We start from the raw sequence: 57,006 nt of genomic DNA on the forward strand, positions 1-57,006 counted from the left end.
ACCGCGACACCCACCCGATCAACACCACCAATCGGCCGGAAACCCGCACCACATCTACTTCTCCACCGCCTCGACACCACCGCCTCAACCTGCGTTTCGGCGCCGCGTCGTGCAGCGAGGGGCGAACTATAGGCGGGTTCACCGCACTTGGCAACACCTTTCTCGTGTCCAACTGATGACGGAACCATGAAAAATCCGCACCAGCCCAGTCTGCGCCTAGGATTGCGGGCGATAAAACGGATCAAAAAAAGTTCGGCGAACGCAACTTGGGAGCGATCCGGTCGATTCCCTCGGCCGTTGGACCTATATATATGGAACCCGAGAACTACCTCGCCCCGGACATGCCCGGGGCGATGGATGTCAGTAAATAGCGCACGCAGTCGTACGCGTACCGACTTACTGGCCGCGCAGCGTCTTCGCAGCAGCAACCATATTGGTCAGCGCCGGAATCACCTCAGCCCACTGGCGCGTCTTCAAACCGCAGTCTGGGTTCACCCACAGGCGTTCCTGTGGAATGCGCTCGGCGGCTTTGCGCATCAGTTGCACGATGTGATCCTGCGTTGGGATGTTCGGCGAGTGAATGTCGTACACGCCCGGGCCGATCTCGTTGGGATACTTGAAGTTGTCGAACGCGTCGAGCAGCTCCATATCCGAGCGCGAGGTCTCGATCGTGATGACGTCGGCATCCATGTCGGCAATCGACTTGATGATGTCGTTGAACTCCGAGTAGCACATGTGGGTGTGGATCTGCGTTTCATCACGCACGCCGTTGGCGGTGATACGGAACGATTCCACCGCCCAGTCCAGGTATTCCTGCCATTGCGCTCGGCGCAGCGGCAGGCCTTCGCGCAGCGCGGCCTCGTCGATCTGGATCACGCTGATGCCGGCGCGCTCCAGATCCAGTACTTCTTCTCGGATTGCCAGCGCGAGCTGGTAGCACGATACCGAGCGCGGTTGATCGTCACGCACGAAGGACCAGTTCAGGATCGTGACTGGGCCCGTCAGCATGCCTTTCATCGGCTTGGCTGTCAGCGACTGCGCGTACTGGATCCACTCGACTGTCATGGCGTTCGGGCGGCTGATGTCACCGAACAGGATGGGCGGCTTCACGCAGCGCGAGCCGTACGACTGCACCCAGCCGAACTGGCTGAAGGCGTAGCCCTGCAGTTGCTCGCCAAAGTACTCGACCATGTCGTTGCGCTCGGCTTCGCCGTGCACCAGCACGTCCAGACCCAGGGCCTCCTGCTCGCGCACGCTGCGCTCGATTTCGGCCTGCATGACCTGCTTGTAGCCCGTTGCGTCCAGTGCGCCTGCCTTGAACTGGCTGCGCGCATGACGGATCTCCGCCGTTTGCGGGAAGGAGCCAATCGTTGTGGTCGGGAACGCCGGCAACTTCAGCAGCGCTGATTGCTTCGGGGCGCGCACGCCGTAGGCGTTCTGGCGCTCGCCCAGCACGCGGGTGATCTTGTCGACCGCGGCCTTCACGGCCGGGTTGTGTACACGCGGCGAGTTACGGCGCGCCTCGATGGCGGCACGGTTGGCGGACAGCGCGTCCTTGGCGGCATCACGGCCCTGACGCAGCGCCACGGCCAGCACCTTGAGTTCATCGAGCTTCTGCAGCGCGAAGGCCAACCAGGATTTCACGTCGGCATCGAGCTTCTGTTCGCTGTTCAGGTCGACCGGCACGTGCAGCAGGGAGCACGACGGGGCAATCCACAGACGCTCACCCAATTGCTTGGCCACCGGCTCCAGCCAGTCCAGCACGCCGTCGAGATCTGTTTTCCAGATGTTGCGGCCATTGATCACGCCCAGCGAGACCACGCGGCCAGCCGGCAGCTTCGCGATCAGGGCGGCGACTTCCTGGCGCGCATTGATGGCATCCAGGTGCACGCCTTGCACGGGCAGCTCGGCCACCAGCGACAGGTTCTCTTGCAGTTGACCGAAGTACGTCGCCAGCAGCAGCTTGACGGGGCCCCTTGCCAGCGCGGCGTAGGCGGTGCGGAAGGCGTCCTGCCATTCCGGAGCCAGCTCGGTCACCAACACGGGTTCGTCAATCTGCACCCATTCGACGCCCTGCGCGGCCAGTGTGGTCAGCAGATCGGCATACACCGGCAGCAGGCGCGACAGCAGTGCGAGCTTGTCGGAGTCGTCCTTGGCCTTGCCCAGCGCCAGGTACGTAACCGGGCCGACGATCACCGGCTTGGCGCGCACGCCCTGCGCGCGGGCTTCGGCCAGTTGCTCGACCAGGCGCGAGGCATCCAGCTTGAACGTCGTATCGGCGGCGAACTCGGGGACGATGTAGTGGTAGTTGGTGTCGAACCACTTGGTCATCTCGCCCGCTGCCACGCCGCCGCAGCAGGCCGCATGCTCGGTTGACTGCGCCGAGCGACCGCGGGCGACGCGGAAGTAGTTGTCCAGCGCATCGCCGTGAAAATCACGCACGCGCTCCGGCAGGTTGCCGAGCGTGAAGCTCATGTCCAGCACTTGGTCATAGAACGCGAAGTCGCCCACGGGCACGAAATCCAGGTCTTGCTGGTTTTGCCAGTGGCGCTGGCGAAGCTGTGCGCCGAGGGCTTTCAGTTGGTCGCGCGAGGCCTCGCCTTTCCAGTAGGACTCGAGGGCGAACTTGAGTTCGCGTTTGGCGCCGATGCGGGGAAAACCGAGGTTGTGGACGGTGGTCATCTTCTGGAGTTTCCGGTGGAATCAAATCGATCCGCCGATTCTAGAAATCCAGCAACATGAAGTAAAATGATGTGTTTTTCAAATTAAATGAATTTAATTCATACATTGCGGGCGAGCACATCCTGTGGCACAGCACCTGGGCGCGAGGAGCTTCATGACAACTCCCATGACACCTCTTGAACGCAAGGCGTTGCCCTTGCCCGGCGGTCACAGCAAGGTGCTACTGCATTCCTGCTGCGCACCGTGCTCCGGTGAAGTCATGGAGGCCATGCTGGTTTCCGGCATCGATTACACGATCTTCTTCCATAGCCCGAACATCCATCCGCGCAAGGCTGCGGGTCGCGCGCCGATCCAGCTTGGCGTGCTCTATTACGGCGCGCCGGACTACGAGGCCGGAGAGGGAAGCATTTGAAGGACGAACCCTAGGCAGGTAGCGCCACCGGTAGATCCCGCTTGCCCTCAAGTTGCCGGGTGCGGGCAAACACCCCCGGCGTGACCTGGAAACGCGCCTGGAAGACCGCGATGAACGCGGAGACCGACGCATAGCCCAATTGCTCGGCAACCACGCTCACGGCCGCGCCGGCCTCCAGCAAGGGCAACGCGGCAAGCAACCGCAACGCTTGCCGCCACTCGACGAATGACAGTCCGGTGTCCTGCCGGAACAGGCGCGAGAGCGTGCGGCGGGTGGCCCCGACCTGACTGGCCCAATCGTCGAGGCTGCGCGGGTCGCCCGGATCAACGTGCAATGCACGTGCGATCTTGAGCAGCCGTGCATCACGCGGCATCGGCACAGACAAGGGCGCGGTGCGCAAACGTCGGATGCGGTCCATGATCAGGCACACCAGTTCGCCGTCGGGACCGTGCGTGTCGTAGTCCACAGGGAGTTCAGCAGTTGCCGCCACCAGCTCCCGCAGCAAGGGAGTTACGCACAACATGGCGCCTGCACGCGGCGGTTGCGGCCCAAACGCGGCTGCGTCGAGATACAAGCTATGGAAGGCCACACATTCGCGCGTTGATACGGCGTGCGGCATATCCGGCGGAATCCACATCGCGTAGTGCGGTGGCAGCAGATGGCGGCCCAGTGGGGTATCGATCTCGATCACACCAGCGGTGGCGTAGGTGAACTGTGCCCAGGGATGGCTGTGGGGCTCCACCCAACCGTTGCCTGGAATCTCGAAGGCCCGCACGAACAGTGGCCGCGGCAGCACCGTCATGGGCGGAACCACGTAGGCGTTACGAGCTTGTCCTGCGTGCAGCATAGGGTGTCCTCTGCGCGGGATCGGGCGCGCGCCGCAGATGATACCGTGGTGCATCCACTGTTCGACAACGTTCCATGAGCACACATACAGCACTCTCCCGCCACTCCGTCACCGCGCTGCGCGCGCGCAAGGGTACAGGCAGCCTGGTCTCGCTGACGGCCTATTCCACTCCGATGGCTCGCCTGGTCGACACGCATGCCGATGTGATCATCGTCGGCGATTCGCTGGGTATGGTTCTGTACGGCATGCCCAGCACGCTGGGGGTCACGCTTGAGATGATGATCGCGCACGGCGCAGCGGTGGTACGCGGGTCGACGCGGGCCTGCGTGGTGGTCGACCTGCCGTTCGGGACGTACCAGGAATCTCCCGCGCAGGCGTTCCGTAGTGCAGCGCGTCTGCTGAGTGAAACGGGTGCGCAGGCCGTCAAGCTGGAAGGCGGCGTGGAGATGGCGGACACCATTCGTTTCCTGACCGAACGCGGCGTACCGGTCATGGCGCATATTGGGCTGATGCCACAGCAGGCCAACGCCACCGGTGGTTTCAAGGCGCAAGGGCTCGATGCTGGCTCAGCCACACGCATCTTCGAGGCGGCACGCGCAGTGGAACGAGCCGGCGCGTTCTCGGTCGTCATCGAGGGCACCGCCGAGGCACTGGCACGGCACATCACGGAAACGCTGACGATCCCGACCATCGGCATCGGCGCCTCTGCGGCGTGCGATGGTCAAGTGCTGGTGACCGAGGATATGGTGGGCGGCTTCGATGCCTACACGCCACGCTTCGTCAAACGCTATGCGGATATCAATGCCCTCATGCGTGAGGCCGTCGCGCAATATGCCGACGAGGTTCGGCAAGGTGGCTTCCCGCTAGCGCAGCATTGCTTCGGCTACGGCAAGCCACTGCAACTGCCCCCGGACTTGTCCGCCGCGACAAACCTGACACCCGCTTGACCCCAAAGCGCATCGGACCAGCATGACGCTGGTCCGGCTTAGGCCGCCATCACCCGATCTCAACGCCCTGCGATGGAAAGCAGTGAGTCAAACAGGCTGTTCGCCGTCTGCATGACTTTGGCCGATGCTTGATAGGCCTGCTGATACCGCATCAGGTTCATCGCCTCGTCATCCAGGCTCACGCCAGATACCGACTGCTGCTGCCGCGTGGCGCTCAGAAGCAGCCCCGTCTGCGCGGTCAGGTTGCCATTGGCCTGGTTGGTCTGCACGCCCACCTGTGTGGTGAGCTGATTCCACGCTGAGCCGATCGACGTGGTGCCGCCATCGAGCAGCGCGGCATTGCGTAGCTTGGCCAATGCACTGGCGTTACCGTTATCCGTGCTGTTGGCGGTGTTGGGCGAAAGCTTGAAGGTATCGCCATTTGCTGGCACACCCGTCATCGTCATCTGGACGCCGTTGAACGCATACGTCGCGCCCTGCGTGTAAGGCGCCGTGCCCGTATACGTGGTCGAGGTGCCATTGACGGTGACCGTGACTGTGCCCGGAAAGCCCGAAAGCGAGCCGCCACCGGCGGCGTTGTAGGTAAGCGAGACCGGCGAGGCAAGCGGCGCCCCCGCATAGCCCGCATTCACGCCGACGGACGTAATCGCCGCACTGCCCTTGTTGTTGCTGCCCAGGTCTGCCACTACAGGCGAGGCTGCGGCGACCGCGTGGTAATCGTTCGTCAGCGTCTTCATGCTGGACGCGGCGTTGGCGGTCGGGCGCACGAGGAACGAATCCCCATTGTTCATGGCACCGCTCAGGTTGAGCGTGACGCCATCCACGGTGGTCGGCCAACTGGTGACGGTGACCGCGCCGGAGCCATCGGGGTAGCGCGATACGGTATAGGCGCCCCCCTGATACCTCACCTGGTAGTCATACCCCTGCCCTGCGTTGGCATTGGTGATGCTGGCCGTGAGCGTACCGCTGCCGGTGTTGCTGTTGCTGGGTGCAACGCTGGGGCCGGCAACAGAAAACAGATCGGCGCCCATCTTGCCATTGGCATCCATGCCCAGCCTGTTCTGCGCATTCACTGCCGACGACATGGCGGTCGCCAAACGGTCCAGGCTGTTCTGCGCGGGGGTGAGCGTATTGCGGCGGAAATCCATCAGCCCGCCCAGGGCACCACCACCAAGCTGGCTATCGTCAATGCTGACGGTACCCGCCGGGCTCTTGTAGCCCACTGACAGTTGCGTCGGATCGTACGGCGATGCCACAGTCGTCAGTTCAAAACTCTGATTGCCCTGCACCAGAGCCTGCCCGTTACCGATATAGACGTTGTACTGACCATCGCTGGTCTGCACGGCACTGGCCTTGATCGACTTGTTGAGCGTCTGCACCAGTTGGTCGCGCTGGTCACGCAGGTCGTTGGCTGGCTGGCCGGCGGAGGCCTCTGCCTTGGCGATCTGTTCATTGAGCGCGGCGATCTGCTTGGCGGTGCCGTTGACGGTGCTGACCTGCGTCTGCACCTGCGTGTTGACTTGATTTGTCAGCGCATTCATCTGCCCAGCAATCGCATTGAAGCGGTTCTGCAGGCCAGCGGCGGCATTCAGGAAGACCTGCCGCGCAGTGGTGTCCGACGGTTTGGACGCCAGGCCATCGGCTGCATTGAAGAAGCTGGTAAGCGCCGAGCTCAACCCGCTGTTGGGGTCCGCCAGGTACTTGTCCAGGCCGGTCAACAGGCTGCTGAGCTGATTGGCAGCGCTGGTGGCCGCCTGGCCGCTCTGCACCTGCGTGGTCAGGAACTGGTCGTAGATACGCTTGACGGTGGCAACATCGGCGCCCTGCCCCAGGTAGCCGACACCGGCATACAGCGGCACGTTCTGCGTCTGCACCGCTTCCTGGCGCGAATAGCCGGGCGTATTGGCGTTGGCGATATTGTTGCCAGTCACCTGCAGGTGGATACCCGCTGTGCGCAGGCCCGATGCGCCGATGTTCAGAAGAGAAGAACTCATGGTTGCAAGGAAAAGAATCTGCCCGATCAGGATTGCAGCGCCTTACTTAAGCTGCGCCACTTTTTCCAGCATGCGGTCGGACGTCTGCACGGCTTTGCTGTTGATCTCGTAGGCGCGCTGCGTCTGGATCAGTTGGATCATTTCTTCCACCACGTTCACGTTGGATGTTTCCACGTAGTTCTGGTTGAGCACGCCCACACCGTTCGACCCGGGCGCGGCCAGGTTGGCTGTGCCGGAGGCTTCCGTCTCTGCGTACAGGTTCTCCCCCATGCTGCGCAGGCCTGCGGGGTTGATGAAGCTGGCCAGTTGGAACGTACCCACCTGCGTGTTGTTGGTTGTGCCCGCCGTGGTGATCGTCACCACCCCATCCTTGCCAACCGTCAGGCTCTTGGCGTTCTGCGGCACGGTAATCGCCGGCTGCACCGCGTAGCCGCTCGACGTCACGAGCTGCCCCTGCTGGTTGATCTGGAAGTTGCCGTCACGCGTGTAGGCCAGCGTGCCATCCGGCATCTGCACCTGAAAGAAACCGTTGCCGTTGATGGCCACGTCAGTCGAGTTGCCGGTCTTGGTCAGGTTGCCTTGCGTGTGCAGCCGTGTGGTGGCGACAACGCGCGTGCCGGTGCCGATCTGCATGCCCGAAGGCAGCGTGGTCTGCTGCGACGACTGTGCGCCGGGCTCGCGGGCATTCTGGTACAGCAAATCTTCGAATACGGCGCGCGAGCGCTTGAAGCCCGTCGTGTTGACGTTCGCCAGGTTGTTGGAAACGACGTCCAGTTGTGTTTGCTGGGCGTCCATCCCGGTCTTGGAGATCCACAGAGAGCGAATCAATTGAAGGCCTCGTCAGAATTGGGAGAAAACCGCCCGGGGCTCCGGTATGCCAGAGCCGCCCCAGGCGGGCTGTCAGTTGCCGTGCGCGATCAACGCAGGCTGACGAGCGTCTGCAGGATCGAGTCCTGCGTCTTGATGGTCTGCGCGTTGGCCTGGTACGAACGCTGGGCAACGATCATGTTGACCAACTCGGCAGAGAGGTCCACGTTCGACTGCTCGGCCGACTGCGATTGCAGCAAGCCAAACGAACCCATGCCCGGGGTGCCGAGATTGGCAGCGCCCGAGTCAGCGGTCTCCACCCACTGATTGCCACCAATGTTCTGCAAGCCATCCGGCGCCTTGAAGTTGGCCATGGCAACCTGCCCCAGCACCGCGGTGCGACCGTTGGAGTAACGCGCCAGCACCGTGCCGTCGTTGCCCACCGCATAGCTGGCCAGGCGCCCGGTGGCGTAGCCGTCTTGCGAGACGCCGGGGGCCGTGTCGTTGTAGCCGCCGCCGTACTGCGTTGTACCTGTCAGGTCGATGTTGCTGATGCCCATGCCCGCAAAGCTGACCGGGATCTTGGTGGGCGTGGAGGTCAACTGACCGCTGCCGTTGAAGGTGAGCGTGGTGATCGGGTTGCCACCGGTGGGGGGCGCGCCGTCCACCAGGGCATGGACGTCCCAACCGGTGCTGGTACGCACGTAGTAGTTGGTGAGCGTACGTGCCGTGCCCGTGCCGTCGTAGACCTGCTGCGACACCGAATGACTGAACGTGGCCGAGTTGGTGGACGAGAACGGCGTGGTGGTCGGCATCTTGCCAGCCGAATCCAGGTTGACGCCGAACGTTGTATTGGTTGTGCCCAGCGGGGCCAGATCATTGACCGGAATCCGCAGATTGGTCAGTACAGCCGTGTTGACCTTGCCCGTGGAATCCACACCGTAGCCGGTCAGGTTCTGGCCGGTGGCGGAGATGATGTAGCCGTTCTTGTCTGTATGAAATTGGCCGTTACGGGTGTACGAAACCTGCCCGCTGCCCGGGTCAACCATGCGATAGAAACCGGTGCCATTGATCGCGAGGTCCAGCGGATTGCCCGTGCGCGTCACATTGCCCTGCGTAAAGGACTGGGAAATGCGCGTCACGTTCACGCCCTGCCCGATCTGGCTATCCGATGCGCCGACGAGCGAGCGCGCATACACATCGCCAAACACCGTCGTCGCCTTCTTATAACCGACCGTGTTGGCGTTGGCGATATTGCTGCCGATTGTGTCCAGCGACTTGGACGCGGCATCGAGGCCACTCAGCCCTTGTTGGAATCCCATGATGTTCTCGCTTGGAAAGTTGTACCGCTGTTGTGTTGGCAGACGGTGCAATGTCGTCAGCCAGTGTCAAAGATTCGGAAATCGATCTCCCGATATCACCACCCGCTCAACGACCGGGGCGATTTCGTCTTTAGACAGCGTGTTGCATTTCCCTTGCGAACACCTTATTAAACCTGGCTTTAAAGCGATGTCTTTCGATTCTTTGTGCAATCTGACATTCAATCGATGAATTAGACGGATAAAAGCACCGTATCTCTTCGATTTGACCCCGGACCTGCACGGCCTGCAGCTCAGATGTCAGCGCCGTACGCTATCAGCTGACCGGAGCGTTGCCGCCCTCCACGCCGATGAACACGCGCCACGGATTCCCCACTCCGAGTGGGAAATGAACGCACCAGAATGGCGTTTTTCAGCGCGGCGCTTCACCACACACTTTGTCTATCCGCCGATCCCCCGGCGATTCATCACGAGGATAGACATGACACGCCCGATTCTTCCCAGAGACGACACCTACGCGCGTGGCCTTGCGCTGTTTGAACAGCTGCACGGCAAGCACAGCGGCAAGCAATTGGCCGAGTCACGCGAGGCGCTTTGCCCTGATTTCCTGACGATGACCATGCAATGGGCGTTTGCCGGTGTGCTGGATCGCCCGGGGCTGGACCTTGCGACACGCGAGTTGGTCGTCATCGCGTGCTGTGTGGTACAGGGCTACCTGTTGCCGCAACTGCGTGCCCACATCGAAGCAGCACTCGTTGCTGGGGCAACCCGCGAACAGATCATCGAGACGATCCTGCAAACCATGTTCTATGCAGGCGGTGCAGCCGTCAACAATGCACTCGGCGTGGCGGCAGAAGTCTTTGCCGCGCCGGTTGAAACCGCTCAGGCTTGATCGCCCGAGTCTGCGGCGGCGAAATGCTCGAGCGCAAACTCCATGAACGCTCGCACCTTTGCAGGAGCGACCGTGTCACGAGCGTAGAGCAGGTAAAAGTCGCGCCCGTGCGATCGGTAGTCCGCCAACAGGAGGCGCAGCCGGCCGGTTTCCAGGTCGTTCTTGACCAGGCCGAACGGCTGCCGAATGATGCCGCCGCCCGCCAAAGCGGCTTCACGCAATGCAGGGCCGTTGTCGATGCGCAGCCGGTAACTGACGGGCACTTCGATGGGCCCATCCGGTCCGTCGAATCGCCACGCATGGCTTGGCCCCCAGCGGGTATGCCCGAGACAGTCGTGGCTCAGCAGATCGTGCGGTACGGTTGGCATGCCGCGCCTGGCCAGATAGTCCGGTGCTGCGCAAACAACCATCCGGTAGTACGACGGCAGCGGCCGTGCAATCAACGACGAATCGACAAGCGGCCCGACACGGAAGGCGAGATCCACGCCGTCGCCGACTGGATCGACCGGCGCGTCGGTCAGCATCAACTCGATATCGATACCCGGGTGGTGCGCCAGGAACCGCGCAACCGCCGGCGCCAGTTGCGTGACGCCAAACGAAATCGGTGCGGCAATGCGCAGCTTGCCAACCGGATTGCCGCGCAGTGCCGATGCGTCGTCATGTGCCGCCTTGACCCGCTCGAGAATGTCGCGGCAGCGCTCAAGATAGAGCGCGCCGGCTTCAGTCAACTGATGGCGCCGTGTCGTGCGATGGAGCAACTTGACCCCAAGGCGTGCTTCAAGCGCATTCAGGTGTTTGCCGACCATGCTCGACGACAGGCCCAATCGCTCAGCTGCGGTGGTCAGGCTTCCGGTGTTCACGATCTCGACGAACACCGACATGCTTTCAAGGCTATCCATTGCAGGGCGACTGGCTAGGATGAGGTAGGGATGAAATGCCGCTGTGTGTGCCGTGTGGGTGGCGAATCGCTACGGTTCGGTCTGCCGCACGCGCTTTTGCTCCAGCCGCCAATGCATGATGTCGTCCGCTCCCGGCCCTGCTTCGACTCTCAGGTCCGGACGTTGAAGCGGCTCCCCGGTCTCGGCATCCACCAACGCGAGCCGTATCGCATGCCCCGACTGCGCATCCAGAAACCTCAGCGGCGGCCCCTCCAACTCCGCAAGATTCCAAGCATCCCCCACCTGTGCAAGCGCCAGCAACACGATGCCGATGTCCCGGCCGCGCGGCGTCAGGTGATATTCGTACCGATCGGGGCGCGACTGATACCGCTGCCGCACGATCAGTCCATTGCCTTCCAGCGCCTTCAGTCGGCTGGACAACGTGGCATTGGTAATGCCGGTGGATTGCTGGAGGTCGTCATAGCGCGCCAACCCGAGCGCCAGATCGCGCACGATCAACACGCCCCACCGATCGCCCAGCGCGTCGAGCACGCTGGCGATGGAGCAGGTCATGCCATCAAAGCTTTTGGATTTCATTGGAATTGCCTCTCTTGAGCGGAAACGCGCAGCAACAACCTTCCCGTCTGGCCGGCATCGTATCGCATCCTGTGGCGCTTGACGGCATCTCGCCCAACATTTACTCTGATAATAAGAGTTTATTGCAGATAGGGCTTTCGCGCCTATCCGCGTTGACGATGGCCCATCCATAGGAGAGTTGCCATGCCGCTCTGGAACATCTACCACCCCGAAGCTGCGTACAGCGACGCAGACAAGCTTGCGATTGCCGAGCGCATTGTCGAGTTCTATGACGGGTTCTTGCCGCGCTTCTACGTCAACGTGTTGTTCCAGGCGTTGCCGGCGGCGTCATTCCTGATCGGCGGCGAGCCAACCAACGACTTCGTCCGCATCAAGGTCGATCACATTGCACGGCAAATCGACAACCCTGCCGAACAAGAGCAGTTCATGAACTACGTCGCGCAGCGTTTCGCCCCCTTCATTGGCGAGCGCGGGTTGCGCTGGGAAATCCATATCGGCGAGACACCATTCGGCTTGTGGACCATCTCCGGACTGAAACCACCGCGCCCTGGTACGCTGGCCGATCTCAAATGGCGGACGGAAAACCGGCCGTCGCCGTACTGAAGCAAGGAGCTTTCACACCATGCCGATTCGCGCGGTCATTTTCGACTTTGACCTGACACTGGCCGACTCTTCCGGCGCCATCATCGAGTGCACGGAATACGCATTGCGGCAACTGGGCGCACCCGGCGCCACGCCGGCAGAGATTCATGCGGTGATCGGGCTGCCGCTGCAAGTCATGTTCCGCACGCTGACGGAAGACAGCGAGCCCGCGCGCGCAGAAGCCTTTGCACGGCACTTCGTAGCACGCGCCGACGAGATCATGGTGCCCTCGACCCGCATCTACCCCGAGGTGCCGCCCCTGTTCGCTCGCTTGCGTGAGCAGGGCATGGCGGTCGCGATCGTGTCGTCCAAATTTCACTATCGGATCGATGCGATTCTCGTGCGCGCCGGGTTGCGATCTTTGGTTGACGTGCTGATTGGCGGAGAGGATGTACAGCGGCACAAGCCCGATCCTGAGGGCATTGAGGCTGCCCTGACGTTGCTCGGCATACCGGCGGCGGAAGCGGTCTACGTTGGCGACCATACCGTTGACGCGCAGGCCGCCGAGCGAGCGTGCGTGCCGTTTATCGGGGTGACCAGCGGGACAACGTCATTTGAAGCGTGGTCCGCCGCGGGCAAGACAGCGGTGCGGGAACACGTTGGCGAGGTGGCCGATATCGTGCGTATGGATCAGTACATCGCGTAGCGCCACCGGTGGGTTGAGGGCCATCGCTCGATGGCCCTGCGCACGTCAGATGGTGGCCCCGCCACACTCAGCCGACTGCATCGAACATCTCATACGTCTTCCGGGTTGCGTCGACATGCCCCAGCGTGTCCAGCACGCGAATCTCCGGCGGATAGCCATAGACTCGCTCAACCATCGCTTTGTACTCGGCGCCATGCCATCGTGCAGCCGCCTCTCGGCTGCGCCAGATGTACACGCCACCGCCCTCCCTAGTGGCCGCGTCGTAGAAGTACCACTTCTGTAGCAGATCCGGATTCTCCGCCCATTTCACCGCGGTGCTTTCGTAGCGTTCCAATAGCGTGGGAACGTCCACATCCGGCTTGAGCTTGAAGAAGACGATTTCGGTGATCATGGTGAACCTCTCTCGCGAATGACAGGGATGGGCGCCACATCATCAAGCTGGCAGTTTCCATCTCAGTCTAGGCAACCTGCCACTGGGCTACCATGCACCGCAAATGCGAGTTCGAATCTCGCTGCCCAACGCTCAGCACGCAAGATCAGGAGTCACCTTGATGCCGCAGTTCACCCGCTTCCACGCGCTATCGCTGCTTTCGCTTCTCCTGTTCACGCAAGGATGTGCTGCCACGGGCGCGGTCAAATCCGATGACACCTTCCACACCCAGCAGTCGGCGCGGGAAGCGCGGCAGCAACTCGCTGGCTGGATTCCGACCGCCACGGTGCTGGATGCGGCCACCAAGACGCTTCAGTCGCGCGGCTTCACCTGCCGGGCGATACAGCCCGTAGCCGAACTGCGCTCGAGCACACTCTGCACGCTCGGGCCGCTCGCGGAGGTACCGCCCACGCAGCGGCTCGCGACATCCGTGACGCCGATCCACTGGTTCGTGATGCTCAACTCGGTGGATGGCAACGCCGTCAGCAAAGTCCTGGTCAACCGCGCCCCCAAGGACATCGGCGACTAAGCCGCCAAGCCGCGAGCGTCGTTGGAGAGGCCGCGCTTCAGGCGCCGCCCTCACCCGATCCGCGCTCGGCAAGCGCCTCCAGCAGGTCTGCAGAGGGAACGAAGAACAGGCTGCCCGTGACCGCACGGCTGTAGTCAAGCAGACGGTCATAGTTGCCGGGCGGGCGGCCGACGAACATGTTTTCGAGCATCTGCTCAATCGGGGCTGGCGAGCGCGCGTAGCCGATGAAGTACGTGCCGAACTCGCCGGAGCCCGGGCGCCCGAACGGCATGTTGTCGCGCAGGATCTTCACCTCCCGGCCGTCTTCCTCAAGCGTTGTCAGCGAGCTGTGCGACCACGACGGTTTGACATCGTCGTCCAACTCGATGTCGGACAGCTTGGTCCGCCCGATGATGCGCTCCTGCGCCTCGACGGAAAGCGCGTTCCACCCAGCCATGTCATGCAGATACTTCTGCACGAGCACGTAGCTTCCGCCGGCAAAGGGCCCATCCTCATCGCCGATCACGGTGAAATCAACGGCTTCGCGGCCCTCCGGATTCTCCGTGCCGTCAACAAAGCCGACCATGGCGCGCTGGTCGAAGTAGCGGAAGCCATGCACCTCGTCGACTACCTTGACCGCTGTGCCCAGCCTGCCGATCAGTTGCATGGCGAGCTCAAAGCAGAGATCCATCTGGTCCGCACGGATATGCAGCAGGAGATCGCCCGGCGTTGCAACAGCGGTACGGTCCCCCGATCCGAACACGCGGAACGGATGCAGCGATGCCGGCCGCGGTGCGCCGAACAGCGTGTCCCACGCATCCGAGCCAAAACCGCACACGCACGACAGTTGGCCAGCTGGAACACGCTTGCCAACCGAGCGAACCAGCGCGGCAACGTCGGCGCACCATGCGCGGACAACATTGGCGTGATCAGCGCCTGGGTTCAGGGTGGCGACAATAAAGATGGCGCTGCGGGTCACGGGGCCGGCAACGGCTTGCGGTTCTGGGGTTGGCATCGGATAGCGTGCATTGAAGGCGGTAAGGCTTTGCAGCCTACCAGAACATGTTCGCCATTGGCCGATGTCCGCACCTGCCGAACCCGCCTTGTGGCGACTACTCGTAGTGCACGGTGCCGAGACCGGTTCGCTCAGCTGCGGCGGCCTCTTCTTCCTCGCGAGCGGCGATCGCTCGCTGCAATGCCTGCCTGGCGGCACTATTGTGCTCGTGCAGTCCGGAAAGCAAAGCGTGCAGCGCTGGCAACGTACACACCGCCACCAATGCCCGTGCGGCTTGCTCCCGCACATCCTCATCGTCGTCCCGCAGGGCTTGCGTCAACGCCGGCAGTGCTTGCTCCGCATCTGCATGCGATCCCCTATGCAGATTGCTGATCGACGTGGCGGCTTGTGCGCGGATTTCCGCATCCGCGTCACCCAGCGCCGCGAGAAGGATCGGCAGCGCCGCTGCATCACCACTATCGCCAAGCGCCCACAGCGCTCCAACACGTACACGCTGCCCCAGCGCGGGTGTCTGGAATGCGGTGATGAGGTGTTGCGTGGCACGGGCGTCATGCTGCTCACCGAGCGAACTGACGGCGTAGTAGCGCACCTCTTCATCCGCCTCGTCAAACACGCGCGCCGCAATCGCGTCGACCGCCTGCGCATCGCGTTGCCAGCCCAGCGCGATGACAACTTCCAGCCGCACGCGTGGTTCAGGATCGTTGGCGACTGCCAGCAAGGCAGGCAGCACCTGCGGTGGCCCGAAGCGCAGGCCTTGGGCCGCCTGCCGGCGGACTTCCGGCACGGGGTCGGACAATGCGGCCAACAGCAGGTCGCGCAGCGTGGTGTCTTCCCTGTCGAGGCATTCGCACAGCGCATCCAACGCAGCGGCGCGCACGCTGCCGTCAAGGTCTGCCGTGGCGGCAAACAGATCCGCCATCGCATTGGCGGTATCGCATCTGGCGAGTGCCTGGATCGCCCAGATGCGCACGTCGACGTCGGTATCCAGATGCAGCCGTGCGCGCAATGCGGCAACCACAGGCGCGGATGACCACCGCCCCAGCACCTGCACCGCCTCGCGGCGCACCTCGGCGCTCGGATCCTTGAGGGCTTGGAGACATGCGGGCAGGTGCGCGTGCGCGACTGCCTCCGACTGCATGCCCAGGGTGAGCACGGCAGCGGCGCGGACGTCGGCTTCGGTGTCGTGCGTCAGTGCATGCAGCACGGCGGACTCGGCTTGCGGATGCTGCCTCAGGTCGTAATCTGCCAGCGCATGGATGGCGCTCGCGCGGAAGTAGGCATCGGTGTCGCGCGTGGTGGACACCAACGCAGGAACAAACGCATCGTCAACGCCCAGATCGGTGAGGCTGACGTTGGCACCGCGCCGCATGTCCGGTGCTTGCTGCCTGAGCGTGGCGATGAGCGCTTCGATCTCAACGCCGCTGCGCACATGAGCATCATTGATTGTGAGCGCCGATTCTCTGCGACCACCCAGCGCGGCTTTGATACGCGCGATCCACCGTGTCAAACGCATACGCAACTCAACGGTTTGCAAGCCGCGAAGCCTTGAGCGACAACGCCCACGCTACCGTACCCACAACGGCACCAAGCAAAAACGGATACGACCACAGATTCCCCGAGCCCCACTTGAGGAATGACCACGCCAGGCCCACCGTTGCCAAGACCAGGCTCCACTGCGCAGATCGCCCCATCATGTGCCGGACCACACCGCTGTAGAGCAGCAGGCACGCCAGCAACGAAACCAGCGCCGTCAGCAGCGACATCGCGCCCATGCGCACCATGTCCCAGTAGGCCGATGCGTACGTCGCCGTAAAGCCGGCCTGCAGCAGCGTTGCAATGGCAAGCGGTGCGCGCGTCGAATCGGTGCTCTGCTGTGTTGGTGTCGATTCCATCATCCCCTCGGCTGTCTTGGTGTTCTTGCGGGCGTTTCCACGTCGACCCACGGGCGAAAATGCGACGCCCAGATCGCCTGGGGGCGCAGCATAGCATTCAGCCAGTGAGCAGCCTCCGCAATCGCCCGGCTTGCCGAACGTCACAACCCGTGACACACTCCAGCCCGCTGCCTTCACCGGCAGCACGCAGGCGCGGCGGGCGCAAAACGCACCGCTGCAACACGCCGCAGGAGAGACCGGGTTGCAACGATGCCCGGCGCCGATGGAGCAACCACCCCGGAAACTCTCAGGCAAAAGGACTGTGGCGTCGACTGCGAATCTGGAGAGAGGCATGCACGCGCGTGCCCACCGAAGGGGAAGGCGCCAGCACTGCTGACGCCCAAGCTCTCAGGTCCCGAGACAGATGGGGTGAGCCGGCCGGATCGTCCGGTCATACCACCACTCCATAGGGACCGCCATGACGCACATCGTCATCGTCGGCGCCGGTATTTCCGGCGTCACCACCGCTTACACGCTCTCGCAACTCGGCTATCAGGTCACGGTGCTCGACCGGCATCTGTATCCGGCCATGGAAACCTCGTTTGCCAACGGCGGACAGCTTTCCGCCAGCAATGCCGAGGTCTGGAACAGCACCGGCACGCTGCTCAAAGGCATCAAATGGATGCTGCGCAACGATGCGCCGCTACTGCTCAACCCGAAGCCTTCATGGCACAAGTACTCGTGGATCGGCGAGTTCGTGGCGAGCATCGCCCATTACCGCCGCAACACCATCGAAACCACGCGCATGGCCATCGAGGCGCGCAAGCACCTGTTTGCAATGGCCGAGCGTGAGCAGATCGACTTCGACCTGCAGCGGCGCGGCATCCTGCACGTCTATCACGACAAGGCGAGCTTTACTGCCGCCGGCAAGGCCAACGCCCTGCTCGTTGCCGGTGGGCTTGAGCGCCACGCCGTGAGCCCCGAAGACATCGCCGCGATCGAGCCCACGCTGCGTGGCAACTACTACGGCGGCTACTTCACCGAATCCGACGCCACCGGCGACATCCACAAGTTCACGCGCGGTCTTGCGCAGGCATGCGAGAAACGCGGCGTGCGCTTCATGCAGGGCGTGAATGTGCGCGACGTGGAAACCACCGAGCGCGGCGTGCGCTTGTTGCTGCAGACCACACTCGATGATCGCCTCTCCACCAGTGAGGCCAACGTCGTACAGGAAATCACCGCCGATGCGCTGGTCGTCTGCGCAGGCGTCGGCAGCCGGCATGTCGCACAGATGGTCGGCGACCGCATCAACGTTTATCCGGTCAAGGGCTACTCGATCACCGTGCATCTGGACGACGAGGCCAGCGTACAGGGCGCACCATGGGTCAGTCTGCTGGATGAGAGCGCAAAGATCGTCACCAGCCGCCTGGGCGCGGGACGTTTCCGCGTGGCCGGCACGGCGGAGTTCAACGGCTACAACCGCGACATCCGCGCCGACCGCATCGAACCGCTGGTGGCCTGGACGCGCCGCAACTTTGCGATCGGCACCTCGCGCGTGGTGCCCTGGGCCGGCTTGCGCCCGATGATGCCGGACATGATGCCGCGCGTCGGACGCGGGCGGCATGCGCGCGTGTTCTACAACACGGGCCACGGGCACCTTGGCTGGACGCTCTCTGGCGCCACGGCCGCGATGATCGGTGACGTGATCGCACGCGATTGCCCGTTGCACTGATCGCACGACCTGCACTTCCCGCAAGCCTCTGTTCCCGAACTACGGTAGCGGCAGCGGCGGTGGATCGGGTGGCACGCCAACACTGGGTGCGAGATGGTCGCCTCCCAAGATCCACACCGCGGGCATGACCAATTACCCACTAGGGCACGAAGTCTGGCGCCAAGTGAAGGTTGCAACGCGAGGTGCAGAGCGCCGACGGCATGGGGGTCAAGTTTTGGTGCCGCGCGCCCACTGACCGGCCATCTCAGCAAGCGGTCGGACATTGTGAGGCAGACCGTGCAGCGAAGTCTCCGCATGCGCGGTCTCGACAATGCCGTGACCATCAGGTCAACAGGTATGACTCAGAACTTGTGGCGCACACCCAGCATCACGCCCAACCGTGAGTTGTTGCCGTAGGTATTGCCCGAGTTGTTGAACGCGGCCGCACTATTCAGCACAATCCAGGCACCTTGCAGGCGCGTGTAGTCCACTTCCGCATACACGTCGGTGCGCTTACTGAAGGCATAGTCGAGCATGCCGGCGGTGGTCAGGCGCTTGCCGCTGGCATCAAGATGCCGCATCCAGTCGTACTGCACCGTGCCGATCAAGCTCAACGCGCCGCCCAGGGGCACCTTCGCGCCCACATAGGCCGCCTGGTTCTTGTAGTCGGCCACATCCAGCCGGTTGTTCGTGTAGCCCAGGTACCAGGTGGCAATCGATGTATCGAGCCGGCCGCCAACGCCCCAGACCGTCTGCTTGCTGGCAAGCGCCGCCGGTACGGCGCCAAAGAATGCCGAAGACACATCGCGCGTGACCTGGTACACCGCGCCCACTTCGGCCGACCCCATGCTGTACACGATCGAGCCCGCGCCGGCCGAACTCTTGCTGAAACTGCCTGCGGCCTCGCCGAAGGTCCACGCGCCAGCCAACTGCAAGCCACCGAACGACTTGATGTACTTGACTGTGTTGTCATAGCGCAGACCGGTGTAGTTGCCGCCCTGATAGCCGACGATGGAGTTGTTGGCAAACGCCATCGCTTCATACGAAGACAGGATCTCGTGCGCCAGCGTGTACTGGCGGCCGAGGTAAAGCTTGCCGTAGTCGCCTTCCAGGCCGACTACCGCAGTGCGCCCAAACAGCCGACCGCCCTGCTGGCTGCCGCCGGTATCGGGAAAGAACCCCGACTCCAGGATGAACATGGCCTTGGTGCCGCCGCCCAGATCCTCCGTGCCGCGCAAACCCCAGCGGCTACCCGTCAGCACGCCGTCCATCATCTGCAGATTGCTGTTGCCCGCCGCATTTTCATGCGTGCTGTAGCGGATGGTGGTGTCGATCAGCCCGTACAGCGTGACACCGCCTGCCGTTTGTGCCGCTGCTGGCAGGCTCGTGGCTCCGAGCACCAGTGCGGCAATCATTGTCTTGTTCATGGCTCCCCTGTCTCCTTTTTTGGTGTGATGGGTGTGAAAGTGCGAGAGCTGCCCGCGCAGCCTCGGGTGCTACGTTGAATCGGTGCGTGGTGGTTGAGCTCGGGCGGTTAGCGGCCGGCCGCTGAAAAGCCCTTGCCGCAGACAATCGACTCCAGCCAGATCAGTGATCGCATGCCGTCCTGCGCTGTCAGCCGTGCTGGAGTGGAAAGGAAGGTGTCATTGAAGATTTCCAACGACAGTGGGCCCGCATAGCCCGCAGCGAGCAGATCGCGCGCGAAGCCCGTGACAGGCAGATCGCCCTGCCCCGGAAAGTTGCGGTGGTGCCGGCTCAAGGACAGTACATCCATCGTCAACCTTGGCGCGTCGGCAAACTGCACGAAGAAGAGCTTGTCCGCCGGAACGGCGCCAATGCCATCGAGCGTGTCGCCCAGCGACAGTGTGTGGAAGCTGTCGAGAATCAGCCCGAGCGCCGGGTGATCCGCCTGCTTCACGATCTGCCAGGCCTGGCGCCAATACCGGGTATGCCGCCCCCAGGCGAGCGCCTCGAAGCCCACGCGCAGCCCGCGTTGCGCGGCGGCCTCTGCCATCAGGCGAAGGTCATCCGCTGCGCGGGCGGGGTCGTCAATGGTGATGTCTTGCACGTTGCTGCACACCAGCACTGTCTCGGCACCCAACTCAGCCATCACGTCGAACTTGTGCTCGGCGCGCGCCAGATTGTGGGCAAGCAGCTCACGCGGCATCGCCTCGAAATCGCGAAACGGCTGGTACAGCATGATCGCCAGCCCAAGGTCCGTAGCCATCTGCCGCACGCGCGCCGGCGAGCCGTCGTAGTTCAGCAGGTCGTTCTCGAAGATCTCGATGCCGTCAAACCCGGCAGCGGCGGCCGCTTCGAGCTTTTCCGGCAGCGTGCCGGACAGGCATACGGTGGCGATGCATTTGGTGTGACGCGCTTGGAGCAGAGCGGGGCGAGGCGAATTCATGGCGATGCGATGGTCAGACAATGCCCGCAGCGTAGGTGGGCACCCCGCACATTCACAAGCGTCATTCGCGCAACAGCGTGCGATGATCGTACAATCGTGCGCACATATCGCTCTTTTTTAGGGTTATCGCCATGAAGAAAGAACCGCTTGATCGGCGCGACTGGATTGCTGGGCTGGAGAAAGGGCTCGCCATCCTGGAGGCGTTTGACCACGACCACCCACGCCTGACGCCCACGCAGGCGGCAGAGTTGACTGGCCTGACGCGCACGGCCGCGCGCCGCTACCTGCTAACCCTGGAGCACCTCGGCTACACCACCAGCGAAGGCACGCTCTTCAGCCTGACGCCGCGCGTGCTGAAGGTGGGCTGGTCGTACTTCGACTCGGCCCGCTTGCCGCGTACGGTGCAGCCCTTCCTGCAGCAGGTGACGGCGGCCGTTGGCGAGGTGGCCTACCTCAGCGTGCTGGACGAATGGGAACTGGTGTTCATCTCACGCACCAGCACCAGCCGCGTCATGAGCACGGGCTTCGTGCTGGGGGCGCGTGTACCGGCGCCGCTCGCATCAGCCGGGGTGATGATGCTGGCCGCGCTGCCCGAGCAGAAGGTCCAGGCGTGGCTGGAAACCTGTGTGCTGACGCCCTACACGCCGTACACGATCCTGCAGCGCGAACGCCTGCTGGACGAAATCCGCAAGGCCAACCGGCAGGATTACGCGGTGGTCGAGCAGCAGTTGCAGATCGGCGTACGCGGCGTGGCGGTACCGCTGCGTGATCGCCACGGCAACGTGATTGCCGCGCTGAGCGTGAACATGCAGATCGGGGAGGAAACCACGGAGCACGCTTCGCAGCGCGTGCTGCGGGTGCTGCAGGACACCGCGCTGTCGATCATGCGGGTTTTGTAACCGCCCGCGCACCTTTCACCCGACGCACCTCGCCTTTCTGGGGCACCGCTCGAACCCGGAGAAACCCTCGTGTCGTGCGTTATTCGCACAATATCGTTCGATCATCGATCATTTTCAGCCGCCGTTCGCTTGTGTCCTGCCGCTGCGCCGGACTACGCTGCGGTGCGTGTACAGACGGCTTTTCATCGCACGACAGGCCGCACAGATATCACTGGAGACAACCATGACCGCAGCCCCCGCCCACGAGCCCCTGGGCAAGCACCAGTCGAAGAAAGCCGCCGCCAGCGGCTGGATCGGCTCGGCGCTCGAGTACTACGACTTCTTCATCTACGCCACCGCGGCGGCGCTGATCTTCCCGCAGATATTCTTTCCCAAGGGCGATTCCAAGACAGCCATCATTGCCTCGCTGGCCACCTATGGCGTGGGTTACGTGGCGCGGCCGATCGGCGCATTCGTACTGGGACATCTTGGCGATACCCATGGGCGCAAGAACGTGCTGCTCTGGTGCATGTTCCTGATGGGCTTCTCGACCATCGGCGTCGGCCTGTTGCCGACGTACGAGCAGGTGGGCCTGCTGGCGCCCGCATTGTTGGTCATCATGCGGCTGATTCAGGGTTTTGCCGTGGCAGGCGAAATTTCCGGTGCGAGTTCGATGATCCTGGAGCACGCCCCCTTTGGCCGGCGCGGTTTCTTTGCCAGCTTCACGCTACAAGGTGTGCAGGCGGGCCAAGTGCTGGCGGCCGCCGTGTTCCTGCCGCTGGCGCATTACATGCCTACTGAACAGTTCAACGCATGGGGCTGGCGCATTCCGTTCCTGTTGAGCTTCGTGGTCATCATCGCGGGCTACATCATCCGCCGCGAGGTACACGAGACCCCCGCCTTTACCGCTGAACAGCAACAACAGGGCCGCGCCCGCTCGCCCGTTCTCGATGCTTTCAAGTACAACACGCCCGACATGCTGCGCGTGGTCTGCATGGCGCTGATGAACGTGATTCCGGTGGTGGCCACCATCTTTGGCGCCGCCTATGCGGTGCAGCCGGCGTATGGCATCGGCTTTGCCAAGGACGTGTATCTGTGGATTCCGGTGGTAGGCAACATCGTGGCGGTGCTGGTGATTCCGTATGTGGGTGACCTGTCCGATCGCATCGGCCGCAAGCCACCCATCATCATCGGCTCCCTGCTCGCTGGTCTGCTGGCGTTTGGCTATCTGTATGCCATCAGCATCAAGAACGTGCCGCTCGCGTTTGGCATGTCGGTCCTGATGTGGGGTGTGGTCTACCAGGGGTACAACGCGGTCTACCCGAGCTTCTACCCGGAGCTGTTTCCCACGCGCACCCGTGTGTCGGCGATGGCGATTTCGCAAAACATCGGTACCGCCATCACTGCCATGCTGCCGGCCCTCTTCACGGCCGTGGCGCCGCCGGGTGCCGACAACATCTGGCTGACGGTTGGCGCCATCGCCTTTGGCGTGACGGTGATTGCCGCCGTGGCCGCCATGAGCGCCCGCGAAACCTATCGCATTCACATGGACGACCTGGGCCAGCCGGCCGCACAGCCCGTCGACAAGGCCGAATATGCCCGCCAGCGGGCTGGAGCCCTGGCCGCCTGAAACACCACCTCTTGAATCATGATTTCCGGAAAAACTACCCTCATTGCCCATATCGGCTACCCGACCGAGACGTTCAAGTCGCCGATGATCTACAACCCCTGGTTCGAGCAGAAAGGCATCGATGCCGTTGTGGTGCCGATGGGGGTCAAGGCAGAGGACTACACCCAGAGCTTCGCGTCGATCTTCCGCTTTACCAACCTGCGCGGTGCGCTGATCACCATGCCGCACAAGGTGACCACGGTGGATCTGGTCGACGAGGTCACGCCGGCCGTACGCATTGCCGGCGCGTGCAACGCCGTCCTCAAGCGCGAAGACGGCACGTTGCTGGGCGACCAGTTCGACGGTGCCGGCTTTGTGCGCGGCGTGCTGCGCAAGGGGCGGCAGCTTGCCGGGGCGCGTGTGCTGCTCTCCGGTGCAGGGGGGGTTGGCTCCGCTATCGCCGCTTCATTGGCGGCAGCTGGTGTGGGGGAACTGGCGTTGTATGACACGCGTGCGCAATCGGCTGAATCGCTGGCCCAGCGCTTGCGGGAGCACTACCCGGCGCTGGTGGTACGCACCGGCTCGAACGACCCGGACGGCTTCGATGTGGTCGTCAACGCTACGCCGGTCGGTATGAAGGAAGACGACCCCCTGCCCTTCGACATTGCGCGCATCGCGCCCAGTTGCTTTGTCGGCGAGGTGGTCATGAAATCGGAATACACCCCGCTGCTGCGTGCCGCCCGCGACAAGGGCTGCGAAGTACAGGTGGGCACGGACATGCTGTTCGAGATGATTCCCGCCTACCTGGAATTCTTCGGCCTTGGCACCGCCACCGCAGACGAACTGCGGCGCAGTGCCGCCATTGCGTACTGAACGCCGGGCACTGCCCAACACCCATGCCCCGTCGCACGCTGAGCTTTGCCCTGTTGTTACCGCTGTTGCTGTCTGCACAGCCGGTGGCCACTGATAGTTACCTCCCCGCACTGCCCGCGATTGCCAAGGCGCTGGGCTCGGCAAGCACGAGCCTCACGGTCTTCGCACTGGCGTTTGGCATTGGACAGCTGCCGATGGGCAGCCTGGCCGATCGGTTTGGCCGCCGGCAGGTCCTGCTGATCGGGCTGGCGTGCTACGCCCTTGCGGCGCTGGCAGGAGCCCTGTCGATCACGGCACCGATGCTGACGGCAGCGCGTGCCATGCAGGGTTTCGCCATGGCGGCGATCCTGGTGTGCGCGCGTGCGGCCGTGCGTGACCTGCATCCGGCGCGCGACGGCCCACATGTGATGGCGCGTGGGCTCACCGGGCTGGGCTTCGTGGCCCTGATAGCGCCCATTCTGGGGGCATTTGTCGCACAGCACGCCGGCTGGCGCTGGGTGCTCGCCGGCATGAGCCTCTATGCGCTCGTGCTGTGGGCGATGTGCTGGTACGGCTTTGCAGAGACCAAGCAAGAGACGCACACCCAGGCGGGCGGCGTGCGCGAGATCTTTGCCAGCGCGGACTTTCGCGTCTGGGGGTTGCTGGCCGCCACGACCTACGCCGGCATCTTCTGCTTCCTGCTGCTCTCGCCGATGGTCTACATCGCTTACCTAGGCCTGTCGCCCGAGCTGTATGGCTGGATACCGGCTGGCGGTTCGCTCGTCTATATCGTGAGCACGACCATTTGCCGGCGCCTGCTGCGTCACCAGAGCCTCGTGCGAACCGTGCAGCAAGGCGCAGCGCTCAGCCTATGCGGCGCCGGCATCCAGGGACTGGGCTGCTGGCTACTCCCCGGGCACGCATGGCCGCTGCTGCTTGGGCACGGCGTCTACTGCATGGGCCACGGCATTCACCAGCCCTGCGGCCAAGCCGGAGCGGTGGGCGAACTGCCGCATCTTGCGGGGCGTGCGGTGTCATGGTCGGGCTTCATCATGATGCTGGCCGCCTTCTGCCTGGGGCAAACGGCTGCCGCCTTCGACAATCCATCGCACAGCCTTGGCGCTTGGCCCATGGTCGTACCAATGATGATTGCCGGCACGGTGCTGGCGTCGATTGCCTTCCTCTGGCTACCAAGGCTGCCGAGTCCATCGCATCTGCAAAGGGTTGCTGCATAGCCGCGGGTGGGTGTGCATTGCCACACGCGTGGTACACAATGCGGGGTTCTCACGCTTTGCTCAGCTACAGGAGTTCACACATGGGCCGCAATGCCGACTTGCCGTTCAAGACCGCCGGCCTGGAGTTTGTCGAGTTCGCCACCCAGGAGCCGGCCGCACTGGGGCAGATGTTCCGATCGTTTGGCTTCAAGGCCATCGCACGCCACGTGAGCAAAGACGTGACGCTGTACCGGCAAGGCGACATGAACTTCCTCGTCAACGCAGAGGCCGACTCCTTCGCCTACCGCTGGGCCGAGGAATATGGGGTGGGCATCTGCGCGATCGGCATCCGCGTCGATGATGCACAGCGCGCCTATGACCGTGCCGTCGAACTGGGCGCGTGGCCGGCCGAGGCCGAGCCGATCGGCCCGAGCGAACTGGTCATCCCCGCCATCCAGGGCGTGGGCGATACGCACCTGTACTTTGTTGACCGCTGGCGCGGCAAGCACGGCGCCAAGGGCGGCCTGGGCGACATCTCCATCTACGACATCGACTTCCGGCCGCTGGACCCTGCCACCGCGCATGAGGATTGGCACCATGCCGGCGTTGGGCTGGCGCGGGTCGACCACCTGACGCAAACCGTCGGCGCCGGCCGGCTGCAGGACTGGATCGATTTCTACCGCAACCAGCTGGGCTTTAGCGAAATCCACGAGCTGCACGCCAACTGGCGCGTCGCGCCGGATTCTCGCGTGATGGTGTCGTCGTGCGGCACGATCCGTATTCCGCTCTATGAAGAAGGCACGCACCGCGCCCACCTGATGCACGCCTACCTGCCCGACCACCCCGGCGAAGGCGTGCAACACATTGCACTGGCCACCGACGACATTCTGCGCACGGCAGCCGCGCTGGCGGCCAACGGCCTCACCTTTGTCGAACCACCGCCGCACTATTACGACACCGTCGATGCACGCCTGCCCGGGCATGGCCTGGATCTCAACGCCCTGCGCCAGTACGGCATCCTCATGGATGGCGAGATCGTCGACGGTGTGCCCAAGCTGTTCCTGCAGACCTTCGTCAAACGCCACCCTGGCGAGATCTTCTTCGAGATCGTGCAGCGGCGCGGGCACCACGGCTTCGGCGAGGGCAATCTGCCGGTGTTGACCGCAGCGGCCTGACCCGCTTCCGCCCAGCCATGAAAAAAGCCCGCCGAAACTCTGGCGGGCTTTTTTTTGGTGCGGAGCTGATCAGTAACCAGCAGCCAACCCCGTATTGCGACGCGGATCATTCGCGCCATAGAAACGGTTGTTGCCCACCGGCTTACCGTCCAGCGACGGTGCGCCAACGATAATGGCCGCCAGGTGGTTGGCCGGCTGCGGCGCACCCAGGTTGTGGCCCATGTCGGTCAGGATCTTGCGCGTGTCCGCCGACAGTGCGTACGGCTCGACGTTGGTCACGTCCGGCAGCCATTGTTGGTGGAAGCGCGGCATATCCACGGCTTCCTGCACATTCATGCCGTAGTCGATAGCGTTGATCATGGTCAGCATGACGGCCGTGATGATGCGGCTGCCACCCGGCGTGCCCACCACCATGACGGGCTTGCCGTCCTTGGTAACGATGGTCGGGCTCATCGACGACAGCGGACGCTTGCCCGGAGCGATCGAGTTGGCCTCGCCCTGCACCAGGCCGTACAGGTTCGGCACGCCGACCTTGGCGGTGAAGTCGTCCATCTCGTCGTTCAGGATCACGCCCGTCTTGGCAGCCGTGACCTTGGCGCCAAACCAGTCGTTGAGCGTGTACGTGACCGACACGGCGTTGCCGTACTTGTCGGCAATCGAGTAGTGCGTCGTGTTGCTGCCCTCGTGCGGTTCGACGCCCGGCTTGATGTCCTTCGACACACCAGCCTTCTTCGGGTCGATCACGGCACGGATCTTGGCCGCGTAGTCCTTGCTCAGCAGACGGTCCAGCGGGTTTTTCACGAAATCCGGGTCGCCCAGGTAGCTGTTGCGGTCCACATAGGCGTGGCGCATGGCTTCGATCTGGTAGTGCGTGGCCTGCGCGGAATGCCAGCCCAATTCCTTGAGCGGATAGCCCTCCAGGATGTTCAGCATTTCGCAGATGATCACGCCGCCCGAGCTCGGGGGCGGTGCCGACACCACGTGGTAGCCGCGGTAATCACACTCGACCGGTGCCAGTTCGCGCGTCTTGTAGCTGGTCAGGTCGGCCTGCGTAATCAGGCCGCCACCGGCCTTGCTCGATGCAGCAATGGCCTCCCCGACCCAGCCCTTGTAGAAGCCGTCGGTGCCCTTGTTGCTGATCTCGCGCAGCGTCTTGGCCAGGTCATGCTGGACCAGCTTCTCACCCACCTGGAAGGGCTGGCCCTTGTTCAGGAAGATCGCGCCCGACGCCGCGTCTTCCTGGAAGTCCTTGGTGGAGGTGTGCAGCATGTCGACGTCGCCCTGGTCGAGGGTGAACCCCTTTTCAGCCAGTGCGATGGACGGTGCGATCAGTGCAGCGCGTTGCATGGTGCCGTACTTCTGGCGGGCGTATTCCATGCCCGACACCGTGCCCGGCACGCCCACGGCCAGATGGCCCTTGGTGGATGCGCCCTTGATGACGTTGCCGTCCTTGTCCAGGTACATGTTGGCGGTGGCCGCCTTCGGTGCGACTTCACGGAAGTCGAGGAAGGTCTTACGGCCATCGGCCAGCTGGATGGTCATGAAACCACCGCCGCCCAGATTGCCGGCAGCGGGATACACCACTGCCAGCGCATAGCCAACTGCCACGGCCGCGTCGACTGCGTTACCGCCGCGCTTGAGCACATCCACGCCCACCATGGTGGCGAGATGCTGGGCAGAGACGACCATCCCGTTTTCTGCGGCAACCGGCGCCACGGAGGCGGCGTATGAGGGCGCGACGGCGGCGATGCTGACCGATGCGATTGCAGCGGCGATCCACCGCATGCCTGTTCTTGGATTCTGCATAGGAGCTCCTTTGGTACCTTCATGGACGCCGGTCGTGCCGGCGTACGTGTTATCGGCGCGCGAACCTTATCAGGCGGCGCGCCCGGGCACTATAGCCTCATCCCCGTATTGACGCATCGTGCCGGCAGTGGGCTAACCCGCGCCAGCATTAGGGCAGCGGCACCTCCAGCCCCACCTTCACGCGGTTCAGCACCACCGCCGTGCGGTACCACTTGATGTTGTCGTTGTCGTCGAACATGCGACGCGCCAGTGCTTCGTATTCCGTCATCGTCGCCACGTTGAGGATGAGGACGAAGTCAGCCTCGCCGGTCACGTAATAGCACTGCTGCACGTCAGGGCCGGACAGCGCTTTCTTGAGTGCAACCATGGCAGCGGTGTTGGTGCGCTCGGCATGCACCTCGACGATCACCGTAATGGGTTTAGCCACGCGCTCCGGGTCCACCACCGCCACGTTCCCGACGATGACGCCCGCCTCTTCCATCCGCTTGATGCGCCGCTGCACGGCGGCGGTCGACAGATTCACCTGCTCACCGATCACACGCAACGGCGTGGTGTAGCACCGTTGCACAGCGTTGAGGATGGCGATGTCGAAGGTGTCGAGTTCGAGCGGTTTCTGCGCGGCCATGACAGGCTCTAGGTGAGAAATTTTTGCATCTGGCCACGCAGAATAGCTGAAATTGCTCTCCGGACGTGACATAGGATTTCGTGGTCATTCGATTGCAAAGGCCCCTTCCCATGCACTGGCATTCACAGCTCGTCAACCCGGAAACGCTGGCCCCGGGCGGCTTTCGCTCGCTGGCGACGCCGGTTTACCGCGGCTCAACTGTGTTGTTCGACAACGCCGCACAGGTGGTGGACGACTGGCGCCACGCCCAGCACGGCTACACCTACGGTCTCTACGGCACGCCCACCGCCATCGAACTTGGTGCGCGGATTGCGCAATTGGAACGTGCCCGCCATAGCTTTATCGTGCCGGGTGGGCAGGCGGCCATCGCCCTCGTCTATCTGGCCTGCTGCGGCGCGGGCAGCCACGCGCTGGTGCCGTTCAATGCCTATGGGCCCAACCGCGCCATGGCGGACGGCCTGCTCAAGCGCATGGGCATCGAGGTGCAAACGTACGATCCGCTCATTGGTGCGGGCATTGCTGGGCTCATCCGCCCGAACACAGCGCTCGTCTGGACCGAAAGCCCCGGCTCGGTCACGATGGAAGTGCAGGACGTACCGGCCATCGTGGCGGCGGCACACGCGCGCGGCGTGCCGGTTGCGCTCGACAACACGTATACGGCCGGCGTGTATTTCGACGCCTTCGCCCACGGGGTAGACATCAGCATGCAGGCGCTCACCAAGTACGTGGGCGGCCACAGCGACCTGCTGCTCGGCGCGGTCTCGGTCAACTCGGAAGCGATGTTCGAGCGCGTGGGCAGTGCATTTGCTGACCTGGGCATGGGTGCATCGCCCGATGACTGCAGCCTGGCACTGCGTGGCCTGCAAACCCTGGGGCTGCGGCTGGAGCGCCTGCAAGCCTCCACGCTTGCGGTGGCGCGCTGGCTGCATCTGCAGGACAGCATCGCCACCGTGCTGCATCCGGCGCTGCCGTCCTGCCCTGGTCACGAATTCTGGAGGCGCGACTTTACCGGCGCGACAAGCGTGTTCTCGGTGGTGTTTCAGGAAAGCGTGTCAGCCGCACAGGTCAACGTGTTTATTGATGCGCTACGTGTATTCCGGATTGGCATGAGCTGGGGCGGCACAAGCAGCCTGGTGATGCCGTACCCCGATCTGGTACGTCCGAACCGCCAATATCGCGGCCGCCTGGTGCGGCTCAATGTCGGACTGGAGGCACCGGAAGACCTGATTGCCGATCTGCGGCAAGCCATGGCGCATGCGTTCACCACCCAGCTGGCCGTCACTGCATAGTGCCCAATACGTCAGTCGGCCGACACAAACGGCGGCGCCCGCCGCCGCACCGGCTGAGCCTTGACGATGGCAGTGTTGGTCTCGGCATGGTCGGCCACACGATCGAGGATGTGGTCGAGCTGGTCGATCGAGCGCACGTACAGCCGGGCGATAAAGCAATCCTCGCCCGTGACCTTGTCGCATTCGCCAATCTGCGGAATCTCTTCGATCAGCTTCTGCACGATATGCAGCTTGCCGGGCATGGGCCGCACCCGCACGATGGCCTGCAGCGTGTAGCCCAGCGCTTTCGGGTCAATGTCGACCGTGTAATGGCGGATCACGCCGCGCTCCTCCAGCCGGCGCAAACGCTCCGACACACTGGGGGACGACAGCCCCACCTGCTCGGCCAGTTGCTTGAGCGAGATGCGGGAATCGGTCAGCAGGACATCCAGAATCCGCTGATCCAGCTCATCAATCGTACTCACTGCACCTCCTAACGGCCATTGCTGTCTTTGGCCTTACTTCATTAGCAAGAACCCCGATTTTGCCTCAGAAAAGCAATGGAAGTCTGGCAATGCGCGTGCGATCCTTCTCGCATCCAACGCACAGGGTGTACGCATGAACGAGAAAACTCGCGGCACGGTCGAGATGACCACCGCCATGACGATTTCCGGGACGATCGGCTGGTTCGTGGTCCGCTCCGGCCAACCAGTGATGGACGTGGTGTTCTGGCGCTGCGTGTTCGGCGCGCTCACGCTGCTGGCGGTATGCGCAGGGCTGGGACTGCTGCGCGGCGCCATCACCTGGAAGCGCACCGGCATTGCGGCGCTGGGCGGGGTGGCCATCGTCATCAACTGGCTGCTGTTGTTTGCTGCGTATCCGCGGGCGTCCATCTCAATTGCCACGGCGGTCTACAACACGCAGCCGTTCATGCTGGTAGGGCTGGGCGCCCTATTCCTTTCAGAGCGGCTAACGTCGGCCAAGCTGACCTGGCTGGCCATCGCCTTTGTCGGGGTCGTGTTGATCGTGCAGGTGGGGCCGGCGGCGGCTAGCGGCACAGACTATCTGATGGGCATCGCGTTGGCGCTGGGTGCGGCCTTTGCCTATGCGGTGGCAGCCATCATCACCAAGAAGCTGGCCGGTACGCCACCGCACCTGATTGCGCTCGTCCAGGTGTGTGTGGGCGTGCTGATGCTGGCGCCACTGGCCAACCTGTCACACCCGCCGGCCGATGCCCATACGTGGGTGTTGCTGGTGACGGTGGGTGTAGTGCATACCGGGCTGATGTACATCCTGCTGTATGGCGCCATTCAACGGTTGCCGACGCACCTGACGGGGTCGCTCTCGTTCATCTACCCAATCGTTGCGATTGTCGTTGACATTATTGCCTTCGGGCACCGGCTGCAATTTGCGCAGTTTCTGGGGGCAGGGGCGATCCTGCTGGCGGCGGCGGGCATGAACCTGGGTTGGTCGCCATACCGGTGGCTGCGGCCGGGGGCAGATTCGGCCGCTGTCAAATAATGCAATACGCTTAAGCCCCCACAACACGAATCCGCCGCCCAACTGCTGTTATTCTTGTGCGTTTTCCGCCGGCCTCGGGCGCGCCCAGCGTCCGTCTCTCTCTCTTGACGCCGGACGGACACAAAACTCCAAAACATACGCACAAGATGAAGGATGGCAACCCGCCGCAGCCGGGCCGCGAAGCCGCGATCGCCTGGATCCGGGAACAAATGCAAACCTATGAGCTGTCGGTCGAAGACCTGCAGGCACGGGGCTGCTTCGATTTACCCCCCCCGCCCGTCGGCCCTATCTATATGAGTGCCGACGGTCAGCATTGGGACGGCGCAGGCGACATGCCCGACTGGCTGCAGCGCGCTGTCAACGCTGGGCAGAGCATCGAGCATTTCCGTGTGAGCTGAAAAAAGCTGTGCCCCATCTGGGGTAGTCGCTGGCGGCGCATTGAAAATGCGTCGCGCGCAATTGATTGACGTCCTCCCCCCTGTTCTGCACGAAGGCGACCCATTTCGGGCCGCCTTTTTTCTTGGGCAATGCGGTTTTTCGCCCGCCAAAAAAAAATTTCGTTTTCCGTATCAGGAATCTGTCAGTGCGGCGACCAAGTTGCACGGAACGCGTTTGCGCATTGCCGCGGCGCGCCGTACGGTAAAGACAGGGCAATCACGCCCTGTCCCCGTCAAAGACACCTGCTTAATCAAGGAGAACGCAAATGAAACAACAAGCCATCATCGCCGCCGCCCTGGGTAGCCTGCTCGCACTGGGCGCCCTGTCGACTCCGGTGCAAGCGGCAGACGCCGCTGGCAAGGAAAAGTGTTACGGCGTGGCCAAGGCCGGCCAGAACGATTGCGCCAGCCCGGGCAGCGCCCACGCCTGCGCCGGCCAATCGAAGATCGACAAGGACCCGATGTCGTGGAAGTACGTGCCGGCCGGTACCTGCGCGCAGATGGGCGGCACGATGCAGCCGATGTCCAAGTAAGCATCAGCCGACGACCCGGGTAACCGCCATGCAGACCACTCTGCCCACGTGCGCCGGCGCAGGCCTGCGCGCCCCGCACTTTCCCGCCCTGCTGCACGGGGAGGCCCGCTTCCCCTGGGTGGAAGTGCACAGCGAGAACTACCTGTATGGCGGCCCGGCCCGCGCCGCGCTGTTGGCTGCACGGGCCCACCAGCCCGTAAGCCTGCACGGCGTGGGCATGGGGCTCGGCAACGCCGATGGGCTGGACACCGACCACGTGCGTGCCATTGCCACGTTGGCCGAAGCTGTTGCGCCCGCCGCCATTTCCGAGCACCTGTGCTTCAACCGCAGTGGTGCCCAGGTCGTCAACGACCTGCTGCCCCTGCCCTATTCCCGCGAGTCGCTCGACCTCGTGTGCGCCAATGTCATGCGCGCGCAGGACATCCTCAAGCGGCCGCTGCTGATCGAGAACATCGCTGCCTATATAGACTGCCGCGCGCTGGTCGATGCCGATGAGGCCGTCTCCGAAGGTGCCTTTCTCACCGCACTCGCGCGCCGCACCGGTTGCGGCATCCTGCTGGACCTCAACAACCTCTACGTCAACAGCGTCAACCACGGCGTGACCGTCGAATCGGTACTGGCCGACATCGACCCGACCCTGGTGGGCGAAATTCACCTGGCCGGCTTCAGCGTGGAAGACGGCATGCTGATCGACACGCACAGCGCGCCGGTACACGCGCCAGTCTGGGCGATCTACGAAGCCTGGATCGCCGCCCATGGGGCTCGTCCGACGCTTATCGAGTGGGATGCCGACATCCCGCCCGTGCAGGTGCTGCTGCAGGAGGCCGAACGTGCCCAGGTCGTCCTCGACCGGCATGCAAGTTCCACAGTCACGGAGAGCGATCATGCGCCTGCCTGACTGGGAAGCCCACCTCATCGGCACGCTCACAACGCCAACGGGCGGTGACGACTCGCACGGCGTAGCCATCTATCGCAACGCGCGCCTGGTCATCCTGCGCAACACGCTGGCGGGTGCCTATCCGGTCTGCCGTGCACTCGTTGGCGATGACTGCTTCGATGCCATCGTGCGCGACACGCTGGCAGTGCAAGGATCGACCTCGGCCAACCTGCATCGGTACGGAGATGCCTTGCCCGAGGTGATTGCGCAATCACCACTGGCCGGCAGCGTGCCGTATCTGGCTGACGTGGCGCGATTGGAATGGCATGTGCACTGGGCGCACTACGCACCCGATGCGCACGCTCAGGTGCTGGACGCCGCTGCGCTCGGCACGCTGCTCGCGCAGCCGGCGGACACCCTCCGTGCCGGTCTCGTCGATGGGGCTTGGTACGTGACATCGCCGTGGCCGGTTGTGTCCATCTGGCGGGCGCATCAGCCCGACGCGGCCATCGCGTTGAGCAGTATTGACCTCGGCACGCGTGAAGCGGCGGTCGTCACCGTGCAAGACCACCGCGTCGTCGTGCTCGACCTTGATCCGAGCACCGCAGCATTTCTCGCTGCCTGCGATGCAACGCCGTCACTAGAGGCGGCCCTCACACAAACACTGACCGCCCAGGCAGATTTCGACCTCACCGCCTGCCTGGCTGGCCTCTACCGCGCAGGGATACTCGCACTGTCCGCGCAACCTGCATCCCCCCGCCTGCCTCTTGGAGACACCCCATGAACACCACCCCACTTGCCCCGCTCACGCGCATTCGCGCTGCGTTCGATCGCTTTGCCGGCCCACAGAGCGGGTTGTGTTCGTTCATCCTGCTGATCGCGCGGGCTTACCTCTTCTACGTGTTCTTCCGTTCGGGCCTGACCAAACTGCACGACTGGGACACTACCGTGCTGCTCTTTACCGAGGAATACAAGGTACCGTTGCTGCCGCCCATGCTGGCCGCAGCGCTCGGCACCTTCGGTGAAGTGGTCCTCCCAACACTGATGCTGATCGGCATCGTGCCGCGGCTGGCGGCTGCGGGGCTGTTCTTCGTCAACGTTGTCGCGGCACTGTCGTATTGGGCAAGCCTGTCCGCGTCGGCCGTCGAGTTCCACTTCGTGTGGGGTGTGCTGATCGCGATCGTGGCGACGGTCGGGCCAGGCTGGCTGGCATTGCAGACCTTGTGGCAGCGCAAGCAGAACACCGCGCCAGGGCACGCTTATTGACCAGCAGACTGCAAGACGCGCAGTTCCGGTGCAGGGCGGCAGGCTTATCATGTGGGCCTGTCGCCATTTTTTTCAGGAGCATCGATGCGCTTCCCCTTGTTGTCCCTGGTGGTCCGGTCTGGCGTGGCACGCCGGCAGATGGGTGTGCTGGCAGCAATCTGCGCCGCCTCGGCGCTGGCAGCTTGCGCCTGGGGTGATGGCCCCAACAACACCGGCGCCCGCATGACCGACGACTCCTTATTGTCGTATCAGGTGAAGGCCGCACTCGATCAGGACACCGCCCTGAATACCCGTCAGATCCGCATCCACACCACGCCAGAGGGCAAGGTCACCCTGACCGGCTGGGTCGATTCCGCCGAAATGGCACGCCGCGCAGGTGAAGACGTCAAACGCTTCGTTGACCCCGCCAAGCTCGACAATCAATTGCGGACACTCTCCCGCAGCCAAGTGCTCGGCGGCGGCCCACTGATCCCGGCCGGTCTGCCGCCCGCAGTGCCGGCCAGCGCTCCGGCTGCACGCTAAGCGTGTTGCGTGTCCGCCCGGGCGGGCACGCGCCCCACCGGCATCATCTGCAACAGCCCAAAACCCACCTCCACGATCAGGAACGGCACCACCAGCAGCGTAGCCCCTGATATCAGCGCAAACACCTGCCAGGCTGAAAAGAGCCAACGTGCGACGGCATCGTAGCGGCCCAGCGTCACGCTCGCCTGCCGAATCCGCAATACAGACCACACGCACACCACCGATCCCATCAGATTGGCCATCAGCAAATGCGCAGGCTCAAACGCTGGCAACCCGCCAATGCCGAGCGCCTGAGCCACCGCGCTCAACGCCTGATGCAGCCAGGCGAACGTCCAGGGCGTTGCAAACGGAGCGCTCACGATCAGGTCATACCAGGCACTGGCCCGTACGATACGCACAAAAGTGGATTCAGACACCATGATGACGGCCCTCCATAAGTGAACAAGACGCCACCTTAAAGCCTGGTGTACGCTCCAAGGTCAAGTCGATTTTTTGCGCACACACCCATGCCTGCTCCTCTGCCCACGCAACCCGACGATCTCTCCATCGGCGACTTGGCGGCCGCCACCGGCGTCTCGCGCGATGGCCTGCGGTTTTATGAGGCACGCGGCCTGATCCGCGCCCGCCGACGCAGCAACGGCTATCGCGCCTATCCGCTCGAAGCCGTTGAGCTGGTGCGCTATATCCGCACGGCCCAACAGCTCGGCTTCACGCTGGCCGAAATTGGCGAGGGCATGACCCAGGTGTGGCAGCAGCCCGACACGGATGCCGCAGTCACCGCCCTACTGCGCGAGAAGCTGATCAGCATCGACGCCCGCATCGCCAGCCTACAGGCCATGCGCGACGCTGTGGCCACACGGGTGGGGCTGCCGTGCCCACTTGCAACGACCTGAGAAGGTCAACATGTCTTGTCATATAACTGACGCAGACTGCCGCCTTGGAGCGATTTGCTGCGGCTTTTTTGCGTTTTCCCACCTCCTGACGGCTTGCTGAGTCGTGAAAGGCGCTTGAAAGATCGCGTCGGTAAAAACGCTCCCGTCTCAAGGGGAGTCTCTGCAGTGAAACATTGGGGTGCATTCCATCCACGTGCCTGGGCCGCGCTGTGCGTGGCAACCAGCCTGCCGCTGACAGCGGCCTGGGCAGGCTCGTCAAAGCCGGCCACACCGGTACCGATGCCGACGATGCCGGCTGCCGCCAGCATGCCCGTCGCCACCATGCCGCCGGTCAAGCCATCGGTGGCAGGCGTGACCGGGCCGGGCTTCAACCTGGTTGAGCTGCTTCAAGAGTTGAAGAGCAACAACCCACAACTCATGCAGGCCCGCCACGTCTACCTCTCGGCCAAGGCGGTGCCGCCGCAACTGGCTGCGCCCAACAACCCGCAGATCGGCTACATCTGGAACAGCATCCCCAAGGGGTTCCCGCTGGCCGTCAACCGTGCGGGCGGCAGCCAGTACAACCTGACGCAGCAGATTCCGTTTCCGGGCAAGAAAGCACTGGCCGCCGAGATTGCGGACCGCCAGGCCGAGTCGCTCAACGCGCAGTCCGACGCGCTGTACCTGCAGCTCTACGCACAGCTTTCGACTACTTACTACCAGGCGATCTCGCTGCAGAAGCAGATCGACGTGCAGAAGCTGACCATCACGCGCCTGGAGCAGGTCAAGCAGATCACGCGCGTGCGCTACGCCAACAACGCGGCGGCGTATGCCGACTTCCTCAACGCGCAGGTCATGCAGAGCAGCGCGCAGAACGACCTGTTTGCCGCGCAGCGCCAGTACGACAGCACGCTGCAGACGCTCAACACCCTCATCGGCAAGGACCCGACCTTCCCGCTGGAACTGCGCACCGACGATGAATCCGTGCGCCTGCCCGACGAGCCGCTGCCCGAGCTGGAAAACCAGGCGCTGCGCGAGCACCCGTCGATCAAGGCATCCGCCGAGCTGATCGACGCCGCACGCAAGAGTGTGACGCTGGCGCGCAAGGCGTACCTGCCCGACTTCCAGGTCATTGCCACGGTCACGACGGACAACCCGCCGTACGGCGTGCGCCCGAACAGCTATCAGATCGAGCTGGACCTGATCATTCCGTTCTGGTTTTTCACCAAGGAGAAGTACGGCGTGAACCAGGCGGTGGAAAGCCAGATCGCCACCGAGGCCAATGACGTGTCCGTGCGTCAGCAAACGCTGCTGGCCGTCGATACCTCTTACAACACGCTGCGCCAGACGCTCGCGCAGCTCGACTTCAACAAGCAGCGGCAACTGCCGCAGGCGCTGGCGGCCTATCGCGTGACGATGACCAATTACGCCAGCAACAACGCCGATTTCAATGACCTGCTGACCGCGCAGGGCGCACTCAAAAACGCCGAACTGGCGGTCGCCCAGGCGCAGGCCACGGCCCTGCAGGCTTATCACGCATTGCTCGCGGCCACCGGCCGTTCGCCGGTTCAAGCTCAATAAGACCATGAAGAAGTTCTCTCCTATCGTTGCCGTGATTGCCCTGGCTGCCGCTGTTGCTGTTGGCGTGGTGGTCGGACGCAAATGGCCCGCTGCCCCGTCGCCCAACGCCGCCGAAGCTGCCAAGCCTGCAAGCAACGCTGCGTCAGCACCTGCTGCCACCGCAGCGCGTCCAAAACCGGATTCTGTGGAGATCCCGGCCGGCGGCTTCGACCCGCAGCAGGTGCAGGTCGCGCACGTCAGCCAGCTCACTGTGCCGGTGGAGCTGTCCTCCCCGGGCAAGCTGGCTTACAACGCCGAGCGCACCAAGCTGGCCTCTGCCCGCGTGGCTGGCCGGCTGGACCGCATCCTGGCGTTCGAAGGCGCATTGGTGCGCGAGGGCCAGCCGATTGCAGAGCTGTACGCACCGGATTTCATCTCCGCGCAGAAGGAATACCTGCTGGCGCTGAATACCGCGCGCCAGCTCAAGGGTTCCAACATGAAGGACTTGCAGGAAGACGCAGAAGCCACCGTGCAGTCCGCCGCCGGCCGCCTGCATGTGCTTGGCGTGAGCAACGATGAGGTTGCGCAGATCGCCAAGCGCGGCACGCCTGCCGAGCACCTGACGCTGCGTGCGCCGCTCTCGGGCACCATCGTCAAACGCAACATGGACCCGGGCGCCTTCCTGAATGTGGGCGACTCGTTCATGAGCATTGTCGATACGCGCCTGCTGTGGTTCACCGGCAATGTGTATGAGAACGACATTGCCAGCGTGCACATCGGCCAGCCCATCACGCTGCACACGGCCGCGTATCCGGATCGTGATTTCACTGGCCGCGTGAGCTTCATTGCCCCGAATATCGACCCGGCCACGCATACGCTGACGGTGCGCTGCGACGTGCCCAACCCCGATGGCCTGCTGCGCCCCGAGATGTATTCGACCGCGCGCATCCAGATTGGCAGCGGCCCGGCGTCGGTGGTGCCGAAATCCGCGCTGGTCAAGGAGCGCGGCAGCTACTACGTGATCGTGCAAAGCGATGCAACGCACTTCAAGCGCGTGCAAGTACAAGGCAAGGACACGGGCACCGATGGCAGCTTTGCGGTCACATCCGGCCTGGATGCCTCATCGCAAGTGGTGGTGCGCGGTGCCGCCCTGCTCAATGAAATGATCGTGAAGGCGGGAGCGTAGGCATGGGCTTCAACCCGATCGCGGGCATTCTCAAGCGTCGGCTGCTGATCGTCTTCCTGGCGATTGCGCTGCTGGTGGCGGGCGTCCTGTCATTCAGGGAACTTCCGCTGCAGGCGTATCCGGGCGTGGCGCCGCTGTCCGTGCAGGCCATTACGCAGTGGCCGGGGCGCAGCACGACCGAGGTCGAGCAGCAGATCACCATCCCCATCGAGAACGCGCTGGCCGGCGTGCCGGACGTGCAGTCGTTCCGTTCGGTGTCGCTGTTCGGGCTGTCGGTGGTAACGCTCAAGTTCAAGGAAGGCACCGACAGCTTCAAGGCGCGGCAAAACTTCTCGCAGTACCTGGCGCAGGCCAATCTGCCCACCGGAATCCAACCCGCCCTGAGCCCGGACTCCGACGCCACCGGCGAAATCATGCGCTTCCGCCTGGTGGGCGACGGCGTGGATCTCACCACGCTCAAGAGCTACCAGGACTACGACATCACCAAGGAGCTCAAGCACGTTCAGGGCGTGGCAGACGTGAGCTCCTTCGGCGGCAAGGTGAAGGAGTACCACATCGTGCCGTCGCCGGCGAAGCTGCAGTCGTACGGCATCACGCTGACGCAGCTCATCACGGCCATCGGCAACGCCAACAACAACACTGGCGGCAACCTGCTGCGTGACGGCGAGCAGCAGTTCGTGGTGCGCGGCGTGGGTCTGCTGCAGACGGTGGAAGACATCCGCAACGTGGTGGTGGCCGCCAACAACGGCGTGCCGGTGCGCGTGCGCGACATTGCCGAAGTGGAAGTCGGCAACGTGCAGCGCTTGGGCATGGTGCAGTACAACGACCAGCCCGACGTGGTGGAAGGCATCGTGCTGCTCAAGCGCGACGCCAATGCCACCGAGGTACTGGCCAAGGTGCGCGACAAGGTTGCCGAGCTGAACAACGGCATCCTACCGAAGGACATCCAGATCAAGCCGTTCTACGACCGCCAGGTGCTGCTCGACATCACCATGGGCACGGTGGAACACACGCTGGTGGTGGGCATCTCGCTGGTGTTGGCGGTGCTGTTCGTCTTCCTGGGCAACCTGCGCGCGGCCGCTGTGGTGGCGGCGGTGATTCCGCTGGCGCTGTGCGTGTCGTTCATCAGCATGGAGCACTTCCATGTGCCGGCCAATCTGATCTCGCTGGGCGCGATCGACTTTGGTGTGATTGTGGATGCGGCGGTGATCGTGATGGAAAACATCATGCGTCACTTGGAAGAAGGCGCCGAAAAGCTGGAGGACGCCATCGTCAAGGCCACCAGTGAAGTGCAGCGCGCGATGATCTTCTCCACGGGCATCATCATCGTGGCGTACTCGCCGCTGTTCTTCATTGGCGGTGTGGAAGGCATCATCTTCAAGCCGATGGCGTTCACGATGGGCTTTGCGCTCATGGCCTCGATCGTACTGAGCCTGACCTTCGTGCCGGCCACCACGTCGTTCGTGTTCGGCAAGTCGCTGCATCCGCATTCGCCAGCCTTTGTGGGCGCGATCCTGCGCTGGTACAAGCCACTGCTGCGCCGCCTCATCGCGCGCCCCAAGACGGTGTTTGCTGCCGCTCTGGCCGCGCTGGGCCTGACGCTGTACAGCGCCAGCTTCCTGGGTACGGAGTTCCTGCCGACGCTGGAAGAGAACAACCTGTGGCTGCGCATCACGCTGCCGAACACGGTGGATCTGGACTATTCCGCCTCCGTGGCCAACGACCTGCGCACGTACTTTGCCAAACAGCCGGAAATCCAGAAGGTTTCGGTACAGATCGGTCGGCCGGACGACGGCACCGACTCCACCGGCGTGTTCAACCAGGAATACGGCCTGTACTTCTCGTCGCCCGACAAGTGGGGCCCAGGCGTAACCAAGGCCCATCTGGTCGAGCGCCTGGCCAAGCATCTGGAGAAGATTCCGGGCATCGAATACAACTTCTCGCAGTACATCCAGGACAACGTGGATGAGGCGCTCTCGGGCGTGAAGGGCGAGAACTCGGTCAAGCTGTTCGGTAACGACCTCGACATGCTTGAGGCCAAGGCCACCGAAATTCAGGCACAGCTCAAAAAGGTGCGGGGTCTGGTGGACGTGGGCATCTTCCGTGAATTGGGCCAGCCGACGCTGAACGTCACCATTGACCGCCAGGCCGCCGCACGCTTCAACATCAACGTGAGCGACGTGCAGAACCTGGTGCAATACGCCATTGGCGGCGCACCAGTCACGCAGATTCTGGAAGGCGAAAAATCGTTCGGGCTGGCAGTGCGCCTGAACCAGCAGTCGCGTGCCTCGTACGACGCCATTCGCGAGCTGCTGATCGACACGCCTGACGGCCAGCACATCCCGCTATCGATGATCGCCAAGGTGCAGATGACCGACGGCCCGTTCTTCATCTACCGCGAAGAAGGCAAGCGCTACATCGCCATCAAGTTTGGCGTGCGCGGGCGCGACCTCGGCAGTGCCGTGGATGAAGCGCAGCGCATGGTGGGTGACAGCGTCAAGCTGCCCGAGGGCTACACCGTCAAGTGGGACGGCCAGTTCAACGAGATGAAGGTCGCCCAGGGCAAGCTGATGGTGATCGTGCCGCTGACGATCCTGGTGATCTTCCTGCTGCTCTACAGCACGTTCGGCAACTTCAAGGACGCGCTGATGGTGGTGCTCAACGTACCGTTTGCGGCCATCGGCGGGTTGCTGGCGCTGCATATCGCCAACGAGACACTGTCGATCTCGGCGGGTATCGGCTTCCTGTCGCTGTTCGGTATTGCCATCCAGGACGGGGTGATTCTGATCTCGTACGTCAACCGCCTGGCGCACTCCGAGAACCTGCATGAAGCGACGGTGGAGGGTGCCGCGCTGCGCCTGCGCCCGGTCATCATGACGGCCATGCTGGCAGGCCTGGGCCTGCTGCCGGCGGCGCTATCGCACAGCATCGGTTCCGAGGCGCAACGCCCGCTGGCACTGGTGATCGTCGGCGGCATGGTGACGACCACGATCCTCACGCTGCTGGTGCTGCCGGTGGTGTTCACGTGGGCGCACCGCAATCGCCGCACGCCCCCGCGCGAACCCGACGTCACGCCGACTGCCGCCATGCTGCCCTGAGCCCCAAGCGCTCACAGCCCGGTTGGGCGTATCGCCTCACAAGCGGTACGCCCGATTTGTTTTTGGGGGTCTGCAAGCTCGTACCTGGCCACACTCAAATCGGACGAATCTCATTGCTGCAAGCAGGCCCGGCACGCAAAGTGTGGCTCGAGTCCAAAATCACGCGCCACACCATGCAGCCCCTCCGCGACACGCCCGCAACCCCTGCCTCCGACGAGGCCAGTCACGCCATCGTTGCTGGCCAGTTGCCCCCGCAAGTCATCCGCACGCTGACCGAGCTGTTCGGGCTCGACCTGCAACAGTGGCGCTTTATCGTCGACCTGTTTACCGAGACGATCGAGCAGGACCTCGCCAGCCTCGACCAGGCCCTGCGAGACGGCGTGGATGCGCAGATCATCGAAGCCTCGCATCGCATCGTGGGCTCGTCCCGCATGCTGGGGCATCTGGCCATCGGCGATGCCGCGCGCGCCATTGAGCGCGTAGCGCAAAGCGTGGGGCCTTATCACGAGCGTGCAGCGGAGATGCGGTTGAACTTCACCCACCTGCACGCGCTGGCGGATGAATTCCGCCAGCAGATCAGCCGCTGCGCCTGGCCGGACTCGGCAATTGGCGGCTAAGGGTTGCCAGCCAGGCGGCCATTGCGCTCGGCCAGCCTCCGGTTGAGCAACAGCGGAACAGTACCGATCGCAATGCCGCCCAAGCCGATCAGGTTGGTCGGCAGATCGAACGTCGGCACGCTGTAGGCCGCAATGAACCACAAGAACAGCGCACTGCCCAGCGGCCACAGCACCAGAAACACCGCATCGAACAGCGAGCGCAGCGCATCGCGCCGGTAGTGCCACGCACAGGCAAAACCGGCCAGCCCGTAGTAGAACGCCACCTGAAAGCCGATGGCATTGACCGAGTCCTTGATGATCGCGTTGATGCTCGGGAAGAACGACGCGCCAAACAGCAGCACCAACCCAATCGTCGCGATGACGGCGGTCGCCAACCACGGCGTGTGCCACGTCTTGTGCAGCCTCGCATAACGCGCGTGCAGCATGCCGTCGCGCCCCTTGGCGTAGAGCGTGCGCGTGAACTGCAAGATGGAGGTCTCCAGCGTGCCGATCGTGCTGAGCATGACAGCCACCACGGCCACGTAGCTCCACGGGCGCGGCAACAGCTTCTCGGCCACGGCAAAGATAACGTTGGTGCTGGATTGCTCGATTTCCGCATCGCTCAGTACAAGCAGGATCACGGCGGCAAAACCCATGAACAGCGCCAGCACGATCACCATGGCCCAAAGCGCGCCGCGGCCCGGTGCGTGATTGGCGTCGCGTGTTTCTTCCGTCAGATTGACGGTCACGTCCCAGCCCCAGAAGAAGAACAACGCCGTGAGCGCCCCGGTGGCGAAGAGCTGCGGCGTGAATGCGCCGGGTGACAGCCAAGCCCACGACAGCGCATGCGCCGGGTGCGCACCGAACTTCGACACCGCCAGTGCAATCAGCGCAATCAGGATGGCGGTTTCCACCACCGTCATGGCGACCTGAGAATAGCTCGTCAGCTTGATGCCCTTGATGATGACGGCGCTTACCACCAGCAACCACGCGGCGGCCACCAGCGCTACCACAGCGGGCTGGTTGGCCAACGACGGTGCTACCAGGGTGAGCGTGGCGGTTGCCGCCGGGATCGTGCCCGACACCATGAATACGCCAGAGGCCACCAGCAGCGCCCAGCCGGCAAAGAAGCCCAGCGTGCGGTTGAAGATGGCGCCCACCCAGGCATATGCCGCGCCCGCGTGCGGGTTGATGCGATTCAGGTGCAGGTAGGCAAAGGTCACACCAAACATGATCAGCCCGCAGTACAGCAGGCTCGCTGGCGTGAGCGCACCGACCGCGGCAATCAGCGTGGCTGTCGTGGCGGCAATGCTGAAAGCGGGCGCGGTGCCCGCTACCCCCATGACAACGGATTCGCCAACGCCCAAGGCATGGGCATCGAGTCGCGCCTGTCCGTGCTGTGCATGCGCATCCGGCGTATGCGTCGTCATCCCCACCTCCGTTGTCGAGCGCTTTGAGACCACCCGTCTTCAGTATTGGCGCTGGCAGCCACAACACCAACCGCTTTGATGTCGTGCGCAAGCCACCGGCAGCAATGCCAATGCGCACGGTTTATTTATGTTTCTACTCGCATAAATAAATTAGATAGGCTGTGTGTTGCGTAATCCGCAATACAACGGATTTCTACAACTATTGATCTAGACCAAGGCTCATCACTATCTTCGCGGGCAACGTCGGCGCAGTCCCTCTGCGGCTGGCGGGCACCTACCAGCCATGACTGGTGCGGCCAACTCACTTCATACCGTAGCAACCAGGCACATCAACGCATCCGGGGGGATTTCGATGTCCGAAGCAGTACTGCATCCGTTTTTTTCACGCGAGCGGACCATCGCCGCAGTGGGGTTCAACCGCTGGCTGGTTCCGCCTGCCGCCTTGGCCATCCATCTGTGCATCGGCATGGCGTATGGTTTCTCCGTTTTCTGGCTGCCGCTCGGGCGCGCGCTGGGCATTGCCAAGCCGCAAACCTGCGGCGCCGATGTCTCGCTAATCACTGAACTGTTCACCACCACCTGTGACTGGCGCATCTCCAGCCTGGGCTGGATGTTCACGCTGTTCTTCGTCTTCCTCGGTCTGTCTGCTGCGCTGTGGGGCGGCTGGCTGGAACGCGTCGGCCCCCGCAAGGCCGGTGTCGTGTCGGCGGTGTGCTGGTGCGGCGGCCTGCTGATCTCTGCACTCGGCATCCAGATGCACCAGCTTTGGCTGCTGTGGGTCGGCTCCGGTGTGATCGGCGGCATTGGCCTGGGGCTGGGCTACATCTCGCCCGTATCAACGCTGATCAAATGGTTTCCGGACAAGCGCGGCATGGCGACCGGCATGGCCATCATGGGCTTTGGCGGCGGCGCGATGATCGGTGCGCCGCTGGCTGACCGCCTGATGAAGCTGTTTGCCACGCCGGATTCCGTGGGCGTCGCGCAAACGTTTATCGTGCTGGCCGGCATCTACTTCGTATTCATGATGGCGGGTGCACTGGGCTACCGCGTGCCGCCCACTGGCTGGAAGCCCGCCGGCTGGACGCCCTCGCCCGCCAAGGCGAAGGACACCATGGTCACGCAGCGCCATGTGCACGTGGACGAGGCACTGAAGACGCCGCAATTCTGGCTGATCTGGGCCGTGCTGTGCCTGAACGTGTCGGCCGGCATTGGCGTACTGGGCATGGCTTCGCCGCTGCTGCAGGAAGTGTTTGGCGGCAAGCTGCTGGGCGTAACCACGGCCTTCACTGAGCTGACCGCGGCACAGAAGGGCCAGATCGCCGCCATCGCTGCCGGCTTCACGGGCCTGCTGAGCCTGTTCAACATCGGCGGCCGTTTCTTCTGGGCGTCGCTTTCGGACCGCTTGGGCCGCAAGATGACCTACGCGATCTTCTTCGTGTTGGGCTTCGTGCTGTACGCGTCGATTCCATGGACTTCGCACACCGGCAACATCGCGCTGTTCGCGCTGGCCTTCTGCGTGATTCTGTCGATGTACGGCGGCGGCTTTGCCACCGTGCCGGCCTACCTGGCCGACATGTTCGGCACGCAAATGGTGGGGGCCATCCACGGCCGGCTGCTGACCGCGTGGTCGACTGCCGGCATCCTGGGGCCGGTGCTGGTGAACTACCTGCGTGAATACCAGATCGCCCACGGCGTGGAACGCGCTGCCGTGTACGACATCACGATGATGATCCTGGCCGGCCTGCTGGTGCTGGGCTTTATCTGCAACCTGCTGGTGCGCCCGGTGAACGCGAAGCACTTCATGACCGACGCGCAGCTCGACGCGCAACGTCACGCAGTTGCGGCCAAGAGCCTGACGCCGTCGGTGGTTGCGCCAGAAACGTCACTGGAATGGAAGGCCCATCCGGGTTCGGCCGTGGCTGTGGTGCTGGCCTGGGCAGCCGTTGGCCTGCCGTTGGGCTGGGGGGTTTGGATTACACTCCAAAAAGCTGCTGTTCTGTTCTCTTAACGCCTGAAATCAAGCCACCGCGCCGTCATGAAGCATCAGAAGATCGAGTTTTACCGTCATCCGGCCGGTGGCTGGGGCGCGCTCAAGAGCGTTGCGCATCAACTGCTGTCGCAGGGCATCGCGGCCAAGGGTGCCAAGACGATGCTGTCGGCCAACCAGCCCGACGGCTTCGACTGCCCCGGCTGTGCATGGCCCGATCGTGACCACGCCTCCACCTTCGAGTTTTGCGAGAACGGCGTGAAGGCCGTGGCCGCCGAAGCCACGTCACGCCGCACCACGCCCGAGTTCTTCGCACAGCACACCGTGCAAGAACTGGCCGGGTGGTCCGACTACGCCCTCGAAGACCAGGGGCGCCTGACGCACCCGATGGTTTATGACGCCGCCAGCGACAAATACGTCCCGATCGAATGGGATGCCGCCTTCGCGTTGATCGCACAGCACCTGCGTGCGTTGCCCGATCCGAACCAGGCGATCTTCTACACCTCTGGCCGCACCAGCAATGAGGCGGCCTTCCTCTATCAGCTGTTTGTGCGTGCATACGGCACGAACAATTTCCCCGACTGTTCCAACATGTGCCACGAGCCTTCCGGCACGGGCATGCGGGGCAGCATCGGCGTCGGCAAGGGCACGGTCACGCTCGACGACTTCACCAAAGCCGACGCCATCTTCATCTTCGGCCAGAACCCGGGGACGAACCACCCGCGCATGCTGGGTGAGTTGCGTGAGGCGTCGAAGCGCGGCGCGAAGATCGTGTCATTCAACCCGCTGCGCGAGCGCGGGCTGGAGCGCTTTGCCGATCCTCAAAGCAAGATCGAGATGCTGACACTGGGCTCCACGCGCATCAGCACCGAGTACCACCAGGTCCGCATCGGCGGCGACCTGGCAACGGTCAAGGGCATCATCAAACATGTGATCGAGCGCGACGACGTGGCCCGCAGCCGCAGCGAGCCTGCCATCATCGACCACGCGTTCATCGCCCAGCACACCGGTGGCTTCGACGCCCTTGCCGCCGATGTCCGTGCCGAGTCGTGGGCGACCATCGAGGCCGAATCCGGCCTGCCCGAAGCCGAGATCCGCCAGGCTGGCGATACGTACATCAAGGCCGGTAGCGTCATCGCCTGCTGGGGCATGGGGATCACGCAGCACAAGCATTCCGTGGCGACGATCCAGATGATCGTCAACCTGCTGCTCCTGCGCGGCAACATCGGCCGCCCGGGCGCCGGCCCTTGCCCAGTGCGCGGCCACAGCAACGTGCAGGGCGACCGGACGATGGGCATTTATGAGAAGCCCGCCCCCGCGTTCCTGGATCGGCTCGAGCAAGTCTTTGGCATCCGGGTGCCGCGTGAGCACGGCTACGACACTGTTGGGGCCATCGAAGCGATGCGCAACGGCGCGGGGCGCGTGTTCTTCGCCATGGGCGGTAATTTTGCGGCCGCCACGCCGGACACCGCCGCTACGTGGGCCGGCCTGCGCCAATGCGACCTGACCGTGCACGTGACCACCAAGCTCAACCGCAGCCACATCGTGCATGGCAAGGCCGCGCTGATCCTGCCCTGCCTGGGCCGGACTGAAGTCGACCAGCAGGCAGGCGGCACGCAAGGCGTGACGGTGGAAGATTCGATGAGCATGGTGCACATGTCGGCGGGCATCAATCCGCCGGCATCACCGCATCTGTTGTCGGAGCCCGCCATCGTGGCACGGCTGGCCGAAGCGACGTTGACCGAGAGCACCATCCCCTGGCGCTGGCTGGTGGAAGACTACGACCGCATCCGCGAACGCATTGAAGCCGTGTTCGACGACTTTGCTGGTTTTAACGAGAAGATCCGCGTGCCGGGTGGCTTCCGTCTGCGTAACACCGCATCGGAGCGTGTCTGGAATACACCGTCGGGCAAGGCGGAATTCCACACGCACGGCATTCCGACCGACACGCCCGTCCACCGGGCCCGCGAGCGCCATACCGATGCCACCGTCTTCACGCTGGCCACGGTGCGCTCCCACGACCAGTACAACACGACCATTTACGGCATGGACGACCGCTACCGTGGCGTGTTCGGGCAGCGCCGCGTGGTCTTCATCAACGCCGAAGACCTGCGTGCCATCCGCATGAAGGATGGTGAGTGGGTCGACATGATCACGCTGTCCGAAGACGGCACCACGCGCCGCGCCGATGGCTTCCGCCTGGTGGCGTATGACATCCCGCGCGGGTGCCTTGCGGCGTACTACCCGGAGACCAACCCACTGGTGCCGCTGTCTGCCGTGGCCGATCAGGCACGTACGCCGACCTCCAAGTCGATTCCGGTGATGCTGGTGCCGAGCCAAGTGGAACACACCGCCGACGCGCAGGCTGCGGCTCCAACCGAAGCCTGATGACGCACGAACCGGCGTGGTCCGCGCTGCAGCTTGCACTGCTGGCGGCTCTGCACGAGACCGAACCCGGCAAACCTGTGTCGTTGCCCTGGCTGACCAAACGCGTGGGGGAACGCGCCAGTACCGTGCTGCGCGCGTTGCATCCGCTGGCCGATGCAGGCCTGTTGCGTGTCACCATGGATGACACACGCTGGCTGGTCGTATTGCTCGATGCCGGCCGCGCTGTAACGAGTACCACCGCATGACCGCCCTCACCCGTCACCCTGCAGGCCTGCCCGTCGTCTCAACTCCAGCAACGCGCCGCACACGTGCTGGCGCGCACGAAGACGCCACCACCGCCGTCGCCGATGAGACACCGGTGGCGCTCGTCTTCAACGGCATCACGCACGCCGTGATGATGGCCTCGCCCTCCGATCTGGAAGACTTTGCGCTCGGCTTTGCACTGTCCGAGGGCATCATCGACAGCCGTGCCGACTGGCGTGGTGCCGATGTCGAAACGCACGCGCACGGCATCGAGATCCACACCGAAATCGCCACGCACTGCTTCGTCCGCTTGAAGGCGCGACGCCGCGCACTGGCTGGCCCAACTGGCTGCGGACTGTGCGGCATCGAGAGCCTGCAGACCTTTGAAGCTGCGCCGACACCTCTCGTACAGCCGACCTGGATGGCATCACTTGCTGATGCACAGGTGCTGGACGCCATGCAGGCAATGACTGCACATCAACCCGCCAACGCGCTCACTGGCGGTCTGCATGCAGCCGGCTGGGTGCCTGCGGATAGCGATGCACCGCTGCATGTGCTGGAAGACGTTGGCCGCCACAACGCGCTGGACAAGCTGATCGGTCGGCTGGCCCGGCTCGGCATCCACCCGGCAGACGGTTTTATCGTCATGACGAGTCGCGCGAGCTTCGAGTTGGCACGCAAATGCGTGCAGATGAAGGTGCCGCTGCTGGCGACGATCTCCGCACCGTCGTCACTCGCGATCCAACACGCCAAGGCGGGCAACCTGATGCTACTGGCGTTCTGCCGGGGCGACAGCGCAACGCGGTTTGCCTGAGCAGCGCACGCGTCTACAACACGGCCCAGCCTGCCTCAGATCTAGATCATCTGGGGCTCAACGCCAGCCGAAGACTCACGCACGACCAGATTCGGCAGGGGCGGCGCGATGGAGCGGCGGGCGTCTGCGTTCCCGCCAAGGTGATCAAACAACAGACCAACGGCCTGCGAGGCCATGTCATCCAGATGCAGATCCACTGCCGTCAACGGCGGGCGGCAACTTCTCGCCCGAATCCCGTCATAGCGCGTCACCACCCTGACGTTGTCCGGCACACGGAGCCCGTGGCCGTTGATGGCCTGCACCGCCCCCACCGCAAAGGCATCGACCAGTGCGCACAACCCATCGATGCTGGGGTGCTCGCGCAGCAGCGTGGCACAGGCATCCCGCCCCGCCGCCTCCCCGCCCGACTCATCCGCAACAGCAATGACCGGCTCCATGCCGTGCTCCGCACAGAACTTCTGGTAGCTCGCCCGGGATTCGATGTACGAATTGCGCTCCTGCGCGCCGATCAGGAGTGCGATGCGCTGGCTGCCTTCGTCCTTCAAGTGCTGCAGCAACATCTCGGTTGTTGCTGAGGAATGAATGTCCACGTAAGGCACCGCATCATTGCCGGGTTGCCGCCCCAGACACACCACCGGCAGGCCGCGCTCCAGCAGATGCGCGACGTTCGCATCGTCTGCCGTGGGCTCAAGCACGATTGCGCCGTCGATGTCGAGCTGCTCAAGCGGCAATCGGCTGCCCATCACGGGCGGCACCAGGACAAGTGCGAGGCCGCGTGTCAGTGCGCTGGCTGCAGCAACCGCAGCCACTTCCATCAGAAACCCAAGGCGCGACGCACCGCCCGCAACCTCGTACGGCATCGAAGAGATCAATGCGATCGAGCGGGCCTCCCCCGTGCGCAGACGTTGCGCCCGGATGCTTGGGCGGTAACCCAAGGCGCGTGCAGTCTCTTTGACACGCTCGCGCGTGTGCACGTCGACATAGCCTTTGTCATTCAGCGCGTGTGACACCGTCGTGGGCGACACCCCTGCCGCGCGGGCGACATCGGCAATCGTTGGCCGTCGCTTTGGCGACGCTGGAGTCTGCATGCTGCCGTCGGTGGATGTCCCCATGTCTTTCTCGTTTGAATAACGTGCGCCGAGCACATCTATCGAGATGAAAAATCGATAGATTTTCGGACTTGACAACCCGATTCTAGCGCAGCATTCTACGTTAACAAATCGATTTGGGGCCTTGCCCATTTTTTTCGCCCCAACCCCAAATCGATTTGGGAAACAAAACCATCGCATCCGGATACCGGAGCATCCCGACGCCAGGGCAACCCGCCCCAGCCGGGAAATCGGAGACAAACCACCATGACGAACACCCAGCCGGCCGACCCCGTTGACGAGCGGTTGCCACTGCGCAAACTGATTCTGTTTGGACTACAGCACGTGATGGTGGTGGCGGCATCGCCAATCACTGCCGTGTTTCTGGTCGCCAAGGCGCTCGGGCTTCCGTCAGGGCTGACGGTGGACCTCATCAGTGCCACCTTCTTCGCCTGCGGGTTGGGCAGCCTGCTGCAGTCGTTCGGCCCGCTCGGGTTCGGGGCGCGCCTGCCATTCATCATGGTGCCCGGCGGGGCACCTCTCGTGTTGTTCGTGCTCATCGCCCAGCAGACCGACCTGCAGACCGCCACCGGCGCGGTCATCCTGGCAGGGCTGTTCTACTTTCTGCTGCTCCCGGTCTTCGCACGCTGCCTGAAGTTCTTTCCGCGCATTGTCATTGGTGCGATGCTGATTCTGGTGGCGATCAACCTGGTCAACATCTACGGCGGCGTCATCGTCGGCCGTCCGGGCACACCTGAGTTTGCCAACCCGCTCTGGATTGGTCTGGCACTTGCCACAGTCGCCTTCACGATCCTTTTCGCCCGGCTGTTCAAAGGCATGTTCGGACAGTTGGCGGTTCTGCTAGGCATGCTGGCCGGCGCCGCCCTGTCGGCCCTGCTCGGGCTGATGAACTTCACCGGTGTCTTGTCCGGCCCCCTGATCACGCTGCCCACGCCGCTGCCGTTCGGCATGCCGCATTTCGACGTGCTTGCCGCACTGCCGCTGCTGATCTTCAGCGTGATCTCGATGGCGGAAGCGACCGGGCAGACCGTCGCCATTGCCGAGGTCGTGGGCAAGGAAATCGACCCACGCGTGACGGTGCCGATGACCATCCGTGCAGACGCGCTGATGTCCGCACTGGGCGGACTGTTCGGCACGTCGATGATCATCACCAGCAGCGAGAACATCGGCATCGTCCAGGCGACCGGCGTGCGGTCCCGTTTCGTGACGGCAACCGCAGGCGTCATCCTGATCGTCATCGCGCTGCTGGCGCCGCTGGGCCGACTGGCCAATGCGATTCCCGCCGCCGTCGTGGGCGGGACAGCGCTGGTCGTGTTCTCGATCATCGGGGTGATGGGCATCAACCTGCTGCGCCAGGTCGATCTGCGCGCCCGCTCCAGCATGTACACCCTCGCCGCCGCGCTGACGATGGGGCTGCTCCCGATCGTCGTGCCCGGCATCTACAGCCGGTTTCCCGCAACGCTGCAGATCGTGCTCAACAACGGGCTCGCCATGGGCGCGTTGACGGCGGTGATCGTCAACATCGTCTTCGAGCACCTGCACTGGCGCCCACGGGATACCGCGAACCCAGCCATGCATCTTGAAACAGCAGTGAGCGACAAGCACCCCTGCCACTAACACTGACAACCGCCCCTTGACCAGGAACAACCCATGGCCTCTCTCGCCACGCCTCTCTCCACACCTGCCAGCCTGTCGCACACCGATCTGCGCGCCGATGAACTGCTGCTGTTGCCCGAGTACCTGTTGCTGGACAAGGCGCCAGTAACAGGCCACGGCGCAGTCGTTGCGGGTGGAAAGTTTCTCGACATCGACCGTGCCGACGCCCTGATCGCGCGCTACCCGCACCTCGCGCCGATCCGCCTGCCGGGCAAGCTGATCATGCCGGGCTTCATCGACACCCACCATCACCTCACACAGTCATTCGGCAAGGCACTTGCGTTTGGAGAGCCATCGGAGATCTTCCGTCGGATCTGGGTACCGCTGGAAAACTGCCTTGATGAGAACCTGTTGTACATGTCGGCAAAGCTTGCCGCATTGGAGTCGCTGCGCGGTGGCTTCACCACGGTCTGCGATGCGGGCACGCGTGCCGATGGCGATGCCACGACCATTGCAGCGGCAACGCAGGAAGTCGGTATCCGCTGTGTGCTCGGGTTGATCTGCAACGATATGGCCGACGACGTTGATGCACGCGAACGGGCCGCTATCCTTGCGCGCGCACAGCAGCACCTGGCGCGCTGGGAGAACCACCCGCTCGTGCATCCATCTCTGGCCATTTCGGTGCCGGAAGCGGGCTCCGACGGAATGCTGCAGGCCGCCGCGGCACTATGCGCCGACGCCGGCACGATCTTCCAGACCCATGCGAACGAGCACCTCGCATCGGTCGAGCGGTCAATCGTCCAACGCAAGATGCGCCCGATCGAGCATCTTCACTACGCTGGTGCGCTCGGCCCTCAGACGCTGATCGCCCATGCAACGCTCGTCACCCCCACCGAGCTGAACCTGCTGCGCGATACCGGTGCTGCGGTCAGCTACAACCCCGTCGCCAGCTCATGGAAGGGCAATGCCGTGGCGCCTGCCATGCAGATGGCGGCGCTTGGCATTCGGGTTGGGCTGGGCACCGACGGCACGCGCGGCGACGCCTTCCGGCTGCTCGACGCGGCGGAATCTGCCCAGCGCTTTGCCTTCGGCCTCAGCACCGGCGATTCGGCCTGCGGTGACGGCGACCTGTGGCTGAACCTTGCCCTGCGCGGTGGCGCCAACGTGCTGCGCCTGGGTGCCCTCGCCGGCGAGATTGCGCTGGGCAAAGCTGCGGACTTTCTACTGGTCGACATCGACGTGCCAGAAATGCGGCCGTCGTGGAATCTCAACTGGGAACTCGTCCGACTCGCCAATCGCAGCCAGATCGATGCCGTCTTCGTCGCCGGGAAGCTACGCCTTTGGCAAGGCTGGCCATTGGACTGGGATGCCCGGGCCTTCCTGAAGGAGGTGGACAAAGCCGCCGCCGAGGTGGTGGCGCGCGCTCCGATCCAGCGGGTTCACGCCCCCTCGTGGTCCAACGCTCGCGTGCGGCAAACCACGCAACCCACCAATGCCACCACCGACCGGTGAGGGCCACTCAATCCAGAAGCGAGACATCTTGTGAGTTTGACCATCTTTATCCTCCTGGCCGCTACGGTCGCCATCGGTGCCTTTGTTCAGGGTGCAGTCGGTGTGGGGTTCGCACTCATTGCCGCTCCGGTCATCGGGCTCGTAGAGCCCGGTCTGCTGCCGGTGTCGCTGCTGATCCTGATGCTGCCGTTGAATGCCTATCTGGCGTGGCGTGAGCGACCCGCGCTGGATTCAAACGGTGCCATCTGGATCACGGCTGGGCGCATTGCCGGCGCAGTGGGCGGCGTGTGGATCCTGTCGCGCATCTCGACACACGATCTCAATCTGTTCATTGGCGCATCGACCGTTGCTGCCGCGGCCGCCACCCTGTGCGCACCGGCGTTTGCGCCGGGCCGCAACGCGTTCATGGCCGCCGGCGCTGTGACTGGCATTACCGAGACAGCAACCGGCATCGGTGGCCCAGCACTGGCCATGGTCTTCCAGCACTACCAGGCGCCGGCACTGCGGTCGACCATCGCCCTCTGCTTCGCCATCGGTGAGGCAGTGTCACTCGGGATGCTCAGCGTCACGGGGCAGATCACGCCCGACAAGTTTGTCTCGGCGCTGCAACTCGTCCCGGCGGTCATCGTAGGGGCGTTCATCAGCCAGCACATCCACCACCACTTCAACGGCAAGGTTCTGCGCATCAGCGTGATGGGGTTCGCCATCGTGTCGGGCGCCGCCATCCTGTATCAGACATTGGCGTGAGCTACGGCTCAGCCGCACATACCAAATAGAACGGAGGAGACCATATGAAAAAGGGCCTGGCTTATATCGCCTTCCCACTATTGGCGGCTGCCGGCAGCGCACATGCGCAGAGCAGCGTGACGCTCTACGGCAGCCTGGATGCCGGTATCGGCTATGTCAGCAACCTGCATGGCAGTTCATCCTTCTTCGCCCAGCAAGGCACGTATCAGGCAGACCGCTGGGGCCTGATGGGCGTCGAAGATCTGGGTAGCGGGCTGAAATCCGTGTTCAAGCTCGAGTCCGGGTTCTCAACCATCACGGGCGCGATGTCCAGCGCAGGAACACTGTTCAACCGCCAAGCCTATGTCGGGCTGTCTGACAACCGCGTCGGCACCATCACACTCGGCCGCCAGACTGATTTCCACTTCGAGATGCTCGGGCCCCTCTCCACCGCCCAGGCGCTGGGCGATTTTTCCGCGTTCCACCCCGGCAACATCGACGGCCTGGGCAACACCCTGCCAGTGCAACTCTCGAATACGGTCAAGTTCCGCAGCCAGACGTTCGCTGGCATCACCCTGGGTGCCATGTATGGCTTCACCAACACGGCCAGCAGCACCGCAGGGCACAGTATCAGTTTGGGTGCCACCTATGCGAATGGCCCGCTCAATCTTGCTGCGGCTTACTCGGAATACCACGACCGCACACTGAACCTCGCGAGTGGCCTTGGCCTGACCAGCTTTCAGGGCGTCAACCTGGCAGGTGGTGCGCCGTTCGTGGCAGGCCACGTCAAGAACGCCGGCATTGGGGGCAGCTACCAACTGGGCGCCTTCAAGCTGCATGGGATCGTCACCCAGGTGCGTATCGAGCGCAATGGACAAACGGACAGCTACCGAAGCGTCGATGCCGGCGTCAATTTCCAACTGACGCCGGCATACCAGATCGATGCGGGCGCATGGACCACAACCCTCGCAGGACAACGGTGGACGCAACTGACGCTGGCCAACGTCTACGAGCTATCGAAGACCACGCAGCTGTATGCGGACCTGATGGTTGGGCAGGCGTCCCGGGGCGCCGTAGCGACGACGTTGGGCATCGGCGCGTCGTCCTCAAATCGGCAGACCGTCGTGCTGACCGGCATTCATCACCTGTTCTGAGATTGCCCGCAAGGCATGCAAGCGTATTCCAGTGCGGCCTCCCTCCTGGCAGCGCACTGTTGAGCCCTCCTGCGCGAGGGCTGTTTTTTAGGGGGATGCACTTGGCACCCCTCCGCACCGAACACCGCTGACTTAGCCCTGTGCCACCGCAGCACCAAGCTCCGCATTGGTCACGGCCTGACCGTTCAGACTCCAGGCCCCGTCCACCGCATGCACCACATTCACAAAGATGGACTCCCGCGGCTGCCGCCCCGCCGACAACTCCTCAATGATGTTGGTGGCATCGGCAAAAAAGCCTTGCTGGACTTCGCGATTGGCGAACGCGATACCGGGCACCTTCCATTCCACCCACGCCCCGGCAAACGGTTTGCCGGCCGAGAACGTGGATGTCTTCGGCAGCACGTGGACGGTTGCCGTCACGTTGGGAGTCATGACGGTGTTGCCCAGCAACCCGTGCCATTTCAACATGGCCTCGGTGAGTCGGGAGACAGCAGTACTTTCACTGCCCGGGGGCAGCACGCCTTCAGTCAAGGTGAGCGTCAACGGCATGAGGAACTCCATCTGGTTGATGTTGCGATCGTTACATAACGAACGCAATACAATCTAGAAACCAAAACTCATGGCGTCAAGGAATAGATAGCGATCGCATTCTCACTGCGCGACCAAACGATGAGAGCCCCACCACCTACTCATTAGAGTACACACTGCTTAAGCTCCACAGCGCCAGCTTGGTGTATACCGATCGCAATCTATACTATCGAAATGGCGCGAATGATTGCCAAGCATAGAATAGCGATCGTTCTATAACCCGACACACCATGAGATACCCGGAAGGACACAAAGAGGAAGCCCGCGCCCGCATGGTTGCCGCCGCCGGCCGGGGGTTTCGCAAGCATGGCTTTGGCGGCATCGGCGTCGACGGGCTGGCCAAGGAAGCCAAGGTCACGTCAGGGGCGCTGTATGGCCATTTCCCATCAAAGAACGCGGCTTTCAAGGAAGCCGCGATCGCCGGCCTGGAAGAGCTGCGTAGCGGAGTGCTTGCATTACGCGCGCAACACGGCACGGACTGGCTTGAACCGTTTGTCGACTTCTATCTGGGCTTCAAGCGCGTGTGCGAACTCGGCGAAAGCTGTGGTCTGCAAAGCCTGACGCCAGAAGTCTGCCGGGCGGATGAGGACATACGCGCCGCCTATGAACTGCACCTGCAAGGGGTTGTGCATGCGGTGGCTGACGGACTGCCGGGCGGCACCCCGGCCGATCGCCACCAGCGCGCCTGGAGCCTGCTCTCCCTGCTGCCGGGCGCTGTAACCATGGCGCGCGCCACTTCGAGCGAAGCCGTCTCTGAGGAAATCGCGCGCGCGGTGCGTGCAGCAGCGCTGCTGGTGGCGCGCACGCCAGGCACGGCCTGATATCGAGGTTAGATCTCCACCTTGCTCCCCAGCTCAACCAACCGGTTGGCGGGAATCCGGAAGAAGTCCGATGGTTTGGCGCTGTTGTGCTGCATCCAGGCAAACAGCGACTCGCGCCACATCGCCATGCCGGGCAGC

The 57,006-nt window shown here is 63.4% G+C and carries 53 protein-coding genes, 2 pseudogenes and 1 riboswitch (1 of these 56 only partly in view); of the genes and pseudogenes, 34 read left to right on the plus strand and 21 right to left on the minus strand.

Translation table 11 applies throughout. The annotated features are described in order from the left end of the window. Nucleotides 1-396: 396 nt before the first annotated feature. Entirely contained in the window at nt 397-2,682 is a 2,286-nt protein-coding gene (gene metE, locus R2N11_RS23895) for a 5-methyltetrahydropteroyltriglutamate--homocysteine S-methyltransferase (RefSeq protein WP_316682629.1), read from the minus strand. A gap of 166 nt (nt 2,683-2,848) precedes the next feature. On the opposite strand from metE, the pseudogene R2N11_RS23900 reads away from it, so the two are divergent. Further along, nucleotides 2,849-3,013, plus strand: a pseudogene (locus tag R2N11_RS23900) (epoxyqueuosine reductase QueH); the annotation flags it as partial. A 91-nt stretch (nt 3,014-3,104) separates the two neighbouring features. On the opposite strand, the gene R2N11_RS23905 reads toward R2N11_RS23900, so the two are convergent. After that, nucleotides 3,105-3,941 carry an AraC family transcriptional regulator gene (locus R2N11_RS23905; protein ID WP_316682631.1) on the minus strand — a complete coding sequence of 279 codons (837 nt, stop codon included), beginning with the start codon at nt 3,939-3,941 and terminating at the stop codon, nt 3,105-3,107. Between the two features lie 74 nt (nt 3,942-4,015). On the opposite strand from R2N11_RS23905, the gene panB reads away from it, so the two are divergent. Continuing rightward, a complete protein-coding gene (panB, locus tag R2N11_RS23910) occupies nt 4,016-4,888 on the plus strand; it encodes a 3-methyl-2-oxobutanoate hydroxymethyltransferase (RefSeq protein WP_199032228.1) in 873 nt (290 codons plus the stop codon). A gap of 59 nt (nt 4,889-4,947) precedes the next feature. Here panB and flgK read toward each other — a convergent pair whose 3' ends face one another. From flgK to flgE, 3 genes are all read right to left on the minus strand, one after another. After that, nucleotides 4,948-6,882, minus strand: coding sequence for a flagellar hook-associated protein FlgK (flgK, locus tag R2N11_RS23915; protein WP_316682632.1), 1,935 nt, complete (start codon nt 6,880-6,882; stop codon nt 4,948-4,950). A 42-nt stretch (nt 6,883-6,924) separates the two neighbouring features. Next, nucleotides 6,925-7,710, minus strand: coding sequence for a flagellar basal-body rod protein FlgG (gene flgG, locus R2N11_RS23920; protein WP_199032230.1), 786 nt, complete (start codon nt 7,708-7,710; stop codon nt 6,925-6,927). A gap of 89 nt (nt 7,711-7,799) precedes the next feature. Beyond that, nucleotides 7,800-9,011 carry a flagellar hook protein FlgE gene (gene flgE / locus R2N11_RS23925; protein WP_199032231.1) on the minus strand — a complete coding sequence of 404 codons (1,212 nt, stop codon included), beginning with the start codon at nt 9,009-9,011 and terminating at the stop codon, nt 7,800-7,802. 478 nt (nt 9,012-9,489) lie between these two features. On the opposite strand from flgE, the gene R2N11_RS23930 reads away from it, so the two are divergent. Next, nucleotides 9,490-9,900, plus strand: coding sequence for a carboxymuconolactone decarboxylase family protein (locus tag R2N11_RS23930; RefSeq protein WP_316682634.1), 411 nt, complete (start codon nt 9,490-9,492; stop codon nt 9,898-9,900). Here R2N11_RS23930 and R2N11_RS23935 read toward each other — a convergent pair. After that, a complete protein-coding gene (locus R2N11_RS23935) occupies nt 9,891-10,799 on the minus strand; it encodes a LysR family transcriptional regulator (protein WP_316682635.1) in 909 nt (302 codons plus the stop codon). The genes R2N11_RS23930 and R2N11_RS23935 overlap by 10 nt on opposite strands. A gap of 69 nt (nt 10,800-10,868) precedes the next feature. After that, nucleotides 10,869-11,375 (minus strand): winged helix-turn-helix transcriptional regulator, encoded by a 507-nt coding sequence (locus R2N11_RS23940; protein ID WP_316682636.1) that lies wholly within the window; start codon nt 11,373-11,375, stop codon nt 10,869-10,871. Nucleotides 11,376-11,558: 183 nt separating this feature from the next. Here R2N11_RS23940 and R2N11_RS23945 point away from each other — a divergent pair, with 183 nt between their 5' ends. Then, nucleotides 11,559-11,978 (plus strand): tautomerase family protein, encoded by a 420-nt coding sequence (locus R2N11_RS23945; RefSeq protein WP_316682638.1) that lies wholly within the window; start codon nt 11,559-11,561, stop codon nt 11,976-11,978. 19 nt (nt 11,979-11,997) lie between these two features. Beyond that, a complete protein-coding gene (locus R2N11_RS23950) occupies nt 11,998-12,663 on the plus strand; it encodes an HAD family hydrolase (protein ID WP_199032236.1) in 666 nt (221 codons plus the stop codon). Between the two features lie 67 nt (nt 12,664-12,730). Here the strand turns inward: R2N11_RS23950 and R2N11_RS23955 are convergent, their stop codons facing one another. Continuing rightward, complete coding sequence (locus tag R2N11_RS23955) at nt 12,731-13,054, minus strand: hypothetical protein (RefSeq protein ID WP_199032237.1); 324 nt, start codon at nt 13,052-13,054, stop codon at nt 12,731-12,733. Nucleotides 13,055-13,214: 160 nt separating this feature from the next. Between R2N11_RS23955 and R2N11_RS23960 the strand changes: the two genes are divergently transcribed. Next, on the plus strand, nt 13,215-13,622 hold the full coding sequence (locus R2N11_RS23960; protein ID WP_316682640.1) for a hypothetical protein: 408 nt from the start codon (nt 13,215-13,217) through the stop codon (nt 13,620-13,622). A gap of 37 nt (nt 13,623-13,659) precedes the next feature. Here R2N11_RS23960 and R2N11_RS23965 read toward each other — a convergent pair whose 3' ends face one another. The 3 genes from R2N11_RS23965 to R2N11_RS23975 form a co-directional block, all read right to left on the minus strand. Further along, nucleotides 13,660-14,616: a Dyp-type peroxidase gene (locus tag R2N11_RS23965; protein ID WP_316682641.1), complete on the minus strand. Its 957-nt coding sequence runs from the start codon at nt 14,614-14,616 to the stop codon at nt 13,660-13,662. A gap of 97 nt (nt 14,617-14,713) precedes the next feature. Next, on the minus strand, nt 14,714-16,129 hold the full coding sequence (locus R2N11_RS23970) for a HEAT repeat domain-containing protein (RefSeq protein ID WP_316682642.1): 1,416 nt from the start codon (nt 16,127-16,129) through the stop codon (nt 14,714-14,716). Nucleotides 16,130-16,136: 7 nt separating this feature from the next. Continuing rightward, nucleotides 16,137-16,559, minus strand: coding sequence for a hypothetical protein (locus tag R2N11_RS23975; RefSeq protein ID WP_316682643.1), 423 nt, complete (start codon nt 16,557-16,559; stop codon nt 16,137-16,139). 166 nt (nt 16,560-16,725) lie between these two features. Further along, nucleotides 16,726-16,820: riboswitch (glycine riboswitch) on the plus strand. Nucleotides 16,821-16,965: 145 nt separating this feature from the next. On the opposite strand from R2N11_RS23975, the gene R2N11_RS23980 reads away from it, so the two are divergent. Continuing rightward, nucleotides 16,966-18,219, plus strand: a complete 1,254-nt coding sequence (locus R2N11_RS23980) for a D-amino acid dehydrogenase (RefSeq protein ID WP_316682644.1) — start codon at nt 16,966-16,968, stop codon at nt 18,217-18,219. A gap of 341 nt (nt 18,220-18,560) precedes the next feature. On the opposite strand, the gene R2N11_RS23985 is transcribed toward R2N11_RS23980, so the two are convergent. Continuing rightward, complete coding sequence (locus R2N11_RS23985; protein ID WP_316682645.1) at nt 18,561-19,625, minus strand: porin; 1,065 nt, start codon at nt 19,623-19,625, stop codon at nt 18,561-18,563. A 128-nt stretch (nt 19,626-19,753) separates the two neighbouring features. Then, a pseudogene (locus R2N11_RS23990) lies at nt 19,754-20,657 on the minus strand (sugar phosphate isomerase/epimerase family protein); the annotation flags it as partial. A 79-nt stretch (nt 20,658-20,736) separates the two neighbouring features. Between R2N11_RS23990 and R2N11_RS23995 the strand changes: the two are divergent. From R2N11_RS23995 to R2N11_RS24015, 5 genes are all read left to right on the plus strand, one after another. Continuing rightward, complete coding sequence (locus R2N11_RS23995; RefSeq protein ID WP_199032348.1) at nt 20,737-21,504, plus strand: IclR family transcriptional regulator domain-containing protein; 768 nt, start codon at nt 20,737-20,739, stop codon at nt 21,502-21,504. 223 nt (nt 21,505-21,727) lie between these two features. Beyond that, a complete protein-coding gene (locus R2N11_RS24000) occupies nt 21,728-23,113 on the plus strand; it encodes an MFS transporter (RefSeq protein WP_316682647.1) in 1,386 nt (461 codons plus the stop codon). An 18-nt stretch (nt 23,114-23,131) separates the two neighbouring features. Then, the gene (locus R2N11_RS24005) at nt 23,132-23,965 is read left to right on the plus strand and encodes a shikimate dehydrogenase family protein (protein WP_316682648.1); all 834 of its coding nucleotides are present in this window, start codon (nt 23,132-23,134) and stop codon (nt 23,963-23,965) included. 23 nt (nt 23,966-23,988) lie between these two features. Beyond that, a complete protein-coding gene (locus R2N11_RS24010) occupies nt 23,989-25,179 on the plus strand; it encodes an MFS transporter (protein WP_316682650.1) in 1,191 nt (396 codons plus the stop codon). An 80-nt stretch (nt 25,180-25,259) separates the two neighbouring features. Next, nucleotides 25,260-26,333 (plus strand): 4-hydroxyphenylpyruvate dioxygenase family protein, encoded by a 1,074-nt coding sequence (locus R2N11_RS24015; protein WP_316682652.1) that lies wholly within the window; start codon nt 25,260-25,262, stop codon nt 26,331-26,333. A gap of 69 nt (nt 26,334-26,402) precedes the next feature. On the opposite strand, the gene ggt is transcribed toward R2N11_RS24015, so the two are convergent. Together ggt and R2N11_RS24025 are read right to left on the minus strand one after the other, a co-directional pair. Next, entirely contained in the window at nt 26,403-28,139 is a 1,737-nt protein-coding gene (ggt, locus tag R2N11_RS24020; RefSeq protein ID WP_199032353.1) for a gamma-glutamyltransferase, read from the minus strand. Between the two features lie 148 nt (nt 28,140-28,287). Next, entirely contained in the window at nt 28,288-28,764 is a 477-nt protein-coding gene (locus R2N11_RS24025) for an Lrp/AsnC family transcriptional regulator (RefSeq protein WP_199032354.1), read from the minus strand. A gap of 110 nt (nt 28,765-28,874) precedes the next feature. On the opposite strand from R2N11_RS24025, the gene R2N11_RS24030 reads away from it, so the two are divergent. Beyond that, entirely contained in the window at nt 28,875-30,053 is a 1,179-nt protein-coding gene (locus tag R2N11_RS24030; RefSeq protein ID WP_316682653.1) for a cystathionine beta-lyase, read from the plus strand. An 11-nt stretch (nt 30,054-30,064) separates the two neighbouring features. Here the strand turns inward: R2N11_RS24030 and R2N11_RS24035 are convergent, their stop codons facing one another. After that, nucleotides 30,065-30,517, minus strand: a complete 453-nt coding sequence (locus R2N11_RS24035) for an Lrp/AsnC family transcriptional regulator (RefSeq protein WP_048936044.1) — start codon at nt 30,515-30,517, stop codon at nt 30,065-30,067. Between the two features lie 133 nt (nt 30,518-30,650). Between R2N11_RS24035 and R2N11_RS24040 the strand changes: the two genes are divergently transcribed. From R2N11_RS24040 to R2N11_RS24070, 7 genes are all read left to right on the plus strand, one after another. Further along, entirely contained in the window at nt 30,651-31,553 is a 903-nt protein-coding gene (locus tag R2N11_RS24040) for a DMT family transporter (protein ID WP_199029766.1), read from the plus strand. A 146-nt stretch (nt 31,554-31,699) separates the two neighbouring features. After that, entirely contained in the window at nt 31,700-31,951 is a 252-nt protein-coding gene (locus R2N11_RS24045; protein ID WP_199029768.1) for an H-NS family nucleoid-associated regulatory protein, read from the plus strand. Nucleotides 31,952-32,256: 305 nt separating this feature from the next. Then, nucleotides 32,257-32,523, plus strand: coding sequence for a BufA1 family periplasmic bufferin-type metallophore (locus R2N11_RS24050; RefSeq protein WP_199029771.1), 267 nt, complete (start codon nt 32,257-32,259; stop codon nt 32,521-32,523). Nucleotides 32,524-32,551: 28 nt separating this feature from the next. Further along, nucleotides 32,552-33,421 (plus strand): MNIO family bufferin maturase, encoded by an 870-nt coding sequence (bufB, locus tag R2N11_RS24055; protein ID WP_199029774.1) that lies wholly within the window; start codon nt 32,552-32,554, stop codon nt 33,419-33,421. Continuing rightward, entirely contained in the window at nt 33,408-34,184 is a 777-nt protein-coding gene (locus R2N11_RS24060) for an HvfC/BufC family peptide modification chaperone (RefSeq protein WP_316682654.1), read from the plus strand. Before bufB ends, R2N11_RS24060 begins: the two co-directional genes overlap by 14 nt. Then, nucleotides 34,181-34,666 (plus strand): DoxX family protein, encoded by a 486-nt coding sequence (locus R2N11_RS24065; protein ID WP_199029780.1) that lies wholly within the window; start codon nt 34,181-34,183, stop codon nt 34,664-34,666. Before R2N11_RS24060 ends, R2N11_RS24065 begins: the two co-directional genes overlap by 4 nt. Before the next feature lie 84 nt (nt 34,667-34,750). Next, complete coding sequence (locus tag R2N11_RS24070) at nt 34,751-35,188, plus strand: BON domain-containing protein (protein ID WP_316682655.1); 438 nt, start codon at nt 34,751-34,753, stop codon at nt 35,186-35,188. Here the strand turns inward: R2N11_RS24070 and R2N11_RS24075 are convergent. Next, nucleotides 35,185-35,607 (minus strand): hypothetical protein, encoded by a 423-nt coding sequence (locus R2N11_RS24075; RefSeq protein ID WP_316682656.1) that lies wholly within the window; start codon nt 35,605-35,607, stop codon nt 35,185-35,187. The two genes, R2N11_RS24070 and R2N11_RS24075, sit on opposite strands and share 4 nt — an antisense overlap. An 87-nt stretch (nt 35,608-35,694) precedes the next feature. Here R2N11_RS24075 and R2N11_RS24080 point away from each other — a divergent pair, with 87 nt between their 5' ends. The 5 genes from R2N11_RS24080 to R2N11_RS24100 all read left to right on the plus strand — a co-directional run bounded on the left by R2N11_RS24080 (nt 35,695) and on the right by R2N11_RS24100 (nt 42,521). Then, complete coding sequence (locus tag R2N11_RS24080; protein ID WP_316682657.1) at nt 35,695-36,081, plus strand: MerR family transcriptional regulator; 387 nt, start codon at nt 35,695-35,697, stop codon at nt 36,079-36,081. Nucleotides 36,082-36,246: 165 nt separating this feature from the next. Continuing rightward, nucleotides 36,247-37,641 (plus strand): TolC family protein, encoded by a 1,395-nt coding sequence (locus R2N11_RS24085; protein WP_199029793.1) that lies wholly within the window; start codon nt 36,247-36,249, stop codon nt 37,639-37,641. Between the two features lie 4 nt (nt 37,642-37,645). After that, nucleotides 37,646-38,806, plus strand: coding sequence for an efflux RND transporter periplasmic adaptor subunit (locus R2N11_RS24090; RefSeq protein WP_199029796.1), 1,161 nt, complete (start codon nt 37,646-37,648; stop codon nt 38,804-38,806). Nucleotides 38,807-38,808: 2 nt separating this feature from the next. Further along, entirely contained in the window at nt 38,809-41,904 is a 3,096-nt protein-coding gene (locus R2N11_RS24095; RefSeq protein ID WP_316682658.1) for an efflux RND transporter permease subunit, read from the plus strand. Nucleotides 41,905-42,077: 173 nt separating this feature from the next. After that, nucleotides 42,078-42,521, plus strand: a complete 444-nt coding sequence (locus tag R2N11_RS24100; protein WP_316682659.1) for an Hpt domain-containing protein — start codon at nt 42,078-42,080, stop codon at nt 42,519-42,521. On the opposite strand, the gene R2N11_RS24105 is transcribed toward R2N11_RS24100, so the two are convergent. After that, entirely contained in the window at nt 42,518-43,930 is a 1,413-nt protein-coding gene (locus R2N11_RS24105; RefSeq protein WP_199029804.1) for an APC family permease, read from the minus strand. The genes R2N11_RS24100 and R2N11_RS24105 overlap by 4 nt on opposite strands. A 352-nt stretch (nt 43,931-44,282) precedes the next feature. On the opposite strand from R2N11_RS24105, the gene R2N11_RS24110 reads away from it, so the two are divergent. The 4 genes from R2N11_RS24110 to fdhD are packed head-to-tail and all read left to right on the plus strand — an operon-like array spanning nt 44,283 to nt 49,362. After that, the gene (locus R2N11_RS24110; RefSeq protein WP_316682660.1) at nt 44,283-45,938 is read left to right on the plus strand and encodes an OFA family MFS transporter; all 1,656 of its coding nucleotides are present in this window, start codon (nt 44,283-44,285) and stop codon (nt 45,936-45,938) included. A 27-nt stretch (nt 45,939-45,965) separates the two neighbouring features. Then, entirely contained in the window at nt 45,966-48,305 is a 2,340-nt protein-coding gene (locus R2N11_RS24115; protein ID WP_316682661.1) for an FdhF/YdeP family oxidoreductase, read from the plus strand. Continuing rightward, nucleotides 48,305-48,550 (plus strand): MarR family transcriptional regulator, encoded by a 246-nt coding sequence (locus R2N11_RS24120; protein ID WP_199029810.1) that lies wholly within the window; start codon nt 48,305-48,307, stop codon nt 48,548-48,550. The genes R2N11_RS24115 and R2N11_RS24120 overlap by 1 nt, the downstream gene beginning before the upstream one ends. Continuing rightward, on the plus strand, nt 48,547-49,362 hold the full coding sequence (gene fdhD / locus R2N11_RS24125) for a formate dehydrogenase accessory sulfurtransferase FdhD (protein ID WP_316682662.1): 816 nt from the start codon (nt 48,547-48,549) through the stop codon (nt 49,360-49,362). The genes R2N11_RS24120 and fdhD overlap by 4 nt, the downstream gene beginning before the upstream one ends. A gap of 41 nt (nt 49,363-49,403) precedes the next feature. Here fdhD and R2N11_RS24130 read toward each other — a convergent pair whose 3' ends face one another. After that, on the minus strand, nt 49,404-50,474 hold the full coding sequence (locus R2N11_RS24130) for a LacI family DNA-binding transcriptional regulator (RefSeq protein ID WP_316682663.1): 1,071 nt from the start codon (nt 50,472-50,474) through the stop codon (nt 49,404-49,406). Between the two features lie 243 nt (nt 50,475-50,717). Between R2N11_RS24130 and R2N11_RS24135 the strand changes: the two genes are divergently transcribed. Genes R2N11_RS24135 through R2N11_RS24150 form a run of 4 tightly spaced genes read left to right on the plus strand, consistent with a single transcriptional unit; the run spans nt 50,718 to nt 55,459 of the window. Next, entirely contained in the window at nt 50,718-52,088 is a 1,371-nt protein-coding gene (locus tag R2N11_RS24135; protein WP_316682664.1) for a uracil-xanthine permease family protein, read from the plus strand. 33 nt (nt 52,089-52,121) lie between these two features. Then, entirely contained in the window at nt 52,122-53,579 is a 1,458-nt protein-coding gene (locus tag R2N11_RS24140) for an amidohydrolase family protein (RefSeq protein WP_316682665.1), read from the plus strand. 30 nt (nt 53,580-53,609) lie between these two features. After that, nucleotides 53,610-54,326, plus strand: a complete 717-nt coding sequence (locus tag R2N11_RS24145; protein WP_199029818.1) for a TSUP family transporter — start codon at nt 53,610-53,612, stop codon at nt 54,324-54,326. 44 nt (nt 54,327-54,370) lie between these two features. After that, complete coding sequence (locus R2N11_RS24150; RefSeq protein WP_316682666.1) at nt 54,371-55,459, plus strand: porin; 1,089 nt, start codon at nt 54,371-54,373, stop codon at nt 55,457-55,459. A 132-nt stretch (nt 55,460-55,591) separates the two neighbouring features. Here R2N11_RS24150 and R2N11_RS24155 read toward each other — a convergent pair whose 3' ends face one another. After that, nucleotides 55,592-56,008 carry a 4-oxalocrotonate tautomerase gene (locus R2N11_RS24155; protein WP_199029821.1) on the minus strand — a complete coding sequence of 139 codons (417 nt, stop codon included), beginning with the start codon at nt 56,006-56,008 and terminating at the stop codon, nt 55,592-55,594. A gap of 311 nt (nt 56,009-56,319) precedes the next feature. Between R2N11_RS24155 and R2N11_RS24160 the strand changes: the two genes are divergently transcribed. Further along, complete coding sequence (locus tag R2N11_RS24160; RefSeq protein ID WP_233176853.1) at nt 56,320-56,868, plus strand: TetR/AcrR family transcriptional regulator; 549 nt, start codon at nt 56,320-56,322, stop codon at nt 56,866-56,868. An 8-nt stretch (nt 56,869-56,876) separates the two neighbouring features. Here R2N11_RS24160 and R2N11_RS24165 read toward each other — a convergent pair whose 3' ends face one another. Next, nucleotides 56,877-57,006, minus strand: partial view of a potassium transporter Kup gene (locus R2N11_RS24165; protein WP_199029849.1) — the end only. The gene runs 1,766 nt beyond the window's last position; 130 of the gene's 1,896 nt are visible here — the last part of the coding sequence; its start codon lies beyond the right edge, outside the window; it ends in the stop codon at nt 56,877-56,879.

Origin of the sequence: Ralstonia flaminis, from assembly GCF_958415495.1 — a bacterium.
Lineage (GTDB): Bacteria > Pseudomonadota > Gammaproteobacteria > Burkholderiales > Burkholderiaceae > Ralstonia > Ralstonia flaminis.

Coding starts and splice junctions, on each gene's coding strand:
- metE (WP_316682629.1), bottom strand. CDS start 2,682: ATGACCACCGTCCACAACCTCGGTTTTCCCCGCATCGGCGCCAAACGC.
- R2N11_RS23905 (WP_316682631.1), bottom strand. CDS start 3,941: ATGCTGCACGCAGGACAAGCTCGTAACGCCTACGTGGTTCCGCCCATG.
- panB (WP_199032228.1), top strand. CDS start 4,016: ATGAGCACACATACAGCACTCTCCCGCCACTCCGTCACCGCGCTGCGC.
- flgK (WP_316682632.1), bottom strand. CDS start 6,882: ATGAGTTCTTCTCTTCTGAACATCGGCGCATCGGGCCTGCGCACAGCG.
- flgE (WP_199032231.1), bottom strand. CDS start 9,011: ATGGGATTCCAACAAGGGCTGAGTGGCCTCGATGCCGCGTCCAAGTCG.
- R2N11_RS23930 (WP_316682634.1), top strand. CDS start 9,490: ATGACACGCCCGATTCTTCCCAGAGACGACACCTACGCGCGTGGCCTT.
- R2N11_RS23935 (WP_316682635.1), bottom strand. CDS start 10,799: ATGGATAGCCTTGAAAGCATGTCGGTGTTCGTCGAGATCGTGAACACC.
- R2N11_RS23940 (WP_316682636.1), bottom strand. CDS start 11,375: ATGAAATCCAAAAGCTTTGATGGCATGACCTGCTCCATCGCCAGCGTG.
- R2N11_RS23945 (WP_316682638.1), top strand. CDS start 11,559: ATGCCGCTCTGGAACATCTACCACCCCGAAGCTGCGTACAGCGACGCA.
- R2N11_RS23950 (WP_199032236.1), top strand. CDS start 11,998: ATGCCGATTCGCGCGGTCATTTTCGACTTTGACCTGACACTGGCCGAC.
- R2N11_RS23955 (WP_199032237.1), bottom strand. CDS start 13,054: ATGATCACCGAAATCGTCTTCTTCAAGCTCAAGCCGGATGTGGACGTT.
- R2N11_RS23960 (WP_316682640.1), top strand. CDS start 13,215: ATGCCGCAGTTCACCCGCTTCCACGCGCTATCGCTGCTTTCGCTTCTC.
- R2N11_RS23965 (WP_316682641.1), bottom strand. CDS start 14,616: ATGCCAACCCCAGAACCGCAAGCCGTTGCCGGCCCCGTGACCCGCAGC.
- R2N11_RS23970 (WP_316682642.1), bottom strand. CDS start 16,129: ATGCGTTTGACACGGTGGATCGCGCGTATCAAAGCCGCGCTGGGTGGT.
- R2N11_RS23980 (WP_316682644.1), top strand. CDS start 16,966: ATGACGCACATCGTCATCGTCGGCGCCGGTATTTCCGGCGTCACCACC.
- R2N11_RS23985 (WP_316682645.1), bottom strand. CDS start 19,625: ATGAACAAGACAATGATTGCCGCACTGGTGCTCGGAGCCACGAGCCTG.
- R2N11_RS23995 (WP_199032348.1), top strand. CDS start 20,737: ATGAAGAAAGAACCGCTTGATCGGCGCGACTGGATTGCTGGGCTGGAG.
- R2N11_RS24000 (WP_316682647.1), top strand. CDS start 21,728: ATGACCGCAGCCCCCGCCCACGAGCCCCTGGGCAAGCACCAGTCGAAG.
- R2N11_RS24005 (WP_316682648.1), top strand. CDS start 23,132: ATGATTTCCGGAAAAACTACCCTCATTGCCCATATCGGCTACCCGACC.
- R2N11_RS24010 (WP_316682650.1), top strand. CDS start 23,989: ATGCCCCGTCGCACGCTGAGCTTTGCCCTGTTGTTACCGCTGTTGCTG.
- R2N11_RS24015 (WP_316682652.1), top strand. CDS start 25,260: ATGGGCCGCAATGCCGACTTGCCGTTCAAGACCGCCGGCCTGGAGTTT.
- ggt (WP_199032353.1), bottom strand. CDS start 28,139: ATGCAGAATCCAAGAACAGGCATGCGGTGGATCGCCGCTGCAATCGCA.
- R2N11_RS24025 (WP_199032354.1), bottom strand. CDS start 28,764: ATGGCCGCGCAGAAACCGCTCGAACTCGACACCTTCGACATCGCCATC.
- R2N11_RS24030 (WP_316682653.1), top strand. CDS start 28,875: ATGCACTGGCATTCACAGCTCGTCAACCCGGAAACGCTGGCCCCGGGC.
- R2N11_RS24040 (WP_199029766.1), top strand. CDS start 30,651: ATGAACGAGAAAACTCGCGGCACGGTCGAGATGACCACCGCCATGACG.
- R2N11_RS24045 (WP_199029768.1), top strand. CDS start 31,700: ATGAAGGATGGCAACCCGCCGCAGCCGGGCCGCGAAGCCGCGATCGCC.
- R2N11_RS24050 (WP_199029771.1), top strand. CDS start 32,257: ATGAAACAACAAGCCATCATCGCCGCCGCCCTGGGTAGCCTGCTCGCA.
- bufB (WP_199029774.1), top strand. CDS start 32,552: ATGCAGACCACTCTGCCCACGTGCGCCGGCGCAGGCCTGCGCGCCCCG.
- R2N11_RS24060 (WP_316682654.1), top strand. CDS start 33,408: ATGCGCCTGCCTGACTGGGAAGCCCACCTCATCGGCACGCTCACAACG.
- R2N11_RS24065 (WP_199029780.1), top strand. CDS start 34,181: ATGAACACCACCCCACTTGCCCCGCTCACGCGCATTCGCGCTGCGTTC.
- R2N11_RS24070 (WP_316682655.1), top strand. CDS start 34,751: ATGCGCTTCCCCTTGTTGTCCCTGGTGGTCCGGTCTGGCGTGGCACGC.
- R2N11_RS24075 (WP_316682656.1), bottom strand. CDS start 35,607: ATGGTGTCTGAATCCACTTTTGTGCGTATCGTACGGGCCAGTGCCTGG.
- R2N11_RS24080 (WP_316682657.1), top strand. CDS start 35,695: ATGCCTGCTCCTCTGCCCACGCAACCCGACGATCTCTCCATCGGCGAC.
- R2N11_RS24090 (WP_199029796.1), top strand. CDS start 37,646: ATGAAGAAGTTCTCTCCTATCGTTGCCGTGATTGCCCTGGCTGCCGCT.
- R2N11_RS24095 (WP_316682658.1), top strand. CDS start 38,809: ATGGGCTTCAACCCGATCGCGGGCATTCTCAAGCGTCGGCTGCTGATC.
- R2N11_RS24100 (WP_316682659.1), top strand. CDS start 42,078: ATGCAGCCCCTCCGCGACACGCCCGCAACCCCTGCCTCCGACGAGGCC.
- R2N11_RS24105 (WP_199029804.1), bottom strand. CDS start 43,930: ATGACGACGCATACGCCGGATGCGCATGCACAGCACGGACAGGCGCGA.
- R2N11_RS24110 (WP_316682660.1), top strand. CDS start 44,283: ATGTCCGAAGCAGTACTGCATCCGTTTTTTTCACGCGAGCGGACCATC.
- R2N11_RS24115 (WP_316682661.1), top strand. CDS start 45,966: ATGAAGCATCAGAAGATCGAGTTTTACCGTCATCCGGCCGGTGGCTGG.
- R2N11_RS24120 (WP_199029810.1), top strand. CDS start 48,305: ATGACGCACGAACCGGCGTGGTCCGCGCTGCAGCTTGCACTGCTGGCG.
- fdhD (WP_316682662.1), top strand. CDS start 48,547: ATGACCGCCCTCACCCGTCACCCTGCAGGCCTGCCCGTCGTCTCAACT.
- R2N11_RS24130 (WP_316682663.1), bottom strand. CDS start 50,474: ATGGGGACATCCACCGACGGCAGCATGCAGACTCCAGCGTCGCCAAAG.
- R2N11_RS24135 (WP_316682664.1), top strand. CDS start 50,718: ATGACGAACACCCAGCCGGCCGACCCCGTTGACGAGCGGTTGCCACTG.
- R2N11_RS24140 (WP_316682665.1), top strand. CDS start 52,122: ATGGCCTCTCTCGCCACGCCTCTCTCCACACCTGCCAGCCTGTCGCAC.
- R2N11_RS24150 (WP_316682666.1), top strand. CDS start 54,371: ATGAAAAAGGGCCTGGCTTATATCGCCTTCCCACTATTGGCGGCTGCC.
- R2N11_RS24155 (WP_199029821.1), bottom strand. CDS start 56,008: ATGCCGTTGACGCTCACCTTGACTGAAGGCGTGCTGCCCCCGGGCAGT.
- R2N11_RS24160 (WP_233176853.1), top strand. CDS start 56,320: ATGGTTGCCGCCGCCGGCCGGGGGTTTCGCAAGCATGGCTTTGGCGGC.